This window comes from Bacillus sp. JST-5 (assembly GCF_057747715.1).
In genome coordinates, this window is the sequence record NZ_JBYLHW010000002.1 from 1 (window position 1) to 57,671 (window position 57,671).

At 35.8% G+C, this 57,671-nt stretch carries 58 protein-coding genes and 1 other annotated feature (1 of these 59 running past the window's edge); of the genes, 11 read left to right on the forward strand and 47 right to left on the reverse strand.

Annotated elements, in window-relative coordinates; all coding sequences use genetic code 11:
* Positions 1-112: 112 nt before the first annotated feature.
* The 8 genes from AC3ASS_RS00705 to AC3ASS_RS00740 form a co-directional block, all read right to left on the reverse strand.
* Positions 113-1,417, reverse strand: a complete 1,305-nt coding sequence (locus AC3ASS_RS00705) for a pyrimidine-nucleoside phosphorylase (protein ID WP_488281576.1) — start codon at positions 1,415-1,417, stop codon at positions 113-115.
* Between the two features lie 24 nt (positions 1,418-1,441).
* On the reverse strand, positions 1,442-2,626 hold the full coding sequence (deoB, locus tag AC3ASS_RS00710; protein WP_488281577.1) for a phosphopentomutase: 1,185 nt from the start codon (positions 2,624-2,626) through the stop codon (positions 1,442-1,444).
* A 385-nt stretch (positions 2,627-3,011) separates the two neighbouring features.
* Positions 3,012-3,902: a site-specific tyrosine recombinase XerD gene (xerD, locus tag AC3ASS_RS00715; protein ID WP_488281578.1), complete on the reverse strand. Its 891-nt coding sequence runs from the start codon at positions 3,900-3,902 to the stop codon at positions 3,012-3,014.
* 5 nt (positions 3,903-3,907) lie between these two features.
* Positions 3,908-4,135, reverse strand: a complete 228-nt coding sequence (locus tag AC3ASS_RS00720; protein WP_488281579.1) for a YqzK family protein — start codon at positions 4,133-4,135, stop codon at positions 3,908-3,910.
* Between the two features lie 143 nt (positions 4,136-4,278).
* Complete coding sequence (fur, locus tag AC3ASS_RS00725) at positions 4,279-4,764, reverse strand: ferric iron uptake transcriptional regulator (RefSeq protein ID WP_488281580.1); 486 nt, start codon at positions 4,762-4,764, stop codon at positions 4,279-4,281.
* A gap of 163 nt (positions 4,765-4,927) precedes the next feature.
* Positions 4,928-5,572 carry a stage II sporulation protein M gene (gene spoIIM, locus AC3ASS_RS00730; RefSeq protein WP_488281581.1) on the reverse strand — a complete coding sequence of 215 codons (645 nt, stop codon included), beginning with the start codon at positions 5,570-5,572 and terminating at the stop codon, positions 4,928-4,930.
* A 106-nt stretch (positions 5,573-5,678) separates the two neighbouring features.
* On the reverse strand, positions 5,679-6,842 hold the full coding sequence (locus tag AC3ASS_RS00735) for a TIGR00375 family protein (RefSeq protein WP_488281582.1): 1,164 nt from the start codon (positions 6,840-6,842) through the stop codon (positions 5,679-5,681).
* Between the two features lie 2 nt (positions 6,843-6,844).
* The gene (locus AC3ASS_RS00740) at positions 6,845-7,396 is read right to left on the reverse strand and encodes an NUDIX hydrolase (protein WP_488281583.1); all 552 of its coding nucleotides are present in this window, start codon (positions 7,394-7,396) and stop codon (positions 6,845-6,847) included.
* A 73-nt stretch (positions 7,397-7,469) separates the two neighbouring features.
* On the opposite strand from AC3ASS_RS00740, the gene mciZ reads away from it, so the two are divergent.
* Together mciZ and AC3ASS_RS00750 are read left to right on the forward strand one after the other, a co-directional pair.
* Positions 7,470-7,598, forward strand: a complete 129-nt coding sequence (gene mciZ / locus AC3ASS_RS00745) for a Z-ring formation inhibitor MciZ (RefSeq protein WP_488281584.1) — start codon at positions 7,470-7,472, stop codon at positions 7,596-7,598.
* A gap of 68 nt (positions 7,599-7,666) precedes the next feature.
* A complete protein-coding gene (locus tag AC3ASS_RS00750) occupies positions 7,667-8,608 on the forward strand; it encodes an aldo/keto reductase (RefSeq protein WP_488281585.1) in 942 nt (313 codons plus the stop codon).
* A 633-nt stretch (positions 8,609-9,241) separates the two neighbouring features.
* Here the strand turns inward: AC3ASS_RS00750 and AC3ASS_RS00755 are convergent.
* Entirely contained in the window at positions 9,242-10,114 is an 873-nt protein-coding gene (locus tag AC3ASS_RS00755) for a YitT family protein (RefSeq protein WP_488281586.1), read from the reverse strand.
* A 120-nt stretch (positions 10,115-10,234) separates the two neighbouring features.
* Entirely contained in the window at positions 10,235-10,465 is a 231-nt protein-coding gene (locus AC3ASS_RS00760; protein ID WP_488281587.1) for a DUF3886 domain-containing protein, read from the reverse strand.
* A 93-nt stretch (positions 10,466-10,558) separates the two neighbouring features.
* Between AC3ASS_RS00760 and AC3ASS_RS00765 the strand changes: the two genes are divergently transcribed.
* Both AC3ASS_RS00765 and AC3ASS_RS00770 read left to right on the forward strand, forming a co-directional pair.
* Positions 10,559-11,464 (forward strand): hydroxymethylglutaryl-CoA lyase, encoded by a 906-nt coding sequence (locus AC3ASS_RS00765; RefSeq protein WP_488281588.1) that lies wholly within the window; start codon positions 10,559-10,561, stop codon positions 11,462-11,464.
* Positions 11,465-11,536: 72 nt separating this feature from the next.
* Entirely contained in the window at positions 11,537-12,460 is a 924-nt protein-coding gene (locus AC3ASS_RS00770; RefSeq protein ID WP_488281589.1) for an alpha/beta hydrolase, read from the forward strand.
* 20 nt (positions 12,461-12,480) lie between these two features.
* Here the strand turns inward: AC3ASS_RS00770 and AC3ASS_RS00775 are convergent, their stop codons facing one another.
* Positions 12,481-12,804 carry an iron-sulfur cluster biosynthesis family protein gene (locus tag AC3ASS_RS00775; protein ID WP_488281590.1) on the reverse strand — a complete coding sequence of 108 codons (324 nt, stop codon included), beginning with the start codon at positions 12,802-12,804 and terminating at the stop codon, positions 12,481-12,483.
* Positions 12,805-12,933: 129 nt separating this feature from the next.
* On the opposite strand from AC3ASS_RS00775, the gene AC3ASS_RS00780 reads away from it, so the two are divergent.
* Positions 12,934-13,140: a CDGSH iron-sulfur domain-containing protein gene (locus AC3ASS_RS00780; RefSeq protein ID WP_488281591.1), complete on the forward strand. Its 207-nt coding sequence runs from the start codon at positions 12,934-12,936 to the stop codon at positions 13,138-13,140.
* A 30-nt stretch (positions 13,141-13,170) separates the two neighbouring features.
* On the opposite strand, the gene AC3ASS_RS00785 is transcribed toward AC3ASS_RS00780, so the two are convergent.
* The 5 genes from AC3ASS_RS00785 to AC3ASS_RS00805 form a co-directional block, all read right to left on the reverse strand.
* On the reverse strand, positions 13,171-13,506 hold the full coding sequence (locus tag AC3ASS_RS00785; protein ID WP_488281592.1) for a YolD-like family protein: 336 nt from the start codon (positions 13,504-13,506) through the stop codon (positions 13,171-13,173).
* An 18-nt stretch (positions 13,507-13,524) separates the two neighbouring features.
* The gene (locus AC3ASS_RS00790) at positions 13,525-14,784 is read right to left on the reverse strand and encodes a Y-family DNA polymerase (protein ID WP_488281593.1); all 1,260 of its coding nucleotides are present in this window, start codon (positions 14,782-14,784) and stop codon (positions 13,525-13,527) included.
* Positions 14,785-15,123: 339 nt separating this feature from the next.
* On the reverse strand, positions 15,124-15,669 hold the full coding sequence (locus AC3ASS_RS00795) for a hypothetical protein (RefSeq protein ID WP_488281594.1): 546 nt from the start codon (positions 15,667-15,669) through the stop codon (positions 15,124-15,126).
* 55 nt (positions 15,670-15,724) lie between these two features.
* A complete protein-coding gene (locus AC3ASS_RS00800) occupies positions 15,725-16,516 on the reverse strand; it encodes an SDR family NAD(P)-dependent oxidoreductase (RefSeq protein WP_488281595.1) in 792 nt (263 codons plus the stop codon).
* Positions 16,517-16,814: 298 nt separating this feature from the next.
* Positions 16,815-17,780, reverse strand: coding sequence for an MBL fold metallo-hydrolase (locus AC3ASS_RS00805; RefSeq protein ID WP_488281596.1), 966 nt, complete (start codon positions 17,778-17,780; stop codon positions 16,815-16,817).
* A 192-nt stretch (positions 17,781-17,972) separates the two neighbouring features.
* Positions 17,973-18,197: a binding site (T-box leader), on the forward strand.
* Positions 18,198-18,249: 52 nt separating this feature from the next.
* Between AC3ASS_RS00805 and proC the strand changes: the two genes are divergently transcribed.
* Together proC and namA are read left to right on the forward strand one after the other, a co-directional pair.
* Positions 18,250-19,086 (forward strand): pyrroline-5-carboxylate reductase, encoded by an 837-nt coding sequence (proC, locus tag AC3ASS_RS00810; RefSeq protein ID WP_488281597.1) that lies wholly within the window; start codon positions 18,250-18,252, stop codon positions 19,084-19,086.
* Positions 19,087-19,161: 75 nt separating this feature from the next.
* Complete coding sequence (gene namA / locus AC3ASS_RS00815; protein ID WP_488281598.1) at positions 19,162-20,181, forward strand: NADPH dehydrogenase NamA; 1,020 nt, start codon at positions 19,162-19,164, stop codon at positions 20,179-20,181.
* A gap of 116 nt (positions 20,182-20,297) precedes the next feature.
* On the opposite strand, the gene AC3ASS_RS00820 is transcribed toward namA, so the two are convergent.
* Complete coding sequence (locus tag AC3ASS_RS00820; RefSeq protein ID WP_488281599.1) at positions 20,298-20,840, reverse strand: histidine phosphatase family protein; 543 nt, start codon at positions 20,838-20,840, stop codon at positions 20,298-20,300.
* 9 nt (positions 20,841-20,849) lie between these two features.
* A complete protein-coding gene (gene rnz, locus AC3ASS_RS00825) occupies positions 20,850-21,776 on the reverse strand; it encodes a ribonuclease Z (protein ID WP_488281600.1) in 927 nt (308 codons plus the stop codon).
* A gap of 146 nt (positions 21,777-21,922) precedes the next feature.
* On the opposite strand from rnz, the gene zwf reads away from it, so the two are divergent.
* Together zwf and AC3ASS_RS00835 are read left to right on the forward strand one after the other, a co-directional pair.
* A complete protein-coding gene (gene zwf, locus AC3ASS_RS00830) occupies positions 21,923-23,416 on the forward strand; it encodes a glucose-6-phosphate dehydrogenase (protein WP_488281601.1) in 1,494 nt (497 codons plus the stop codon).
* 15 nt (positions 23,417-23,431) lie between these two features.
* The gene (locus AC3ASS_RS00835; RefSeq protein ID WP_488281602.1) at positions 23,432-24,070 is read left to right on the forward strand and encodes a cyclase family protein; all 639 of its coding nucleotides are present in this window, start codon (positions 23,432-23,434) and stop codon (positions 24,068-24,070) included.
* Between the two features lie 65 nt (positions 24,071-24,135).
* Here AC3ASS_RS00835 and AC3ASS_RS00840 read toward each other — a convergent pair whose 3' ends face one another.
* The 5 genes from AC3ASS_RS00840 to mce all read right to left on the reverse strand — a co-directional run bounded on the left by AC3ASS_RS00840 (position 24,136) and on the right by mce (position 29,105).
* Positions 24,136-25,383 carry a DNA polymerase IV gene (locus tag AC3ASS_RS00840; RefSeq protein WP_488281603.1) on the reverse strand — a complete coding sequence of 416 codons (1,248 nt, stop codon included), beginning with the start codon at positions 25,381-25,383 and terminating at the stop codon, positions 24,136-24,138.
* Between the two features lie 71 nt (positions 25,384-25,454).
* Positions 25,455-25,931, reverse strand: a complete 477-nt coding sequence (locus AC3ASS_RS00845; RefSeq protein WP_488281604.1) for a chemotaxis protein CheW — start codon at positions 25,929-25,931, stop codon at positions 25,455-25,457.
* A gap of 19 nt (positions 25,932-25,950) precedes the next feature.
* Positions 25,951-27,078: a M20/M25/M40 family metallo-hydrolase gene (locus tag AC3ASS_RS00850; protein WP_488281605.1), complete on the reverse strand. Its 1,128-nt coding sequence runs from the start codon at positions 27,076-27,078 to the stop codon at positions 25,951-25,953.
* A 65-nt stretch (positions 27,079-27,143) separates the two neighbouring features.
* A complete protein-coding gene (locus AC3ASS_RS00855) occupies positions 27,144-28,694 on the reverse strand; it encodes an acyl-CoA carboxylase subunit beta (RefSeq protein ID WP_488281606.1) in 1,551 nt (516 codons plus the stop codon).
* The gene (gene mce / locus AC3ASS_RS00860) at positions 28,695-29,105 is read right to left on the reverse strand and encodes a methylmalonyl-CoA epimerase (protein ID WP_488281607.1); all 411 of its coding nucleotides are present in this window, start codon (positions 29,103-29,105) and stop codon (positions 28,695-28,697) included.
* Between the two features lie 202 nt (positions 29,106-29,307).
* On the opposite strand from mce, the gene prli42 reads away from it, so the two are divergent.
* On the forward strand, positions 29,308-29,403 hold the full coding sequence (gene prli42, locus AC3ASS_RS00865; RefSeq protein ID WP_488281608.1) for a stressosome-associated protein Prli42: 96 nt from the start codon (positions 29,308-29,310) through the stop codon (positions 29,401-29,403).
* Between the two features lie 16 nt (positions 29,404-29,419).
* Here the strand turns inward: prli42 and AC3ASS_RS00870 are convergent, their stop codons facing one another.
* The 13 genes from AC3ASS_RS00870 to AC3ASS_RS00930 all read right to left on the reverse strand — a co-directional run bounded on the left by AC3ASS_RS00870 (position 29,420) and on the right by AC3ASS_RS00930 (position 46,294).
* Complete coding sequence (locus AC3ASS_RS00870; RefSeq protein ID WP_488281609.1) at positions 29,420-29,929, reverse strand: L,D-transpeptidase; 510 nt, start codon at positions 29,927-29,929, stop codon at positions 29,420-29,422.
* Positions 29,930-30,119: 190 nt separating this feature from the next.
* On the reverse strand, positions 30,120-30,557 hold the full coding sequence (locus AC3ASS_RS00875; protein WP_488281610.1) for a BrxA/BrxB family bacilliredoxin: 438 nt from the start codon (positions 30,555-30,557) through the stop codon (positions 30,120-30,122).
* Positions 30,558-30,724: 167 nt separating this feature from the next.
* Positions 30,725-31,765, reverse strand: coding sequence for a methylmalonyl Co-A mutase-associated GTPase MeaB (meaB, locus tag AC3ASS_RS00880; protein WP_488281611.1), 1,041 nt, complete (start codon positions 31,763-31,765; stop codon positions 30,725-30,727).
* The gene (gene scpA, locus AC3ASS_RS00885) at positions 31,755-33,920 is read right to left on the reverse strand and encodes a methylmalonyl-CoA mutase (RefSeq protein ID WP_488281612.1); all 2,166 of its coding nucleotides are present in this window, start codon (positions 33,918-33,920) and stop codon (positions 31,755-31,757) included. The genes meaB and scpA overlap by 11 nt, the downstream gene beginning before the upstream one ends.
* Positions 33,917-35,881, reverse strand: coding sequence for a methylmalonyl-CoA mutase family protein (locus AC3ASS_RS00890; protein WP_488281613.1), 1,965 nt, complete (start codon positions 35,879-35,881; stop codon positions 33,917-33,919). Before AC3ASS_RS00890 ends, scpA begins: the two co-directional genes overlap by 4 nt.
* 159 nt (positions 35,882-36,040) lie before the next feature.
* A complete protein-coding gene (locus AC3ASS_RS00895) occupies positions 36,041-37,318 on the reverse strand; it encodes a dihydrolipoamide acetyltransferase family protein (protein WP_488281614.1) in 1,278 nt (425 codons plus the stop codon).
* 21 nt (positions 37,319-37,339) lie between these two features.
* Positions 37,340-38,323: an alpha-ketoacid dehydrogenase subunit beta gene (locus AC3ASS_RS00900; RefSeq protein WP_488281615.1), complete on the reverse strand. Its 984-nt coding sequence runs from the start codon at positions 38,321-38,323 to the stop codon at positions 37,340-37,342.
* Between the two features lie 15 nt (positions 38,324-38,338).
* Complete coding sequence (locus AC3ASS_RS00905) at positions 38,339-39,331, reverse strand: thiamine pyrophosphate-dependent dehydrogenase E1 component subunit alpha (protein ID WP_488281616.1); 993 nt, start codon at positions 39,329-39,331, stop codon at positions 38,339-38,341.
* A 38-nt stretch (positions 39,332-39,369) separates the two neighbouring features.
* Complete coding sequence (lpdA, locus tag AC3ASS_RS00910; protein ID WP_488281617.1) at positions 39,370-40,794, reverse strand: dihydrolipoyl dehydrogenase; 1,425 nt, start codon at positions 40,792-40,794, stop codon at positions 39,370-39,372.
* Positions 40,795-41,913 carry a butyrate kinase gene (gene buk, locus AC3ASS_RS00915; protein ID WP_488281618.1) on the reverse strand — a complete coding sequence of 373 codons (1,119 nt, stop codon included), beginning with the start codon at positions 41,911-41,913 and terminating at the stop codon, positions 40,795-40,797. It abuts the gene before it with no gap.
* Between the two features lie 62 nt (positions 41,914-41,975).
* Complete coding sequence (gene bcd, locus AC3ASS_RS00920) at positions 41,976-43,076, reverse strand: branched-chain amino acid dehydrogenase (RefSeq protein ID WP_488281619.1); 1,101 nt, start codon at positions 43,074-43,076, stop codon at positions 41,976-41,978.
* Positions 43,077-43,087: 11 nt separating this feature from the next.
* Positions 43,088-43,996: a phosphate butyryltransferase gene (gene yqiS / locus AC3ASS_RS00925; protein ID WP_488281620.1), complete on the reverse strand. Its 909-nt coding sequence runs from the start codon at positions 43,994-43,996 to the stop codon at positions 43,088-43,090.
* A 246-nt stretch (positions 43,997-44,242) separates the two neighbouring features.
* Positions 44,243-46,294, reverse strand: coding sequence for a sigma 54-interacting transcriptional regulator (locus AC3ASS_RS00930; protein WP_488281621.1), 2,052 nt, complete (start codon positions 46,292-46,294; stop codon positions 44,243-44,245).
* 141 nt (positions 46,295-46,435) lie between these two features.
* Here AC3ASS_RS00930 and AC3ASS_RS00935 point away from each other — a divergent pair, with 141 nt between their 5' ends.
* On the forward strand, positions 46,436-46,666 hold the full coding sequence (locus AC3ASS_RS00935) for a DUF2627 domain-containing protein (RefSeq protein ID WP_488281622.1): 231 nt from the start codon (positions 46,436-46,438) through the stop codon (positions 46,664-46,666).
* A gap of 38 nt (positions 46,667-46,704) precedes the next feature.
* Here the strand turns inward: AC3ASS_RS00935 and AC3ASS_RS00940 are convergent, their stop codons facing one another.
* The 11 genes from AC3ASS_RS00940 to xseA form a co-directional block, all read right to left on the reverse strand.
* Positions 46,705-47,424 (reverse strand): glycerophosphodiester phosphodiesterase, encoded by a 720-nt coding sequence (locus tag AC3ASS_RS00940; RefSeq protein ID WP_488281623.1) that lies wholly within the window; start codon positions 47,422-47,424, stop codon positions 46,705-46,707.
* A 155-nt stretch (positions 47,425-47,579) separates the two neighbouring features.
* Positions 47,580-48,368, reverse strand: coding sequence for a sporulation transcription factor Spo0A (gene spo0A / locus AC3ASS_RS00945; protein WP_488281624.1), 789 nt, complete (start codon positions 48,366-48,368; stop codon positions 47,580-47,582).
* A 286-nt stretch (positions 48,369-48,654) separates the two neighbouring features.
* Positions 48,655-49,929 (reverse strand): SpoIVB peptidase, encoded by a 1,275-nt coding sequence (gene spoIVB, locus AC3ASS_RS00950; RefSeq protein ID WP_488281687.1) that lies wholly within the window; start codon positions 49,927-49,929, stop codon positions 48,655-48,657.
* A 125-nt stretch (positions 49,930-50,054) separates the two neighbouring features.
* Positions 50,055-51,740 carry a DNA repair protein RecN gene (gene recN, locus AC3ASS_RS00955; RefSeq protein ID WP_488281625.1) on the reverse strand — a complete coding sequence of 562 codons (1,686 nt, stop codon included), beginning with the start codon at positions 51,738-51,740 and terminating at the stop codon, positions 50,055-50,057.
* A 16-nt stretch (positions 51,741-51,756) separates the two neighbouring features.
* The gene (gene ahrC / locus AC3ASS_RS00960) at positions 51,757-52,206 is read right to left on the reverse strand and encodes a transcriptional regulator AhrC/ArgR (protein WP_488281626.1); all 450 of its coding nucleotides are present in this window, start codon (positions 52,204-52,206) and stop codon (positions 51,757-51,759) included.
* A 208-nt stretch (positions 52,207-52,414) separates the two neighbouring features.
* On the reverse strand, positions 52,415-53,236 hold the full coding sequence (locus tag AC3ASS_RS00965; RefSeq protein WP_488281627.1) for a TlyA family RNA methyltransferase: 822 nt from the start codon (positions 53,234-53,236) through the stop codon (positions 52,415-52,417).
* A 2-nt stretch (positions 53,237-53,238) separates the two neighbouring features.
* Complete coding sequence (gene dxs / locus AC3ASS_RS00970; protein WP_488281628.1) at positions 53,239-55,134, reverse strand: 1-deoxy-D-xylulose-5-phosphate synthase; 1,896 nt, start codon at positions 55,132-55,134, stop codon at positions 53,239-53,241.
* A gap of 6 nt (positions 55,135-55,140) precedes the next feature.
* Complete coding sequence (locus AC3ASS_RS00975) at positions 55,141-55,764, reverse strand: hypothetical protein (RefSeq protein ID WP_488281629.1); 624 nt, start codon at positions 55,762-55,764, stop codon at positions 55,141-55,143.
* Positions 55,765-56,481: 717 nt separating this feature from the next.
* Entirely contained in the window at positions 56,482-57,372 is an 891-nt protein-coding gene (locus AC3ASS_RS00980; RefSeq protein WP_488281630.1) for a polyprenyl synthetase family protein, read from the reverse strand.
* The gene (gene xseB / locus AC3ASS_RS00985) at positions 57,372-57,608 is read right to left on the reverse strand and encodes an exodeoxyribonuclease VII small subunit (RefSeq protein WP_488281631.1); all 237 of its coding nucleotides are present in this window, start codon (positions 57,606-57,608) and stop codon (positions 57,372-57,374) included. Before xseB ends, AC3ASS_RS00980 begins: the two co-directional genes overlap by 1 nt.
* Positions 57,605-57,671 carry the end of an exodeoxyribonuclease VII large subunit gene (gene xseA / locus AC3ASS_RS00990; RefSeq protein ID WP_488281688.1) on the reverse strand. It continues 1,286 nt past the right edge of the window, so only the last 67 of its 1,353 coding nucleotides appear in the window; its start codon lies beyond the right edge, outside the window — the gene reads right to left on this strand; its stop codon occupies positions 57,605-57,607. Before xseA ends, xseB begins: the two co-directional genes overlap by 4 nt.

Genomic DNA, 57,671 nt, shown 5'->3' on the forward strand with positions numbered 1-57,671 from the left:
TATTGGTCTCCATAAAATGAAAATACCACAGCTTAAATGACTGTGGTAGACCCAAATTTTTATACTTTCTTATCTTTTAAAAAAAGTTTGAGGATTAACACCTCAAACTTTTTTATTCTTTAATTTCTTCGTATATTAATGTATGTGGCTGAACTTGATTGGAAGAAATTTTAATACTGTTATAAAGCATTTCTATTACGTCATTGACGTCTTCTCGATTGCTATGGATGGTGAGCAATGATTCTCCTTTTTGCACAGAATCTCCTACTTTTTTCTTTAATACAAGTCCAACAGCTAAATCAATTTCTGACTCTTTAGTCGCTCTTCCAGCTCCTAATAACATTGCCGCTGTTCCAACATCATCTGCAATGATTTCTTCTACCCAACCATCTTCTTTCGCTAGTAATTCAATTTGATATTTAGCAGTAGGTAGTTTCTCAGGTTGATCAACCACTGACTCATCTCCGCCTTGAGCTTTCAAAAAGATTTTAAACTTTTCAAGAGCAGAGCCATTTTTAATAGATTTTTCTAGCATTTTTCTTGCTTCTTCTGTGGATGAAGCTTTTTGTGATAAATACACCATATGGCTACCTAATGTTAAACATAGTTCTGTTAAGTCTTCTGGACCTTCACCTTTAAGCGTGTCGATCGCTTCTTTTACTTCCAAAGCATTTCCGATGGCAAATCCTAATGGCTGGCTCATATCTGAAATAACAGCCATTGTTTTTCTTCCAACATTGTTACCAATACGAACCATTGCTTTAGCCAATTCTCTTGCATCATCTAATGATTTCATAAACGCACCTGCGCCTGTTTTCACATCTAAAACAATCGCATCAGCGCCAGCAGCAATTTTTTTACTCATAATGGAACTTGCAATAAGAGGAATGCTATCAACAGTTGCTGTAACATCACGCAATGAGTATAGCTTCTTATCTGCAGGTGTTAAGTTTCCAGTTTGTCCAATGACTGCAACTTTGTTCTCGTTGACCAACTTTATGAACTCGGCATTATCAATTTCTACATGAAATCCAGGTACAGATTCTAACTTGTCAATCGTACCTCCAGTATGTCCTAAACCACGTCCACTCATCTTTGCTACAGGAACCCCAACAGATGCAACAAGCGGACCTAATACAAGTGTAGTTGTATCACCTACTCCACCCGTTGAATGTTTATCCACTTTAATTCCTTCAATTTTAGATAGATCAATTTGATCCCCAGAGCGAACCATAGCCATTGTTAAATCGGCACGTTCTCTTTCTGACATTCCTTGAAAATAAATAGCCATTGCAAGTGCACTCATTTGATAATCGGGAATACTTCCATCTGTATAACCATCTATTATAAAATTTATTTCCTCTGTTGACAGTTCTTTACCGTCACGCTTTTTTTCTATTAAGTCAACCATTCTCATTGATATTCACCTCAAATCTTAAACCTACTCAATTTCTTTCAAGAAGCTAGTGCCGTATTTAGGCATCTTCACATGGAAATTGTCTGCAACTGTTGCCCCAACATCGGCAAAAGTATTTCTCATTGGAAGCTGTTTGCCACCATTCATTCGTTTAGAATATACAAGTAATGGAACATATTCTCTTGTATGGTCAGTTCCATGGTGAATAGGATCGTTTCCATGATCAGCCGTAATGATCAATAAATCATCGTCTTTTAATAAATCAAAAACTTCTGGAAGTCTTGCGTCAAATTCTTCCAATGCTTTTCCGTAACCTTCTGGATCACGTCGATGACCATATAGTGCATCAAAATCCACTAAGTTTAAGAAACTAAGTCCGGTAAAATCCATATTTAAAGTATCTACCAATTTATCCATTCCATCCATATTAGAGACCGTTCTTAAAGATTTTGTTACACCTTCTCCATCATAAATGTCAGATATTTTTCCAATAGCAATAACATCTAATCCAGAATCCTTTAATTCATTCATAACTGTGCGGTCAAATGGTTTTAAAGCATAATCATGCCGGTTCGCTGTACGTTTAAAGTTCCCAGGCTCACCGATGAAAGGTCTTGCAATGACGCGACCAACCATATATTTTTCATCTAATGTTAATTCACGGGCAATTTCACAAATTTTATATAGTTCCTCTAATGGAATAACTTCTTCATGTGCAGCAATCTGTAAAACACTATCAGCTGAAGTGTATACGATTAGAGCACCTGTTTCCATATGTTCTTTTCCTAATTCTTCAATAATAGCTGTTCCACTTGCAGGTTTGTTTCCAATAACTTTTCGACCAGTTTTCTTCTCTAATTCATCAATCAATTCTTTTGGAAAACCTTCTGGGAACACTTGGAAAGGAGTATCAATTCTTAAACCCATAATCTCCCAATGACCTGTCATCGTATCTTTACCGCTAGATGCTTCTTGCATTTTTGTATAATAAGCAAGCGGTTTTTCTGCTTTTGGAATTCCTTTTAATTCACGAATATTGCTTAATCCGAGCTTTGCCATATTTGGCATATGTAATCCATTCATACGTTCAGCGATATGCCCAAGTGTATCGGCACCTTTATCGCCAAATTTTTCTGCATCTGGAGCTTCACCAATTCCAACTGAATCCATCACAATTAAAAAAACACGTTTATATGTATAGGAAGACATATAAACATTCCTCCTTCCAAACTTTATGAATGTAATATCAATTGTATATTATCCTATTTTTCCTTGCACTACACAAATAAAATGTAACGAAAAGCGAAGGCACATTTAGAACGCCGTATGAACGGGAGGGCCTCTCGCACTGAGATAAAGGAAACACAGCGAGGTACGAGCTGTTGTTGACTTATCGCAAGGAAGAGAGGTCATCGTTCACTAGGCGTTGGTGCCGCAGCTAGACAATCCGAAAAGCGGAGGCGAGCGCCTAGTGGCGAACGAACGGGACGCACTCCTGCAATTTGCTAGTATTTGAGCCCGATAGAAAAAGCCTTCCACAAAATTGATATTATATCATTTCTAAGACAACGAAAAAACCGCCTTTTAGGCAGTCTTATGCACGTGGATGAAATTTTGAATATACATCTTTTAATCTAGTTTTTGTAACATGAGTATAAATTTGTGTAGTCGAGATGTCAGCATGACCTAACATTTCTTGAACAGCACGTAAATCTGCTCCATTTTCAAGTAAATGTGTTGCAAATGAATGCCGTAATGTGTGCGGAGAAAATTCTTTTTGAATACCTGCAACACTCGCTAATTTTTTTAATATTTTCCAAAAACCTTGCCTTGTCAGTCTTTTCCCGAGATGATTTAAAAATAGTGCATCCGTTCGATGTTGAGGTTTCACCAATTTTGGTCTAGCAAACTGTAAATATTGTTCAAGTGCTTCAACCGCTTTACTACCAATAGGAATGATTCGCTCTTTATTCCCTTTTCCGATACAACGAATAAACCCCATCGTTAAATGAGCATCTGAAATATTAAGCTGCACGAGTTCACTTACCCGCATCCCTGTTGCATATAAAATTTCGATCATCGCTTTGTCCCGATATCCGAATTCATTCGACATATCTGGTGCTTGCAATAGTGCTTCTACTTCCGGCAAATTTAATACTTTCGGAAGTTTTTTTTCAAGCTGCGGAGTTTCGATATGTAAGGTCGGGTCTTCATTCGCTCTTTTCTCTCTTAATAAAAATTGGTGAAAGGAACGAATGGACGCAACATTTCTAGCCATTGTTTTAGAAGATTTCCCATCTTCTCTCATCTGTCCTAAATAACGCATAATATGAGAACGGGTGATGTTTTGAACGTCTAAAACACCAATGTTTTGTAAGAAAGTTCGATATTGTTCCAAATCTCTTTGATAGGAAACAATCGTATTTCGAGCTAATCCTTTTTCTACCGTTAAAAAATGAATAAAATCTAAAATTTCATCCTTCATCATATTTACTCCCCATCAAAATAAAACAAAAGAATACGTTCGAACCATGTAAAACTGAATTCGTCTACATTGGAAGAAACTTTTACTGCATCACCTTCAGGTTGGTCATAGCGATGTCTGTTTTCATATTCTTCATTTACCCACATAATAGCATAGTAGAAAATAATCGTACATCCTGTAAATAATAGGAAGACTTTCAATGTCCTCAACGCTAATCGAATATAATGTCTCATGAATTCTCCTCCACTGGCAAGCTTGAAATCTTTTTTTATTACAAGCTATGCCAGAAAGGACAAGAATTATACATCAGATGTGAATCATTTAAGGTATTTGAGCAAGTTCGTAAAAAAAAATAAAAAAGATAGCATTAGCTATCTTACTGATGAATGGTCGTTTTATCGCTTTGATTAGAATGTTTTTGTTCCTTCTCTTGACAGCGATGACATATACCATGGAAGGTGAGGCGGTGATCTTTAATTTTAAATTTCCAATTTTGCTCCACAATTGCTTCAACATCTTCCAATAAATCTTCTTGAATTTCATCTACAGATCCACATTCAATACAAACAAGGTGATGATGGAAGTGAGCTGCACCTTCTTGACGTAAATCATACCTTGAAACGCCATCACCGAAATTTATTTTATCTACCACTTTTAATTCCGTAAGAAGTTCCAATGTTCGATAAACCGTCGCTAAACCGATTTCAGGCGATTTTTCTTTAACAAGGAGGTAGACGTCTTCAGCACTTAAATGATCAGCCTCATTCTCAAGCAAAACTCTTAATGTTGCCTCCCGCTGTGGGGTTAATTTATAGCTTGAAGAATGAAGTTGTTTTTTTATTCTCTCTAATCTAGTTTCCATGAACAGGTCCTCCCTCGCCTAGTATGCTCTTCTGTTCATTTATGTAAATAGTTGACAGTTCTCATTCATTTTTCTTTCATTATACCAGAAGATAAGGGAGATGCAAAATAAAATCATTTTAAATTAGAATCAATAATATTTATTAAATAATATTTATTATTATTTAAGAACCAACAAAAGAAATAATCCCTTTCATTAACAGAGGTGTTACATATCCTTCAACGAGTGCAGCCGTACTTAAAACGAGGACTGCCAATGTAAACGTGATGATATATTGAACAAATTGAGGTCCAAATGGCTGGTGATAAGCTTTTACAAATAATTTTCGAATCATTAAAATAGAAAAACTAATTGCAGTAACAGTCATGAATAGATAGACAGGTACAATGATGAAATTTTGCGGTAAGACAGAAACGAACGATACGAGCATCCCTGACCATTTCATTTGGCTAACTAAAAATCCGACTGTAAATCCAATGACCATTCCTTTTAAAAATAATAGAACAACGATAAGTGGTAAACCGATGATAGAGATTCCTAATATCCAAATTAAACCGATAAATTTACTGTTGTACGTTAAGCTATGGAAAAAAATATCTTTTGAAGAAACAAGTTCTCCATTTGACAATTGTCCTAAATATTCATTTAAAAAATAAAACAAATCTTCTTTTTGTGAGTAGCTTAAACTATTTACGAGAATTGCCCCAAAAATAATTCCAATTAAAAATAGTACCGTACAAAATAAATAAATTGAGGAATATTCACGGACATGATTAATGATTGGATTCGTCTGATACTTTTTCTTCATTTTAATTCCTCCCTCATAAACTTACTAGATTATATGCAAGAGTTGGACAAGTATTCTTCTAAGTTTGTGAGAGAGGACAAGATTTAATAGATTTTATTCGAATACTTTATTGCTTGATTTTTCCGTATGTTCCACCGCCGCCCGCTTTCACTTGTAGTTCCCCTTTTCTAGCTTTTATGATTAGTTTTGCAGTCTTTTCAGGTATGATTTCCACTAATTCGCTAATTGACGAAGTATGAATCACGTTCATTTCTGTTCCAAATCGCTGCAGCAATTTTTGGTATGTTTTTGGACCAATGCCTGGTAAAAATTCAAGTGGGACTTGATGAATATATGGTGGTCGATTCGGACGGATGATCGAATCTGACAATTCTTTAATTCGATCAGCCACCCCTCTAGTAAATGAATAGGTTGAGCATTCCGGACAAGGTTGATTTTCGTCTACAATCGTCATTCCGCATTTAGAGCAAGTGGTTTCATGATATTTACCAAGCATTGGATCTAACCCATAATTTGCGATAATTTTTCTTCCCTTTTCACCTTTTAAGGCATAGGCTAATTCTTGAAAACTTGCTTCTTTTAATTGAATGGCTTGATATTCTCTCGCTATTTTTCCCAATGAATGAGCATCAGAATTCGTCACATACGTATACCGATGTAATTCCGATATACCGTCTGCCATATCTGTGTTGGAGCTAAGCCCTAATTCGATTGCATCAATTAAGTTAGGATCGAATACTTCACGTAAAGAAGTTTTAACCCCTTTTCCATAAAGACTTTTAAAAGGAGTAAATACATGTGCAGGAATAAACAGCCCGCCCAATTTTTTTACTTGTTTTTGTAATTCTCTTCCTTGTGTATAAATTCGTTGTGAACTTAAGTGAATATTTTTTAAATGTTGAGATAGCCAACTAGAAAATTCTTTCATTTTCACAACAGTTGGCAAATAACATAGCACATGGATAGGTCCTTGACAGAACAAATCATAAATTTCTAACTCACTACCTAAAATTAGCGTTACTTGTTTTTCAAATAAAAGACCACCATTTTCCAATTCAACAAGTCTTTTACCTTCCATTAACTCTTCTATTTCTTCGATCACTTCAGGTGAATGTGAATCAATGACCCCTACTATATCTAATCCTTTTTGATTTTTCGCCGTTTGTAAAATGTTCGTTAATGTTAAATTTTTAGAACCTGTTATTTTTACTGCTCTGCCGCTTTTTGTTCGACCAATATGGATATGCAAGTCAGCAAACATTCGTTTCATTGTCATTTCTCCATTATTGTTTGTAGCTGCCAATACTGAACAGCATACATTGTTTTGGCATCATATATTTCTCCTTTGCGAACGTACTCTAATGCTTCTTCCAACGTTAATTCTAAAAGTTCAACAAATTCATCCTCATCCGTCTGTAATGGATTTTCAATTTTTTTCAAACCTTTCGCCACATATAAATGTATGATTTCATCGGCAAAGCCAGGAGATGTATAAAATGAAGCAATGTGCTCTAAATCGTCACAAGAATAACCTGTTTCTTCTTCTAATTCTCGTTTAGCTGTACTTTTTGGCTCCTCACCTTTTTCTAATTTGCCAGCTGGAATTTCCACGAGTGAACGTTCGAGAGGTTTCCGATATTGCTTCACCATTATCATTTTTTGCTTATCAGTAAATGCCATAACAGCTACAGCACCTGGATGTTTTACAATTTCGCGACTTGCCGTCTTTCCGTTAGGAAGTTCAACTTGATCAACATAAACATCTATAATTTTACCTTTAAAAATTGTATCCCTTTTTATCGTTTTTTCTTCAAACAAATTCATAGGTACACTCCTGTTCTAAACAAGTTTCATTTCCCATACATTTTACCATAAACAATTGTGGAGGTTTTAAACAATGAAAGTGTTAGTTCATGAAAAAGGTGTAGTATTTGTAGGGAAAGCTTGGCAAATTCGACAACTTATAAAAAAATACAAATGTTCCTATCAATATGTAAAAGAATGGATCGATCACGTTCATTCTTAAGCCCTTCATTTGAACATTTTTTGGACATCCTTTACGATAATGGTAGATTGGGTGAAAGGATGAAGAAAATGGAAAAGCGCCAATTAGGAAACACAGATTTATATATTAGCAAAATTGGGTTAGGTTGTATGTCATTAGGAACAGACGTTGAAAAAGCAAAGTCCATTATCGATGCTTCTCTCGATTGGGGAATCAATTATTTTGATACTGCCGACCTTTACGATTTTGGTATGAATGAAGAAATCGTTGGAAAGGCATTAAAACATGTCCGTGATCAAGTGATTATTGCCACGAAAGTAGGAAATCGTTGGACAGATAAAAAAGATGGCTGGTTCTGGGATGCTTCAAAAACCTATATAAAGGAAGCTGTGAAACAAAGTTTAAAACGACTTCAAACCGACTATATTGATCTTTACCAACTCCACGGCGGAACGATGGAAGACAATATAGATGAAACGATTGAAGCGTTTGAAGAATTAAAACAAGAAGGTATCATTCGTTATTATGGAATCTCTTCGATTCGTCCAACCGTTATTCGAGAATATGCGACAAAGTCTAACGCAGTATCCGTTATGATGCAATATAGCATGTTAGATCGACGCCCGGAACAAGAAGCTTTTCCTATAATGAAAGAGAACGGTTTGTTTTGTTTCGCTCGTGGTTCGTTAGCGAAAGGATTGCTTACGAATAAATTATTAGAGAAAGCATCACCAACAATCCAAGAAAAAGGATATTTAGATTATTCCTACAATGAACTAAAGGAAATTCTTCCAGCGTTAAAAGAAACATTAGCTTCCAAACGCTCCTTCACTTCAGTTGCGATACAGTTTGTTTTATCGAATCCGACAGTTATCGCAGCCATTACAGGAGCAAGTTCTATAGAACAACTTGAAGAAAATGTGAAGTCCCTTCATGAAACACCATTAACCGAAGAGGAATTATCCTTTATCCGAAAATTAACGAAAGAAAATAATTATGATGTACATACCTTAAAAAATAGTAATAAGTAAAGTTTGAATATGTTTAACTGCTTAGCGGAAATAATATAAATTAAAACGGCCTTAATCCAGTATTGTACAGGACTAAGACCGTTTTGTTTTTCTTGAAATCTATTTCTTTTCTGAAATCATCAAAGGTCACATATATGTGTCAATAAACCTTCTCTCACTTTTGAAAGTTCTTCAAAACGATGGTTCTTTTAATTCTATATTTTTTATTAAAGTTATAATCATATTGGCTATCATTATCATTCTTGTTATGTTTAGAAAGGACCGTGTAAGAAACAAACGTGTCCAAGCTTATAAACAATTCCCTGCCATCTATTATCATTGACGACTTATTTTTCCGGCTGGAATCGCAAAACAATTATTAAATATTTTTCTAATGGAGTAGTTCAATGGGGAGGTATTCGTTCCTATTCGGTAGTGTGCTTGCTTTCATAAATATGATTGCAGTTGAAATCTATAGAATAATAATCATCTTTGGAATGATTCCCCTGTTATTTCATATCATTATTCGGAAAAAGATTAGTTCGAATTCCATACTGAAAAAATGCACCTCCATTTGTTAGATTTCTGTGTCTAACAAATGGGGTGCAGTTCACTTGTTAACAAGCTCATGATTTTTCTATTTCAAGTAGTGATTTAATGAATATTATGTTTTCTAAAATTTCCGCCTCTTACTTCAGCTACATCATATACAGTTACGAATGCTTGATGATCAACTTCGTTTATGATTTCTTTCAGCTTTGTTTCTTCTAATCGATTAATGACGCAAGTGATTTCAATAAACTTTTCATTTGTAAAGCCACCATAAACTTCTTTATATGTAGCACTTCGACCTAAGCGATCCCGGATGGTTTCTATCATTTGATCTGGTTGGGTTGTAATTATATGAAAGGTTTTAGAACCACTAAGTCCTATTTCAACAATGTGAATAACTTTTGATGCAATAAAGTAAGCGATCGCCGAAAGAATGGCACCTTGAAGTCCAAAAACGGTAGATACAAAAATAAACACAAAAATATTTAAAAAGAGAATTAAATCACTCGTACCGAACGGTAATTTTTTGGACATTAATACGGCCAACATATCAATTCCATCTAGTGCTCCACCATTCCGCAATGCTAATCCCATACCCGTTCCTAAGATTATCCCACCAACAACCGTTACTAATAATGTATCTCCTTCAATAATGGTCGGGATGTGATGCATAAACATCGTACTAACGGAAAGCGAAGCAATACCAAGTATTGATAAAATAGAGAATGTCTTCCCTATTTGTTTATAACCTAACCAAATAAATGGAATGTTTAAAAGGGCTATGAGAACCCCTAAAGGCAAGCCAAATAATTGTGATCCAACGATACTAAGACCGGTTACTCCCCCGTCTGAAACGTTGTTTGGAATTAATACGGCTTCAAGACCATAAGCAGCTATAATTCCCCCAATAATGACCATAACCCCTTGAACGATTTTTCTTAAAGGACTTTTTTTATGTTTTTGATTCGTACCCATATGACTCCTCTTTTCTAACGGTGTATCTATCTATAGTTTTACAAATAAAGTAAAAAAGTTACTTTTATATCCTACCATATAAAATGATCATTTGTGAAATAAAGACATATTTCAATGTTCTCATTTAAAATCTTTCCAATTTAATTGGCTTTCCTTTAGCAATTCTTCGAATGATTTATTTTTTTCTCGTTCTTCCCGCTCTTTACGTTTCTTTTCTTCTTCTAATTCCTTCCTTCTAAGTTCTTCTTCTTTTAATGCTTTCTTTTTCTCCATGAGACTAGCAAGAATATCTTCGCTTAATGCTTCTTTCAACAATAATTTTGCCTCATTATTTTCTTTTTTACGACTCATAGCCATCTCCTTACCTTAAATTTACAGAATATTAATATGTTTCTTGCATTTTAGCGTCATCACTCGATAAAATGTTGAAGAGGAGGGATATTCATGATTTTACCAAATAAAGTTACCATTATTGAAGTAGGACCTCGCGATGGACTTCAAAATGAAAAAACATTCATCCCAACAGAAAAAAAAATTGAATTTATATCAAAATTAAAAGAAGCTCGATTAAAAGAATTAGAGATTACATCATTCGTATCACCAAAATGGGTACCACAAATGGCAGATGCGAAAGAGATTGCGAATCAATGTTTAGATGAGGATACTCGACATTTTATATTAGTACCGAACAAAAAAGGAATGGACCGTTTATATGAAACAAATGCCCGCGCTGTAGCTGTTTTTGTCGGTGTTAGTAATACATTTAATCAAAAAAATATTAATAAATCTACGAATGAAAGTTTGGAAGAACTAAAGCCTCTTATTCAAGAATTGAAAGAACGAGAGTATTTCGTTCGTGCTTGTATTTCAACAGCTTTTTATTGCCCGTATGAAGGAAAGCAAAAAGAAGAGGATACTATTCGATTGTGTGAAGCATTTGTTGATGCAGGTGTCGATGAGCTCAGCGTAGCCGATACGATTGGAATGGCGAGTCCAAAAGAGGCTTATTCTTTATTTAAAAAGCTGAAAAAACGCTTTCCCAATACTTTATTGACTGCCCATTTTCACGATACAAGAAAATTGGGGTTGGCGAATATTTTCGCTTCTCTTCAGGCAGGTGTGGACCGATTTGATTGTTCAGCAGGAGGACTTGGTGGTTGTCCGTTTGCACCTGGAGCATCCGGTAATGTTGCTACCGAAGATGTTGTCTATATGCTCGAAAGAATGGGGATTGAAACGGGCGTCCATTTAGAAAAACTTGTCGAAGCGATAGATATTATCGCCCCAATCATTTCAAGACCGATCGAATCCGGTTATTATCAGTTATATAAACAGCAGTCGAAAGTATAATCGTACTTTCCATCGTTTATGATATTATTGAAAACTAGGGTGAATCATTGTGATTACCCGGGAGGCAAACGAATGAAAAAAGCATTTTATACGTTATTTACCATTCTTATTGGGATTCTAACACTAGGTTTGTATTTTACTCAACGGCTGATGTACATTCGCAAAAAAGATGAACAGTTGATTATCCAGCGAGAAGAAACAGCTGGACGTTTTAATCGAAAAGAATGGGAGCAACTTCCAAAGGAATACGTTTGGATACCCTCTCCACACTCCTATAATATCCGAGCGGTTGTCGTTCGCGTTCATCAAACAAACCGATATATCGTTTTCTCACACGGTGTAACGGAAAACAAAATGAATTCCATTAAATATATGAATATTTTTTTAAAACGAGGATTTAATGCCGTCATTTATGATCATCGGAGACATGGTGAAACTGGTGGCGATACTACATCCTATGGATATTATGAAAAAGATGACTTAAAAGCAGTCGTTGAGTGGCTTTATAAAAAGGTGGGAAGCGATTTACTCGTAGGCATTCATGGAGAATCAATGGGAGCAGCTACCGCTCTTTTATACGCTGCAGACCCCGATAGTCTCGCTCATTTTTATGTGGTTGACTGTCCGTTTTCTGATTTACGAGAATTGCTAGCTTATCGAATTCAGCAAGAATTGAAAATCATTGCGCCTAAATGGTTGCTTCCAATTGGAAATGTTTTATTAAAACTTCGGAACGGATACAGACTGGAAGACGTTTCACCGATTTCAGTTATTGAGCAAATTAACGAACCTATTTTATTTATTCATAGTGAAAAAGACGATTATATTTTACCAAGCATGACGAAAAAACTTTATGAAAAAAAACGTGGAGATAAAATGATGTTCATTGCTAAAAATGGAGCCCATGCCCAGTCTTATAATGAAAATCAAAAAGAATACGAGGATACAATTGATGAATTTTTACTTACTTACGTTTTGAAATTTCAAGATCATTAGAACATGCCTCTAATGATCTTTTATTGTTCATATAAACTCATTCGAGAATGAAACATTTGCTGTTTGCTTTTTAATTGGAAACTTTTTGTTGTCTCTGAATAGTCCAGCTGCATTTCATCATCAAAAAAGATCATACTTCCCTTATTGATATATATAGGAAAGGGCGAATTCGTAATCATTTGAACATCATAGCGATCTAAATCAGATCCAATGGTTAACGCTGTCACTCCATTAACTCCACACCCACATCCGTCAGTATCATACGTTAATTTCACATATTGGTTTTGTTTTAATTTTTCTTCGATCTTTTTTATCGCTAACTCACTCAAGTTCAATTTTATCATAGCGATTCCTCCTATCTTCTCTCGTAGTATATCTATTTTCTTTTCTTCGGTAAAGAAACTTAGCTTGCAAAAATTGTGAATACCCTTTACTCTGATGAAAAGAGAGCTTTTTGAAAGGATGTGGAGGATTTGGAAAAAGTTCAGATTAAAGTAAATGACAACGGATCGCTACGTGTAACAGGGGATGTTGAATTAATTGACGCAGAAGGTAATCGTTTTGTTACAAAAAAAACATTTTCCCTATGCCGTTGCGGGCTGTCTAATAACAAACCTTTTTGTGACGGATCTCATAAAGGCAAGTTTGAGTCCGTTGTACGTGCAGAAAAATCCGAATAATTTTTAGGGAGAAGTGATTCCTCTTCTCCCTTATTCCTCTATCAGCTGTACATCTTCTATATCAGACATAGGAATATGATGTTTTTTCCCACCTTCATCCATCATGATCATCATCTTCGTTAACACATCATACTTATCCAGCTTTCCCGCCAAATGTTTATGACGTTTATGTTCATAATAAGTAACATTTATTTTATAGCTGTATTCCATCGCGATGTTCATGATACGATTCATTTCTTCAATCTTTTGCTCGTCTAATTGCACTTTTGACTCCCATTGATCTTCCTCTTTCCAATCACGCAAAAGTTTTACATGCTCTGGGAGCATCATCGACGTCCACTTGATTCTGCCACGATCACGAATCACGCCTTATCCCTCCGTTTTTTATGCCTTATGACCGCCGACTAACTTCGCACGGTATTTTGCTGTTCCACCTTCTGTATAAGAAACCGCTCGCAAAAGGGCATCAGGACCAAATCGACTCCGAATTCGATCAACAACATATCCTAATTCTCGTTGTTTCCATCGATTTGGTTCAAATAAGCTCAACTGAATCATTTCATCAGGGACGACATTGGATAATGATACTGATATTTGCCGAACGGTTCTTCCATCGTAATGTTTCGAGAAAAGTTCTAAACATACAGCATACAAATCCATTGTAATATTCGTTGGTTCTTTCACCGTTTTTGATCGATAAAATCCCCCGCCTAACTCTTCATGACTGTAGCCGATGCCGAGACTGACAGTTCTCCCCGCCATTCGATGAGTTCTTGCTCTTCTTGCGACTTCTTCGCACATTTCTAATATAACATGCCTAATTTCATCTTCTTTTTTATAATCACGAAGTAAAATTTGACTCTTTCCAAAACTGATTTGTCCATCCATAATCGGAGCACCTATCTCAGAAAGATCTACCCCCCATGCATGATAATAAAGTTGGTTACCCATAATTCCAAATTTTTCTTCTAACTTTTTTAACTCATATCGTGCAAGCTGACCGACTGAAAAAATGCCCATGCTGTTTAATGTTCGCTCTACTCTTTTTCCAATTCCCCACATTTCTCGTAATGGAGAGACAGGCCAAAGTTTTTTTGGCACATCTTCATACGACCAAACAGCAATTCCTTCCTTTTTCGCTTCTAAATCAAGCGCCAGCTTAGCAAGAAGCATATTCGGCCCTATTCCGATGGAACATGGAAGCTGAAATTCCCGCTCCATATCTTTTTTGATTTTTTCGGCAATCGTATAAGCATCACCCCAAAGGTGTAGCGTTCCATCCACTTTTAAAAAACTTTCATCAACGCTATATGTGTGAATACATTCTTTTGGAACATAGCGATGAAACAAGCGAGAAATTTCCGTCGATACGCGTAAATATGTCCCCATTTTCGGCTCAACAAGTTCAATTCGGGGGTCATTTGGAATTTCAAATAACCGCGACCCTGTTTTGATCCCAAACTCCTTTTTCAAACGAGGAGAAGCTGCCAATACAACGCTTCCGGGACGATTTTTATCACCGACAATCGCAATGTAACAGTTTAACGGATCCTTTCCCTCTATGACTGCCGAACAGCTTGCATAAAAACTTTTAATGTCCACACATAAAATATGCTGACGTGGCAATGTATCGTAATCAACCATGCTCCTCACCTCACCAAACATATGTTCGATTATATTCTATTCTATATCTTATACGAATATACGTTCGTGTTTCAATGGGAATTTGTGCAAAATGACTCATGAAAAAAGATATAGAAAGTGGAGTTTTTAAAAAAGAGCATCCAAATGTGGTAATAAAAATCAGGAAATTATTAACATTTCTTGAGTAAAAATAAGGGGGATCATATGAAGAAAACATTTAACGATTGATAAGTTTTATTTATCGCCTTAATCGGATTAGTTATTTTTACTGTTTACAGTAAAATGTTTCGTAAATATAGCGACAAAAAAACAGAGGGGAAAGACTCTGTTTCAAACGAATTATTTTATTTCTTCTAACTTCGCTTCATCAACGTAATACATATATTTTAGCAGTTTACTTCCATGTGTAAATGAGAACAATTCCATTTCATACGCATTTTTCTCAGGTGAAAAATGAAACTTTTTTAAAATCAATGGTTTTTCATAACGATCAAGTGCATCCTTTAACATCGCCGAAACAGCAATGCTTTCCTTTTGACTCGTTTCATCAACAAAAATTTTCAATTCGACGGCATCGGCTTGAGCAGGAAACGATTCACGAATCTCTCCTGAATGGAATGGCTGTACTTTCATTCCTAATTCCAGATCAGAAAACAAAAATCTATTTCCATCTGAATCAATGATAATCGTATCCTTATTAGTGGTATAAAAAATATCTCCAATGAGTACCCTCTTTCCTTCAATAGCCGTAATAAAACCAGTAGGACCACTAACACCTTTTTCGTGATTAGGAGCTTTCCCATTTGCCATTAAATCAAAACTATTTCTCCCACAAGCTATTAATAATAATGAAGCTAACAAACAAACGATGAAAAACTTTTTCATCCCATTTCACCACCTTTATCATAAAGACGAAGCTAATAAGAAATACGTTACAATTTTATTTTTTATTTAACAAATTTCCCGCCACTTTATCCGCAATAGAAGGAAACAACTGATATAAAACACTTCCTACATTCATCCAACGTGGTACATTTAATTCCCGTTTTGGCTTTATCATTAATTGGACGATTTTTTCTGCAACATCATCCGGCTTAAGCATAAATTTTTTTACATTTTTCACATAGTTTCCTGATCGATCCGCAACATGAAAAAAATTTGTTTCTATTGGTCCAGGATTTACCGATGAAACATAAATGTTCGTTTTCGAAAGTTCCATCCGCAAACTATTCGTAAATCCTAATACGGCATGTTTCGTAGCGGAATAACCACTGGATTTGGGTGTTGCTAGTTTACCGGCTTGTGAGGCAATATTAATAATATGCCCTTCGTTTCTTTCTATCATAGAAGGAAGAACTTCCTTCGTACAAGCCATCAACCCGATCACGTTCACCTCAAACATTTGTTTAATCTCCTCTAAATTTGCATCTATAAATGAATCAAAGATTCCAAATCCAGCATTATTTAAAAGTATATCGATATGATGTACATCTTTGAAAATTTGTTGAAAAACAACTTTTACTTGATCGGTATCACTAACATCGAGCGAATAATAGAGACAATCAACGGAAAATAATTGATGAAGTTGTTCAGAGAGACGTTTTAGTTTTTCTGTAGATCGTGCAATTAATATAGGTCTAGCTCCTAGCTTTGCAACGTTATAAGCTACTTTTTCACCGATGCCTGAGGAAGCACCTGTAATCACAATGTTTTTGTTGTTAAGCTCTTTCATATCACACCTCAATATTCACCAAAATTTTCTTGTTATCTAATATTTTATACAATAGCTTGCTAAATAAATAGAATCGAGAAATTTGTTATCGTGGATGATAAATTCGTCATAGAAGGAATTTTATTTGAGGACTATAAACGAAATTTAGTATTGGATATTGGTATATACAAAGTTAATGAAAGGTCGAGCGGATGACTCCTTACAACGCACACAAGCCGAGGCGACGTGAGTCTATGGGGTCATCCGCGAGATAAAGTAAAAGGTTCATCTTTTTTTACATAACTGGACTAAAAACGTCTTATTTACTTTTATACATCCATACATCATCATTTCGAGAAATTACTGTTACTTCATCAATCGATTGTAAATAATCAAGCTGAGCCACTGTTTCAGAAAGCGTTAAAGATAGCTCTCTTTCATAAGCTTGAGGAAATAATTGCTTGCAAATGTCAAAAGCGGTCAAAGGCATTTCTTCAATCATATTTTTTACTTTCATAGCTCTTTCATGTTGTCTAGCAATTCTTCGGTCCACTAATGCATGAACATGTGCAACATCTGGCCCATGTCCAGGCAAGACTTTCTCGATTTCATAATTTTTTAACTTTCGAAGAGAATCGTTATACTGTAACTGTGGTTTTGGTCTCTCTTCTCCTCTTTTTTGTGGCGGTTCTAAGAGCGGATTGGATGATATCGTTGCTAATACATGGTCTCCACCAATTAATGTCCGACTTTGCGCATGATAAAAGGAAAGATGGCTTTGTGCATGCCCTGGTGTTTCAATCACTTCCCATCCATGAAGTCCATCGATGAAATCGCCCTCGTGAACAAATTTTGTTAGCGGGCGCTGACTCGAAAACTGTAGCGTTCCTTCCATCTTTTGAATATGGAAAAATTGACTAGCATCAACGCCAAGCTGATGGAACATATTATGATAAAAATTGCGATGATACTTGGTAAACTCTTCATCGCGAATTAACCATGGTTGTCCATACTCATGTCCGATAATTTGTTCAGCACTATCCAAATAATCAGTTAAACCAACATGATCCGGATGGTGATGGGTATAGATCACTTGTTCAATGTCATTAGGAGTTAAATGTAACTCTTTTAATTGTTGCACAAATCGTTGCCATGCTTCATTTGTTTTAGGTCCAGCATCCACTAATGTTAATGCATCCCCTTTTATGACATAGCAATGTACATCCCCTACAGGAAATGGAGTAGGTAACGTGATTTGAGCGATTCCGTTTTTCCATTCAGTCATATGTATCACCTGTCTATGAATATTTCTGTATATGAAAAATCGTACTCAAGCATTACATCTATATTGTACCTTTTCGCTATTTCGATGTCATTTATTTTCACATGTCTTATAAAAAACTCGATATAAAAATGATTTTTTCCTCTTGACAAACAAGCAATCTATTGTTCATAATCAATAAAAATTAAAAATGAAAAACAGGCAATGATTAAGGCCAGTAAATAGGAAATGACGAAAGAGAGTGGAACTCGGCGGCTGAAAGGTTTCACCGTCCTCTTTCCTATTGAACCTACCTTATGAGCTGTTAGGAAAACCTAAACGTAATCCTTGCGTTAAAGGAATCGAGTTGCACAGTTGTATGAAAATGAATCAACTGTGAATAAAGGTGGTACCACGGAAGTAAAATCTTTCGTCCTTAGTGGATGAAAGATTTTTTTTTATTATTAAGTTCATTTAAGCGGAGGTAGATGAGATGAGAAAGATTGCTTTTTTAGGGGCAGGGTCAATAGCTGAAGCGTTGATTTCCGGAATGATTAAGAAAAATATTTTCAAAGGCGAAGATATAATTGTAAAAAACAAATCCAATAAACAACGATTAGAGACACTGAAGAAAAAATATGGCATTATCACCGTAGAAACGGCAGAAGAATTGTTAAATGATATCTCCCTATTATTAATTACTGTAAAACCAAAAGATATCAATCAAGCTTTAGAATCTATAAGACCATATCTTTCCGATCACGTGACGATTGTGTCCGTTGCAGCGGGAGTTTCGATATCAACGATTCAACAAATGCTGAACAAAGCCAATCCAATCATTCGAACGATGCCAAATACCTCTTCTAAAGTCCATGAATCGATAACAGCGATGTCCTATAACTCAAATGTATCCGACGAACAAGTAATGTTTGTCCGTCGATTGTTTGATACCGTTGGAAAAACCTATATCGTTGATGAAAAACATTTAGATGCGATTACCGCATTATCTGGTAGCGGTCCAGCTTATATTTACTATTTCACGGAAGCAATGCTACAAGCAGCCATGAAAATTGGGTTAGATGAAAAACTTTCAAAAACATTCATTGTTCAAACGCTTAAAGGTGCCGTCAAAATGATAGAGGCAACCGATAAAACGTGCGAACAGTTAAGAAAAGATGTCACGAGTCCTGGAGGAACAACAGAAGCAGGTATTAACAAATTAAATGATTACAACGTCCAAAAAGCGATCATTGAATGTATTGTAGCAGCAAAAGAACGTTCCATCCAAATTGGTAAGCAATTTGAAAATACTTTTGTAAAATCAAAATAATTCGTATTATTTTATTTTTCCCTCTAATGATTGGTATACTTTTCTTGTGAGAAAAGCTAAAAGGAGTGTAGCTCAATGAGTGCAAAGTTGTTTGAACCATATACGATTAGAAATATGACTCTTCCAAATCGTATTGTCATGTCACCAATGTGTATGTATTCCTCTCATAAAAAAGATGGCAAAGTGCAAAATTGGCATTTAACCCATTACGCATCACGCGCTGTTGGAAAAACGGGATTAATTATCGTCGAGGCAACAGCCGTAACTCCACAAGGAAGAATATCTGATCAAGATTTAGGGATTTGGAGTGACGAACATATCGAAGGATTACGCACTTTAGTAGATGCTATGAAGGAACACGGGTCTAAAACTGGGATACAAATTGCACATGCTGGTAGAAAAGCAATGGTAGAAGGTGAAATTATTGCTCCTTCAGCCATCCGTTATAGCGAAAAATATAGAATGCCAAAAGAAATGACAAAAGAAGAAATTAAAGAGACTGTACTTGCTTTTCAAAAAGCGGCAGAACGAGCAAAGGAAGCCGGGTTTGATTGCATTGAAATCCATGGTGCGCACGGATACTTAATCAATGAGTTTCTATCCCCATTATCAAATCAAAGAACAGATGAATATGGTGGTTCTCAAGAAAATCGATATCGTTTTCTAAAAGAAATCATTGTAGCAGTAAGAGAAGTTTGGGATGGTCCATTATTTGTACGCATTTCTGCAAGTGATTACCATCCTGAAGGGTTGACGGTAGAAGATTATGTAGTTATGTCTAAATGGATGAAAGAAGATGGAGTCGATCTCATCGATGTAAGTTCAGGTGCTCTTGTACCTGCACGAATTAACCTTTATCCCGGTTACCAAGTAAAATTTGCAGAAACGATTCGAAAAGAAACAAAAATTCCTGTAGGGGCTGTCGGTTTAATTACATCACCACTTCAAGCTGAAGAAATTTTACAAAATGAGCGTGCCGATCTAATCTTTATTGGACGCGAACTGTTGCGTGATCCATATTGGGCAAGAACAGCTGCCAAACAACTTAAATATGACTTACAACCACCTGTTCAATATGAACGTGGATGGGTATAACATAAAAGAGTCGTGCATATCGTCATGAACTCTTCATAGTAAGATGCTTACAAAAAACGGGATTGGGTAAATCCAATCCTGTTTTTTGTTTGAACAAATCAATTTATGCAAATTTATTAATCTTCCCAAATTCGTTTCACACTTTTTTCATTTTCTGAAACAGTTATTTCAAACACATCTGGATTGGTCATTTGTAACAATTGTTCATATCCATAATTATGATCAAATAATCTTAAAAATAAAGTAGATAAATTTCCATGCGAGCATAATAGAAAATTTGACTTTTCCGACTGCAATAAATCCGAATATAGAGAAGAGGCACGCTTTAATCCATATGCGTTTGACTCCCCACCTTCTAAACATAAATGAAAATTATCGAAACTCTCTTTTAATCGATCCTTCCAATTTTCTAACGATTGATTTGAAAGTACTCTTTCGCTCAACCGCTGATCGACAAAGATTTTTATTCCTAAATGGTTAGCAAGAGGGGTAACTGTATCAATCGCTCGTTTATAGGGACTAGATATTATGGCATCAATCACTTTTCCTTGAAAAAAATCAATTAATCTTAAACTATCTCTTTCTCCTTCTTTTGTTAAAGGGGCATCAAATGATTGTCCACTGGCTTGAGCGTGTCGAACTAAATATATTTTTTTCATCTATGTCTTTCACTCCTTATGAGTGGGAATTTTCACGATTTTCAAATCTTGGGCAATATATGAGTGTGGAAAGATTTCCCGAGCTTCTTTTTCTAACAATGGCCAGTCTTCTTTTTCATAACGAGCGCTAATATGGGTTAAAAATAATTGCTTAGCCCCAGCATCTTTTGCAACTTCTGCAGCTTGATGAGTCGTTGAATGAAAATAGGTATGAGCCATTTCAGTTTCATCTTTATGGAAGGTTGCCTCATGAATAACGACATCCGCCAATCGAGCTAATTTTTCACTATTCTCGCATTTTCTTGTATCCCCTAAAATAGTGACAATTCGACCTTTTTTCGTTCCTCCTAAAAAGTCTTTTCCGTTTATTTCCTTACCATTATCTAATGTAACAGTTTCACCATTTTTCAACCGACTATAAATAGGTCCTGGCGGAACTCCAATTTTTTTTAATTTTTCTACTTGTAAAGGCCCTGGACGATCTTTTTCTACAACTCGAAAACCAAAACAAGGGACGGCATGATCTAAATACCTTGCCTCCACGAGAAATTCGTGATCTTCAAAAATAACCCCCTCTTCTATTTCCTCAACAGACAAATCATATAGAAGATGAGTTTGACTCACTCGTAATGAAACATCAATAAAGTTTTTTATTCCTTTTGGTCCATAGACTATAAGAGGACTTGTCCCTCCCAAAAAAGAGCGGCTTCCAAGTAATCCCGGTAGTCCAAAAATATGATCACCATGTAAATGGGTAATAAAAATTTTTTCAATTTTTCTAGGTTTAATTGTTGTATGTAAAATTTGATGTTGAGTGGCTTCTCCGCAATCAAAAAGCCAAATAGAACCACGGTTTAACAACTTTAATGCAATCGAGGTAACATTTCGATTTTTCGCAGGCATCCCTGCACCCGTTCCTAAAAATTGAATCTCCAAGCTTTTCCCTCCTTTCTGTTCCATACAATTGTTTTTTCATATCATACAACCACGTATAATTGTGTCCCTAAATATTTTACCGCATAGAATCAAAGTTTTGTAAAAAAATATAGATGTCTGCACCAATTACGAAAAGAGGGATATCTGTGCAAGAACAAAAAGCACCTAGTTTATTATTGACCATTTTCGGAGCTACCGGTGATTTAGCGAAAAGAAAATTATTCCCTTCCCTTTATAGACTATATAAAAAAAATTTATTAAACAAACGTTTTGCCATTGTAGGTGTAGCTAGAACCGAAATGAGCGATGATGAGTTCCGCAATCGTGTAAAAAAATCCGTTCAAACATTTGGGGAAATTGATAACGACATCGATGCATTCACATCGCATTTTTATTACGTCCCTCATGATGTAACGAATAAAGAATCATATATAAAATTAAAACAACGAATGGACGATATTGATCGTCAGCATCAGTTAGAAGGAAACCGTATTTTTTATTTAGCTATGGCACCAGAATTTTTTGGAACCATTTCTCTCCACTTAAAAGAATCAGGATTAACTGAAACGAACGGATTTAAACGATTAATTATTGAAAAACCTTTTGGTCATGACTTGTCTTCTGCTCAAAAACTAAATAAAGAGATTCGTGAATCTTTTCATGAAGAAGAAATTTTTCGTATCGACCATTACTTAGGAAAAGAAATGGTTCAAAACATTGAAGTGATTCGGTTTGCGAACAATTTATTTGAACCGTTATGGAATAACCGCTATATTTCTAACATTCAAATTACCTCTAGTGAATCATTAGGCGTCGAAGATCGAGGTAGGTATTACGAAACAAGCGGTGCCTTAAAGGATATGGTACAAAATCATATTTTACAAATGGTGTCGTTGCTTGCTATGGAGCCACCTGTACGTCTTTCTCCCGATGATATTCGAGCAGAAAAAATTAAAGTATTAAAAGCGCTAAGGCCAATCGATAAGGAAAAAGTTCATGAACACTTTGTTCGTGGGCAGTACGGTTCAGGAACCATTAATGGTGAAATAGTACCTGGCTATCGGGAAGAGCCAAATGTTCATCCACAATCAAATACGGAAACGTTTGTGGCAGGACGTATATTTATCGATAATTTTCGCTGGGCAGGTGTGCCATTTTACATACGAACAGGAAAGCGAATGCCTTTGAAAACAACAAAAATTGTCGTACAATTTAAAGATAATCCTTTTCAATTATATTATAAGGATCATCCGCAACCTAACTTACTTGTCCTTCATATTCAACCAGAAGAAGGAATTACCCTTCATTTTAATGCAAAAAAAGCGGGACAAAGTGTTGCAACAACGCAAGTAAAACTTAATTTTTCGAATCAAAAAATTGATGGAATCAATACACCAGAAGCCTATGAAAAACTATTATTTGATTGTATGTTAGGGGATTCCACCAATTTTACTCATTGGGAAGAGGTTGCACTATCGTGGAAGTTCGTTGATCCGATTTCAGAAGTTTGGCAAAACGAGCAATCGTCATTTCCAAATTATGCTGCTTTCACAAACGGACCAGAAAGTTCAAACGAATTACTTGCTTTGGATGGTCATTTCTGGTGGTCGGTCAACGATTTAGATATAGAAAATTGCTAGAGGATGTGAAAATTCATGAAAATTTATGATGTGACGGCACCCATTTTTGAAGGGATGCCGGTTTACAAAAACAAAAAGGAAAAACAGCCAGAAATTAAGACCGTAACGAATGGGCATGTGACCGAATCAAGAATCTCTTTAGACGTTCACACTGGAACGCATGTCGATGCACCGTTACATATGATGAACGATGGTGCCACAATCGAATCCATCCCGATTGAACAATTAATACGACCTTGCAAACTATTTGACTTAACGCACTTAGAGGAAAAAATTCAAGAAAAAGATATTCAACATCTAACAATTGAAAAAGGAGATTTTGTCTTATTTAAAACGAAAAACTCTTATGATGAAACGTTTAATTTTGATTTTATATATGTTGCCCAATGTGCTTCACGCTTTTTAGCTGAACGCAATATTTCAGGCGTAGGAATCGATGCGCTTGGGATTGAACGAGCCCAAGAAGGTCATCCTACCCATCGAACATTAATGGAAAAAAATATTATTATTATTGAAGGACTTCGTTTGAAAGAGGTACCAGAAGGAAACTATTTTATGGTCGCAGCTCCTTTAAAAATCATGGGGACTGACGCTTCACCAGCTCGAATTGTTTTAATTGAAAATAGCGAAAATATCCCTTTTGCATCATCATAAAAAGGAAGCAGTTTTCCCTGAATAAATGTATAAAACATTGGAAGACCTCAAATGCTTGAGGTCTTCTACTCTTTATCAGCTAAAAAGTCTTTATTAAAGCTTGTATTCGTAAAACCTTTATTGTTCGCCTTTTTACTACCTTTCATTATCACCTGATCGCCAAATTTTTCTTTAAGAAGCTCAATCGTTTTCAATAACGGCTCTTTTTTGGCTTCTTCTTCATATGAAAACAAATCGAGTTGAACCGCTACCAATTCTTCTTCTATTAAATCCCCTCCGGTAATTCCTAAAAGACGAACAGGATTACCATTCCAGTGATTTAAAAATATGAAACTAGCTTGTTCAAAAATTTCTTGCTCGGATTGAATGGGATGGTCTAGTTTTTTGCTACGGGTAATCGTTTTTCTGTCTTTATATCGAATCATGACTTGTATTGACTCAGCGAAAACACTTTTACTTTTAAGTCTTGTAGATACTTTTGCTGCTAATGCTTTTAGGAAGTTTAATAATTCTTGTTGATTAGAGATATCTCTCGGTAATGTCGTAGAATTACCAACGCTCTTATAATCGTAAATGGAATTCGGATCTACCGGACGTGTGTCAATCCCATTCGCCCGTTCTTTCAGACGTACACCATTAATTCCTAATAAATGTTTTAATTGTATGTCATTCGCTTTGGCTATATCACCAATGGTATGAATATGAATGGAAGCTAATTTTTCCGCTGTTTTCTTTCCAACCCCATGCATGTCTGAAGCAGGAAGTGGCCATAAAAGCTTTGGAATATCTCGTTTTCTTAAGACGGTAATTCCTAAAGGTTTTTTCATATCAGATGCCATTTTCGCCAAAAACTTATTTGGTGCTATTCCGATGCTACATGGTAAATCGAATTGATTATATAAACGTTTTTGGATACTTTTGGCAATATCTATAGGACTTCCTAATTCATAAAGATTAGTGATATCCATGTACCCTTCATCAATAGAAACCGGTTCTACTAAATCTGTATATTGACGGAGAAGATCGAACATTTTTAATGAAGCTGCCCGATATCGATCAAAATTCGGAGTCATAACAATTAAATTCGGACATAATTTTTTTGCTTCCCAAAGGGGCATAGCTGCTTTAACTCCAAAGCTTCTCGCTTCATAACTGCATGTGATTACGATTCCTCTCCGTTCTTCTGGATTGCCCGCAATGGCTAACGGTTTTCCTTTCAATGAAGGATTGTAAGCCATTTCTACTGAAGCATAAAAACTATTCATATCAACATGTAAAATAACTCTACCTTTTTTCGGGTACATGTGTTTCATTTCGTTCACCAACTTATTTTTGTTGATAAAGGAAAAATTACCCAAATGGAATCCATTTGGGTAAACATACATTATACATTCTGCTTTTGCTCATGAATATAATTTTTGACGATTTCCATACCTTCCAACCAACCGATGAAAGAAGAAGGATCAATGATGACGATTAGTCTTCCATTAATGTTAGCAACACCGCTTAAAAAACGTTTATTATGATTGTCTATTAATGATACTTGTTTCAAAGCGTGATTTGGAATATCAATCATTTCTTTTACTTCTTGAACATATAGGGACATTGGAAGATCATTCGTACGAACAATGATTAATCGATTTCCTTCATCAGCATCACTTTTCTCATCGTAGAATACTTCTTTTAAATCAATGACAGGCACCATTTCTCCCCTTGCTCGTTTGATTCCTTTTATGTAAGGAGGAAAATTTGGATTAGACTCTATATCTTGGGTAAACTCAACTGAAATAACGTCATCTAGTTTCAATCCGTATTCTTCGCCATTAATGGAAAAAATAATTGCTTTTTGAGAAGTACTCATCACTTTCTCCCCATTCACATTAATTTTTTTGGGAACTTACGATTTGAACAATGGCAACAACCATTTCTGTTAATTTTATTAGTTCCTCTATTGGCATACGCTCATTTTTAGTATGTATTTCTTCATAACCGACAGATAAAACAACAGAAGGAATACCAAATCCAGCAAAAATGTTTGCATCTGAGCCTCCGCCGCTATGTAACAGCTCACTGGTTCTTCCGATTTTTTCTGCTGCTTTTTGAGCTATTTGAACAACAAGATCCTCACTTGTGAACTTAAAGCCAGGATACATAACTTTAACTTCGACTTCTGCTTGACCACCCATTTCATTAGCTGTTTGTTCAAACGCTTCTTTCATCTTTTGCACTTGGCGTTCCATTTTTTCTGGTACAAGAGAGCGAGCTTCAGCTAAAATATCTACACGATCACAAACGATATTTGTTGCTTGTCCACCTTCAAAACGACCAATATTAGCGGTTGTTTCTTCATCAATGCGACCTAACGGCATTTTTGCAATCGCTTTTGCTGCAATAGTAATGGCAGAAACCCCTTTTTCCGGTGCAACTCCTGCATGAGCGGTTTTTCCTAAAATCGTTGCTTTTATTTTTGCTTGGGTTGGGGCGGCTACAATGATATTTCCAACTTTTCCATCACTATCTAACGCAAATCCGTATTTTGCCTTTAATAGTTGTGGATCTAATGCTTTTGCTCCAACGAGTCCAGATTCTTCTCCACAAGTAATGACAAATTGGATCGTTCCGTGCTCTATATTGTTTTCTTGGATGACGCGAATGGCCTCCAGAATACTTGCTAACCCTGCTTTATCATCCGCCCCTAATATGGTTGTACCATCGGAAACAATATAACCATCTTTAATCGAAGGTTTAACACCTTTTCCCGGAACGACTGTATCCATATGAGAAGTAAAATATATAGGGTCAACATTTTCTTTATTTCCATGCATTGTAACAGTTAAATTTCCTGCACCGTGTCCAGTGATTGATGTCGTATCATCTTCATATACTTCCAAACCTAATTGTTCAAATTTCTTTTTTAAAACATCTGCAATTTCTCTTTCATACTTTGTTTCTGAATCGATTTGTACTAACTCTAAAAACTCTTGAATTAAGCGTTCTTGATTGATCATGATGTAACCTCCAATTTCCGTAATATTCCCTTTTCAGTATACCTTTTTCACGATTTTTTGTACATTTACAGAGGTATATTTCCGTGTTTCTTTTTCGGGCGATCTTCTTCTTTATGTTCCAACATTTCCAATGCTTGAATTAGTTTTATTCTGGTTTCTCTTGGATCGATGACATCGTCGACCATCCCTCGAGATGCAGCAACATAAGGATTTGCAAATTTCTCCCGATATTCTTCAATCTTTTTCCTACGTGTTTCTTCAGGATCCGGACTATTTTCAATTTCTTTTGCAAATATAATATTGGCTGCACCTTGAGGGCCCATCACAGCGATTTCAGCATTTGGCCAAGCATAAACAATATCAGCACCAATTGATTTACTATTTAGTGCAACATAAGCTCCACCGTATGCTTTACGTAATATAACGGTTATTTTTGGTACAGTTGCTTCAGAATAAGCATATAAAATTTTCGCCCCGTGTCTAATAATTCCACCATGTTCTTGTTTAACACCTGGGAAAAATCCAGTAACATCTTCAAATGTAATGATAGGAATATTAAAAGAATCACAAAATCTAATAAATCTTGCTGCTTTATCGGAAGAATCAATGTCGAGTCCACCAGCCATAAATTTCGGTTGGTTGCATACTAGTCCAACAACCTTTCCTTTCATTCGTGCAAAACCCACGACAATATTTTTCGCGAAATTTTCGTGAATTTCCATAAAACTTCCTGGGTCAGCGACTTGTTCAATCACTTTACGAACATCATACGGTCTTACCGCATCAAAAGGAACAATATCTGTTAAGTCTGGCCGATAGTCGTCTCCATCTTCATATGGAATTGAAGGAGGCGTTTGATTATATTTTAATGGTAAATAACTGAGCAATTTTCGAACGGTAAGTAATGCTTCTTCTTCTGACTTTGCCGCAAAATGAGCATTCCCGCTTTTTGTACTATGAATTTGTGCGCCTCCTAGGTCTTCGGAAGAAATTTTTTCGCCTGTGACGGTTTCAATAACCTTTGGACCAGTGATGAACATTTGACTTGTTTTCTCCACCATAATAACAAAATCTGTTATGGCAGGTGAATAGACGGCTCCACCAGCACAAGGTCCCATAATAACAGAAATTTGCGGTACAACACCAGAATAAATGGAATTTCGATAAAAAATATGCCCATATCCGTCTAAAGATACAACACCTTCTTGAATTCTAGCACCACCGGAATCATTTAAGCCAACGATAGGTGCCCCATTTTTTGCTGCTAAATCCATTATATTGGCTATTTTTTTTGCATGCATTTCTCCTAATGCTCCACCAAAAACGGTAAAATCTTGTGAAAATATGTATACTGGGCGCCCATTCACTTTTCCGTAACCAGTTACGACACCGTCTCCCGGCCCTTTAACATTTTCTAATCCAAAATCATAACACCGATGCTCGATAAAAGGATTTAATTCAACAAAAGTTCCTTCATCGACTAATAAATCAATTCGTTCACGAGCCGTTAATTTACCTTTTTCATGTTGTTTAGCGATTTTTTCATCACCACCGCCGAGCTCAATCTCTCGTTTTCGATCATATAATTCATTAATTTTTTCATAAATGTCTGACATCTAGGAATCCCCCTTTGGCTTTTGACACAACTCATATAAAACTCTTCCTGTCGATTTCGGATGCATAAATGCAACAAGTGCTCCACCGGCACCAGTTTTTGGAACTTCTTGAATAAACTGAATATCTTCAGCTTTCAATTCTTCCATCTTTATATGTATATCATCGACTTCAAAAGCAACGTGATGAATACCTTCCCCTTTTTTTTCTATAAATTTAGCAATTGCACTTTCTTCGGAAACGGGTTCCAGCAATTCTAGTTTACAATCTCCCACTTTTAGAAAAGCAACTTTTACTTTTTCAGACTCTACTATTTCTGTTTTTATATGTTCTAATTTTAAAATTTCAGTATAAAAAGTTAGAGCTTGTTCAATTGAACGAACAGCAATCCCGATATGATCAATTTTTTTCATCTCAACACCCCTTCTATCTTTCTTTTTAAATTTTATCATATTTTTGAAAACTTTTACTTATCTATGAAATATAAGAAAGAGTAATAAGATTCTCTTAATAGAGAATGAAAAGTAGATCATAGAAATTCATCAAGCCTATAGAACTTAATGTCCTTGTAGATTAAAAATATCCATTGTACAATATAGATGAGGAGGATTTTTCATGTCCAAAAAAGTACAAAAAATATTTGTATATTTAATGCTATTTGCCATGATTGCCTCAACGATTCTTTTTGGAATATCAATGGCAATGAATTAATAAATGGAGCATACCGTTAATATGGTATCGCTCCATTTTCTTTTCCAAGTTGTTCAAATGTTTTTGTTGTATGGGTAATAAGAATTTTTGACCCAATCGGGATTTGATCAAACAATTGCTCAACCGCTTGATTATGCATGCGAATACAGCCTTGAGATATATAATAACCTATCGATTCTGGTCGATTCGTTCCATGTATTCCATACATTCGACCATCGGTGTTTAATGCATCGAACCCAATCCACCGACTTCCTAGCGGATTATTTGGGGCTCCCCCTTGAATATTTTTCTTCCGATAATATGGATTGATCGCTTTTACCGTGATAGTAAACGTTCCTTCCGGAGTTAAATCCAACGTTTTGCCCGTAGCAACTTTATACACCTTTTCAACTTTTCCTTCATGAATAAAAGCTAGTTCATTCGTTCGTTTATTAACGATTAAAAACGGATCTCCAACCATCGGATTTTGTCCTAATGGAAATAAAGGTGAAACAGTCATAAGGAGAATGGCTAAGAACGTTTTCAAACTGATCATCTCCTTTTTACTTAGTTTGTTCAATAATTTGAATATCAAACCATTCCATTAAGGATAAAGAATGGGTGCAAACAGACATGTATAGAGGTAAAGGGGAGGATATTAATTTGGAGAAACATTCACTAAATTGAAAGATAGGCTAGACATATTTATCAAAAAAACCGAGGGGTACTCCCTCGGCTTATACTTCATCACAATATTGATCAAAATAGTTTTGCAATTTTTGGATAACAGAAATAGGTTCGTGACCTTCAATTTCATGTCTTTCCACCATTGCTAACAATTTTCCATCTTTTAATAGCGCAAATGACGGTGAAGATGGTGGATAATCGTCAAAATAACTTCTAGCACGTTCGGTCGCTTCTTTATCTTGACCGGCAAAGACAGTTACTAAATAGTCAGGGCGTTTATCATAATTAACAGCATGGAAAGCTGCAGGTCTAGCAATACCACCTGCACAACCACATACAGAATTAATCATAACTAATGTAGTTCCTTTTCTTGCAAATGCTTCATCTACTTCTTCAGGAGTAGTTAATTCAGTATATCCTGCAGCTCGAATTTCTTCTCGAGCTTGTCGAACGACATCATTCATAAAAAAGTTAAAATCGATTGACATATAATCGCTCCTTTATCATTAATCTATGTATTATATTATCAGTGTTTTAAAGAAAATATCAAATTTTAGGTTTAATTTTTTATAAAACGGGAATAGTATGAATACACATGATCCATACCCCTAACTCCCTGATATTGGATAGTGCGAATAAGCACTGTCCGTTTTTTTTATTTTTGATAAAATGCTTGAAACAATGATTCAACTGCTTCAGTGGCAGGCATTTGCCCTTCCACCACTTGTTGAATTAAACTTGGATAAATTGATTTCACATTTGAATCTTGGTAAAAATCCATTAACAATTTTTCTTGGATAAGCGCATGTACCCAATCTTTTCGTTGTTCTTTTCTTCGTTCATAAAAAACACCGCTAGTTTTTGTCGTTTTGATAAATTGCTGAATAACCTTCCATATTTCTTCCATCCCTTGATGATAAAGAGCTGAACATGTATATGCTTTCGTTGTCCATCCTTTCGTGGCGGGTTGGAGAAAATGAAGGATTTGATTAAACTCTCTTTTCGTTTTTTCGGCATGACGAATATTGTCTCCATCTGCCTTATTGACAACTATCGCATCCACTAGCTCCATAATTCCTCGTTTCATTCCTTGAAGTTCATCTCCGGCTCCTGTAATAGCCAATAATAAGAAAAAGTCGACCATTCCACGCACATTTGCTTCGCTTTGTCCGACACCAACCGTTTCAACAATAATCACATCAAAGCCAAATGCTTCACATAAAGCTATCGTTTCTCGCGTTTTTCTATGAACCCCACCTAATGTACCTTCAGATGGAGATGGGCGGATAAAAGCATTTTTTTCTTTAACCAATTGTTCCATTCTCGTTTTATCTCCGAGAATACTCCCCCCGTTAACAGATGAAGTTGGATCAATCGCTAATACAGCAACTTTATGATGTTGTTTGATTAAATGCAAGCCGAATGATTCTATAAAAGTACTCTTTCCCGCACCTGGGACACCGGAAATACCAATGCGAACGGAATTTCCAGTGTAGGGAAGCAATTCTTTTAAAATTTGTTGGCTTTTCTTCTTATGCTCCGGAAGATTGCTTTCAATTAAGGTGATTGCTTTCGCCAACATAACACGATCTTTATTTAATATTCCTTTTATATAGTCGTTGATCGAAATTTCTTCGTTTTTCATTTTTCGATACTTTTTTTTCGGGAAGGAAGATGGGTTTTGTTTATTGTCCATCTTCTTCCACTTCCTCATATCCAAGGCGTTTTAAAATTTCTTCAACGACTTTTTGCGCAGCCACAGGAATAATCGTTCCTGGCCCAAATATAGCAGAGACTCCTTTAGAATATAAAAATTCATAATCTTTTGCTGGAATGACTCCTCCGACTATGACAACAATGTCATCACGACCAAGTTTTTTCAATTCTTCTATTAATTCTGGTACTAATGTTTTATGGCCGGCTGCTAAGGAACTAACACCGACTACATGAACATCATTTTCCACTGCTTGAAGGGCTGTTTCTTCAGGAGTTTGGAATAACGGTCCAATATCTACATCAAATCCTAAATCGGCAAATGCAGTAGAAATCACTTTAGCTCCTCGATCATGCCCGTCTTGTCCCATTTTAGCTACAAGCATACGTGGTCTTCTTCCTTCAAGACGTAAAAATTCTTCCGTCAACTGTTTCACTTCTTCGATTTGTTCATGATCTTGATAAGCACTCGAATAAACGCCGCTTATGGAACGAATAACAGCTTTATGTCTTCCGCAAACTTTTTCAATAGCCATCGAAATCTCTCCCAAAGTTGCACGATTTCTTGCAGCTTCAACAGCTAACTCCAATAAATTCCCTTTTTTCGTTTGTGCCGCTTTTGATAAGGCTTCCAACGATTGTTTTACCGCTTCTTCATTTCTTGTTTCCTTTAGTTGTTTTAATTTTTCCAATTGACGATTTCGAACAGCTGTATTGTCAATATCTAAAATATCAATTTCTTCTTGACTGTCGATTCGATATTTATTTACACCAATAATCGTTTCTTTTCCTGAATCGATCATTGCTTGTCTTTTGGCTGCCGCTTCTTCAATTCTTAATTTTGGAATACCAGTTTCGATCGCTTTTGTCATACCGCCAAGCTCTTCAATTTCTTCAATGTGCTGCCATGCACGTTTCATCAGCTCATGAGTCAAAGTTTCAACATAATACGAACCGCCCCATGGATCGATCACTCGGGTAATATCCGTTTCTTCTTGTAAATACAATTGCGTATTTCTAGCAATCCGTGCGGAAAACTCAGTAGGTAAAGCAATCGCTTCATCTAAAGCGTTCGTATGTAAAGATTGTGTATGTCCCATGGTTGCTGCATGAGCTTCTATTAGAGTCCGTATAACATTATTAAATGGATCTTGTTCTGTTAAACTCCAACCACTCGTTTGCGAATGGGTACGTAGAGCCATTGATTTCGGGTTTTTCGGAGAAAATTGTTTCATCAATTTTGCCCACATAAATCTCGCGGCTCTCATTTTTGCCACTTCCATGAAATAATTCATGCCAATGGCCCAAAAAAAAGATAATCTTGGTGCAAATGAATCAATATCAATTCCAGCGTTTATTCCTGTTCGTACATACTCTAATCCATCAGCCAAAGTATACGCTAATTCTAAATCGGCAGGTGCTCCAGCTTCTTGCATATGATAACCTGAAATACTAATGCTATTAAATTTTGGCATATACTTTGACGTAAATGAAAATATGTTAGAAATAATATGCATAGACATTTCTGGAGGATAAATATACGTGTTTCGTACCATATATTCTTTTAAAATATCGTTTTGAATCGTTCCTGAAAGCTGTTCGCGTTTTACCCCTTGTTCTTCTGCTGTCACAATATAAAATGCCATAATAGGTAATACTGCGCCATTCATCGTCATCGATACAGACATTTGATCAAGAGGAATTCCGTTAAATAATATTTTCATATCTTCAACTGAATCAATCGCCACACCAGCTTTTCCAACATCACCAACAACTCTTGGATGATCGGAATCATATCCACGATGCGTCGCTAAATCAAACGCCACAGATAAACCTTTTTGCCCTGCAGCTAAGTTTTTTCGATAAAATTCATTTGATTCTTCTGCTGTAGAAAATCCAGCATATTGACGAATCGTCCAAGGTTTATTTACATACATCGTTGGATAAGGACCACGTACATAAGGTGGAAGTCCCGGAAAAGTATTTAAGTGGATGTAATCTTCAATATCTTTTTTCGTATACAATGATTTAATTGGTATTCCTTCATAGGATTCTTTAACTACTTCAATAGATGGTTCATGATTTTTTTTATTTGAGGATGAATCGAATAAGGATATGTTTCGAAAATCCGGTCTCATCTTCCCTCCACCTCCAACTCTTTCAGTAGTTGAGCATTCATTTCAAAACAGTTTGTTTTGATGTCAATATAATCCGTTAATCCATGTAAACGGAATTGATTGATTAAGTTATCACTTGGCATTCCGGCTAAAAATAGTTTCACTTTACATTCCGTTTGAATAGCTTTAATGATGGATAAACCGATCTTTTCATATTGTTCATTCGATCCACAAACAATATAAATAGGTAATTGGCTGTTTTTAACAAATTGAACAGCATCCTTTTCATCATAACACTCTTGACTAATTACGGACTCTATTCCTCCAGCAGCTAAAAAGTTTTGAATGAAATCGACACGAGTTTTATGGTCTTTTAATGCTCCTAAACCGATCAATCCAATTTGCGGTTTTTTTCCATATTTTTGTTCAAATTTTAAAGATTGAATACGAAGTTGTTCAAAATCATTTGCTAGTCTCATTGGCTGAACTGGTTCTATATCTTCCGTGTCCGCAATAGTCAAGAATGATTCCATTATTAAATGGATATTTATGTTTTGTTGACGATCCTCCATCGATTTTTCCACAAATATTTCATCACTTTTCAATCCTTGGATACTTTGAGGTTGTTGTAGCTTATCTTTTAAATTCGGGAAAACATTTGTACCGATTAGTTTTACTTTTCGTTTTGCCACCTGTTTAATACGTTCTTCTTTTAAAGTACGAATTTCTTTTTGAATTCTTCCCGATTTCAAGTTTGATAATAATCCTCCGCTATTTTCTATATCTAAAAATAGTTCCCATGCCTTTTCCATTAATGTTTTTGTCAATTCTTCAATATACCAAGAACCTCCGGCAGGATCGATTGGATGAACGATAGATGTTTCTTCACGAATAATATGTTGCGTGTTTCGAGCAATCCGTTCTCCTAATTCACTGGCTGATTCTTGATACCAATCAAATGGATCTACATGTATATATTGTACTTGTGCTAAACTGGCAGCAAACGCTTCAGCCCCACTACGTAGCATATTTACATAAGGATCAGTCACCGTTTTATTCGTTTTAGTTGTTTCGGCTCGGATAATCATTTTTCGATTTTTTTCTGTGACATTGTAAGCTTCGCCTATTTTTGACCATAGAGCACGTAACGCTCTAAACTTAGCGATTTCCATAAAAAATGAAGAACCAACGGAAAAATTAAAGATAATTTTAGAGAATGTTAGTTCTGGAGCCAATCCGAATTGTTTCAATCGTTCTACGTACTCTACCCCTGTTGATAAAGCAATTGCCATTTGTTGGACAATATTGGCACCGCTATTTTCATAAATACTATTGTCTATATAAATGGTGCGCAATGATGGGAAATGACTATGAGCATAAAAGATGGAACTAGCCAAATGTTCGAAATATTCTTTTTCATTTTTTAATACTTTCCCTTTTAAAGCAAATTGACCAATCGGATCAAACCCGATGAAACCATGATACAAAGTTGGGTCTAGTTGATTTCGATCCGCCCAATCTTTTAACATTATGTATAAGTTCGAACATGGATGACTAGTAATAATGAAAAAAGGTCTCTTTTCTGAATAATACTTATCTAATAAATGATACATTTCACCGATGGTCATCTTCTGATCGAAAACAAAAGAGATTGCCTCTTGTCCTCCTGAGAAAGCCTTTTCAAAATTTTGAATGAGTTCATGAAAGTCCTTTCCGTGAATCGTTTGTGCTATCACCCAAGGAACTTTTCGATAACCCTCTCTATTTATTCCACGTATAAAAGTGGATTCACCCGGAACTTCATCACTTAATAGTTTCCAACCTTCGTCTAATTTCGTATATAAAGGTTTTATTGTTATTTCTTCAAATGTTAATGTTTCTAAATTCGCTTTTTTTCCTTTTAAAGATTGTTCAACAGCTTCCATCCATTGATGGAAATCCGTTGGTGGAAATTCTTCATTGATAAAGTCGTTTATTTTCATTTGAATGCCGACCCAATCGTTTGGCCGTTCCTCCTTTCCGCCATTTACAGTTTTATCCTCTAATCTTATTTTATTATAGGTGAAAAAAGTTTACTAGTTAGCAATCATGTTCTTTAGTAGCAAAATAGCCACCATTCAAAACGAATGATGGCTATCTATTTAATATATAGAAGTTTCGGGGGAAATGGATTCTAAAATTTCTTTTACACGTTTTAAAAATCTTCCGCAAATGAGACCGTCTAAAACTCGATGGTCGAGCGACAAGCATAAATTGACCATATCGCGAACCGCGATCATTCCATTATTCATAACGACCGGACGTTTCACGATAGATTCTACTTGTAGAATGGCTGCTTGCGGGTAATTTATAATACCCATGGATTGAACGGAACCAAAGGAACCTGTATTGTTGACGGTAAATGTTCCACCTTGCATATCTTCACTCGTTAATTTACCTGAACGAACTTTTTGGGATAGTTCCGTAATTTCTCTTGCAATTCCTTTAATCGTTTTTTCATCCGCATGCTTAATGACCGGAACATATAACGCATCTTCTGTTGCAACAGCAATAGAGATGTTTATATCTTTCTTTTGGATAATCTTATCACCCGCCCACATAGAATTGATCTGCGGGAATTCTTTTAATGCTTGAGCTACAGCTTTTACGAAAAACGCAAAATATGTTAAATTAAATCCTTCTTTTCGTTTAAATTCCTCTTTAATAGAATCGCGGTATGCAACTAAATTTGTTACATCCACTTCCATCATTGTCCATGCGTGAGGAGCTTCATGTTTACTACGAAGCATGTTAGTTGCAATGGCTTTTCTAACACCTGATACAGGTATTTCAATATCTCCTGCAGCTGTTGGAATGGATGAAGTTGGTGCAGTAGATACTTTCTTGACAGGTGTTTCTTCTTGCTTTCTTTCTGGAACGGAAACTGTTTCTTCTTGTTTAGCATCAACTTTATAGGCTTCAGGACCTTTCTCAATCAATGCTAAAATGTCTTTGCGTGTAATTCGTCCGCCTTTACCTGTTCCTTTCACTTTCGTTAAATCAATTCCATGCTCTTGTGAAAGTTTTAATACAGCAGGCGAATAACGTTGTTTTTGACTTTGATCGACATCAGCAGAATTATTTTCATTGGATAAATGTTTCTCAGTTTTTGGTATTTCCTTAGTTTCTGCGACTTCGCCACCTTCGACTTCGATCGTACAAATAATTTCACCGACAGGTAATGTCTGCCCTTCTTCCGCAATCAGTTCTTTTATGACTCCGGAAAAAGAGGATGGGATTTCAGCGTTTACTTTATCCGTCATAACTTCTGCAATTGGATCATATTTGTTTACCTTATCTCCAACTGAAACGAGCCATTTACTAATTGTTCCTTCTGTAACACTTTCACCTAGCTGTGGCATTTTCATTTGTTCTAGCATAGGATCCCTCCTCTTTCATGATTAAAATTCAGCTAATTCTCTCATCGCTTTTTCAATTTTATCCGGATTAACCATAAAGAATTTTTCCATCGTTGGTGCATAAGGCATAGCTGGAACATCTGGACCTGCTAATCGTTTAATTGGAGCATCTAAATCAAATAAGCAATTTTCCGCAATGATCGCCGAAACTTCGCTCATGACGCTTCCTTCTAAGTTATCTTCCGTTACTAATAACACTTTTCCTGTTTTAGATGCTGCTTCAATAATGGCTTCTTTATCTAATGGATAAACGGTACGTAAGTCTAAAATATGTGCTGAAATTCCATCTTTTTCAAGTCTTTCCGCTGCTTGAAGGGCGAAGTGAACACATAAACCATATGTAATAACTGTAATGTCTTCTCCTTCACGTTTAACATCTGCTTTTCCAATTGGCAATACATAATCGTCTGTCGGAACTTCGCCTTTTATTAATCGATACGCACGTTTATGTTCAAAGAATAATACTGGGTCTTCATCGCGAATTGCCGCTTTTAATAATCCTTTGACATCATAAGGAGTGGATGGCATCACGATTTTTAATCCAGGTTGATTCGCAAATACAGCTTCTACAGATTGTGAATGATACAATGCACCGTGAACACCACCACCATAAGGTGCACGAATAACAACAGGACAGTTCCAATCGTTATTGGAACGGTAACGAATTCTAGCTGCTTCAGAAATAATTTGGTTAACTGCAGGCATAATAAAATCTGCGAATTGCATTTCGGCAATTGGTCTCATTCCGTACATGGCAGCACCAATCGCTACACCGGCAATGGCTGATTCGGCTAAAGGCGTATCTAACACACGATATTCACCAAATTGATCGTATAAACCTTGGGTTGCTTTAAAAACCCCACCTTTTTTACCTACGTCTTCTCCAAGTACAAAAACGCGAGAATCACGTTCCATTTCTTCGCGAATCGCTAATGTTACTGCATCAATATATGACATTACTGGCATCTTTTCATCCCCCTTTTACTCCGCATAAACATACTTTAAGGCGTGTTCAGGATCAGCATATGGTGCATTTTCAGCATAATCAGTCGCTTCATTGACTGTTTTCATCACGCGATTTTGAATTTCTTTATCTTTTTCGTCCGTTAAAATATTTAATTCTTTTAAGTATTTAGCGAAATTTGGAATTGGATCTAACTCCTTCGCTTTTTTAACTTCCTCTTGATCACGATATACTTTATCATCATCGTCACTTGAATGTGCAGTAAAACGATAAGAAACCGTTTCAATTAACGTTGGTCCTTCTCCTCGACGTGCACGATCCGCTGCTTCTTTTACCGTCTTATAAACTTCAAGAATATCATTTCCGTCAATCGTATACCCTGGCATTCCGTAACCAATTGCGCGATCAGATACTTTTTCACATGCTAATTGTTTTTCAATTGGGACAGATATCGCATATTTATTGTTTTCGCACATGAAGATGACAGGAAGCTTATGTACTCCTGCAAAGTTTGCTCCTTCGTGGAAATCTCCTTGGTTGGAAGAACCTTCACCAAATGTAACAAATGTAACGAAGTCTTTTCCTTCCATTTTTCCAGCTAGTGCAATTCCTACTGCATGAGGAACTTGTGTCGTAACAGGAGAGGAACCTGTTACAATACGATTTTTCTTTTGACCAAAGTGTCCAGGCATTTGTCTTCCTCCGGAGTTAGGATCCTCCGCTTTTGCAAATGCTGATAACATCAATTCTTTAGCAGTCATGCCAAATGTTAAAACAACTCCCATATCACGATAGTACGGCAACACATAGTCCTTCGTACGATCTAGGGCAAATGCTGCTCCAACTTGAGCGGCTTCTTGACCTTGACAAGAAATGACGAATGGGATTTTACCAGAACGGTTCAATAACCACATTCTTTCATCTAATTTACGGGCAAGAAGCATCGTTTCATACATTTCAAGTACATCTTGATCCGTTAATCCTAATGATTGATGGCGATTTTCTGTCATAGTCATCCTCCTTTTATATTAAAAAATAGATATCATGATTATGAATGAATAGCTTTTCCATCTACAGCAAGCGCTGCTTCACCAATTACTTCCGATAATGACGGATGCGGATGAACAGTATGAGCAATTTCCCAAGGGGTTGCATCAAGCACTTTGGCTAAACCAGCTTCACTAATCATGTCCGTTACATGAGGACCAATCATGTGAACTCCTAATATATCATCCGTTTTTTCATCGGCAACGATTTTTACAAATCCGTCAGTTTCCCCAAAAACTAGCGCTTTTCCAATAGCGCGGAAGTTGAATTTTCCAACCTTAACAGAATAGCCTTTTTCTTTCGCTTCTCTTTCTGTTAGTCCAACACTCGCAGCTTCTGGATTACTATAAATACATTTTGAAATGTGTTCATAATTTAATGGGGATGGATTTAAACCTGCAATATGTTCAACTGCTGTAATTCCTTCATGTGAAGCTACATGGGCTAGCTGAAGACCACCAATACAGTCACCAATAGCATATATATGAGACTCTTTCGTTTGATAATATTCGTTTGTTACAATATATCCTTTTTCAACCTTAATATCAGTATTTTCTAAACCAATTCCTTCAATATTAGCTTGCCTTCCAACCGATACGAGAATTTTTTCTGCTTCAAATTCTTTTAACTCGCCGTTGATTTCAGCTTTAATCTTCACAGAATTGTCCAATTTTTCCAATGTCTCAGGTAACACTTTTGCACTTGTAAAAATTTTAATTCCTTTTTTCTTTAATAAACGTTTCATTTCTTTGCTAATATCATCATCTTCTGTTGGAATGATTCTATCCGCATATTCAATCACTGTTACGTCCACGCCAAAGTCCGAAAGCATAGATGCCCATTCAATTCCGATGACTCCTCCACCTACAATGGCAATCGATTGTGGGAGTGATTCAAGCTTTAATGCTTCATCCGATGTAATTACTTTTTCTCCATCAATTTCTAATCCTGGCAATGTTCTTGGTCTTGAACCTGTAGCAATGATAACATTTTTTGGAACAAGCATTTCATTTTCTGTCCCATTGTTCATTTCAACAGAGACCGTTCCTGGCATTGGAGAAAAAATGGATGGGCCTAAAATTCTTCCTGTTCCTTCGTAAATATCAATTTTTCCTTTTTTCATTAAATGTTGAACACCGCGATACAATTGATCAACAATTTTTTCTTTTCTTTCTTGAACACGTTTAAAATCAAACGTTACATCACTAGTAAAAACGCCAAATTCATTACTTTTTTTGGCCGTTTGATACACTTCTGCACTTCTTAACAGCGCTTTCGATGGGATGCATCCCGCATGTAAGCATGTTCCGCCTAATTTTCCTTTTTCAACAACGGCAGTAGATAATCCAAGTTGGGCTGCGCGTATGGCTGCAACATACCCACCGGTACCGCCTCCGATAATGACAACATCATATTCTTTTGCCACTTATTTCACCCCATTAGCTATTTTGGTATTTGCACTTGAATTCGGGTATACTTTTGCTTCTTCTTCCCCTAATAGGACTCTTAATGCTCCTTCTGCTAGAGCTTGAAGTTCATTCTCTCCAGGATAAACAATACAGTCTGCAATCCATTTGACACGTTTGATAATTTCGTTTGTAAATTCTTTTCCGTATGCAAGTCCACCCGTTAAAATAATGGCATCAACTTTCCCCTCTAATACACAAGAAGCTGCGCCAATTTCTTTTGCTACTTGATAGGCCATCGCATCATAAATTAGCTTTGCTTTTTCATCGCCATTTTCGATCATTTTTTCAACCTTGATGGCATCGTTAGTCCCAAGGTAACCAACTAAACCACCTTGTCCAACAAGCTTTTTCATAATTTCATCGCGGTAATAGTCTCCTGAAAAACATAAATCTACTAAATCTCCAGCAGGAACAGTACCTGCACGTTCAGGGCTAAAAGGTCCTTCTCCATTTAATCCATTATTCACATCGACAACACGACCATATTTATGAACCCCAATCGTGATTCCTCCACCCATATGGGCGACGATAAAACGAACATCCTCGTAGCGTCTCCCCTGTTCTTTCGCTACCTTTCTAGCAACGGCTTTCTGATTTAAAGCATGAAAAATACTTTTTCTTTCAATTAAAGAAAATCCAGATACTTTCGCAATGGGATCCATTTCATCAACAACAACTGGATCTACAATATAAGCTGGAATATTTAGGCCTGATGCGATTTCATAGGCAATTATTCCGCCTAAGTTAGACGCGTGCTGTCCAGAATATCCTTCTTTTAAGTCTTTTAACATCAGTTCATTGACTTCATACGTTCCTCCTTCAATTGGACGGAGTAACCCACCTCTTCCACAAACAGCACTTAATTTAGAAACATTTATACCTTCATAATCCAACGTTTCTAATATCATTTTTTTCCGATATTCATATTGGTCATAAATCGTATCAAAAGATTGAATCATTTCAAAGTCATGTCGGATCGTCGTTTCGAAAATCGGGATATCATGATCAAATACTCCTATTTTCGTTGAAGTTGAACCAGGATTGATGACAAGTATTCGATGTTGTGATTCTTGCACTTTTTTAACCTCCATTAGAAAAAGGAATAGACGCTAGAATCGCGCCCTTCCTTTATGAGATCTTAAGAAAGTCTTTTTGTTAAAATATGTTTGCTGTTTAATAAAAACTGACTTCTTGATTTAGCGACTTTTTCAATTCTTTCTTCTGCCATACGATCTGCTGCAAGATACGTAGGAATATTATCACGTTTAGAAATTTCAAATACTTTTTCAATGTTGTTGTAAATTTGTTCAATTTTTTTCATCGCACGCTCACGATTGTATCCATATAACTCATCCGCTACGTTGATAACTCCTCCAGCATTAATGACATAATCAGGAGCATAAACAATTCCCATTTCATGGATGATATCTCCATGTTTTGTATCTTTTAATTGGTTGTTCGCTGATCCTGCAATAACTTTTGCTTTTAATTGTGGAATCGTTTCATCATTAATGATGGCACCTAATGCACATGGTGCAAAAATATCACATTCCACCCCATAAATATCATTAGGATCAACCGCTTTCGCACCAAATTCTTCTACTGCTTGGCGCACAGCTTCTTTATTAATATCCGTAACAATTAATTTTGCTCCTTCTTCATGTAAATGACGACATAAAGCATAGGCAACATTCCCTACTCCTTGTACAGCAATGACTTTTCCTTCTAAAGAATCATTACCCCAAGCTTCTTTCGCTGCTGCTTTCATACCTCTATAAACACCAAATGCTGTTGCAGGAGAAGGGTTTCCAGAAGAACCAAATGCTGCTGAAATTCCTGTAACAAAATCTGTTTCTTCATGAATAATATCCATATCTGCTTCTGTTGTACCAACATCTTCTGCCGTAATGTATCGTCCATTTAGTCCTTGAATAAAACGGCCGAACGCACGGAACATTTCTTCATTTTTATCTTTTCTAGGATCACCAATAATAACGGTTTTTCCTCCACCGAGATTTAACCCAGCAGCCGCATTTTTATAGGTCATTCCTCTTGCAAGTCTTAAAGCATCTTCAATAGCTGCCTCTTCAGATTCATATGTCCACATTCTAGTACCACCAAGAGCTGGCCCTAATGTTGTATCGTGGATGGCTATAATAGCTTTTAACCCAGATGCTTTATCATGACAAAATAATACTTCCTCGTAATCATATTTTTCCATATACTTGAATAATTCCATATGGTCTCCTCCTAATTTTGTGATTTGGATGCACAAATAGCTAAAGCTATCGAATATAATTTGCTTTCTGCCTTATCTGCTCTTGATGTTAAAACAATCGGTGCTTTTGCTCCCGAAATAACTGCTGCAACTTTGGCATTAGCAAAATACATAAGCGATTTGTATAAAACATTTCCTGTTACAATTTCTGGAACAGCTAATATATCAGCTTGTCCAGCAACTTCATTTTTAATTTTCTTTTGTTCTGCGGCAAATGTTGATATTGCGTTATCTAAAGCTAAAGGACCATTAATCAAACAGTCTTTGATTTGTCCCCTTTCATTCATCATCGTTAATGATGCAGCATCTAACGTTTCAGGCATGGCTGGATTAATCTGTTCAATAGCAGCTAGAACCGCTACTTTCGGAAGGTCAATTCCGACACTTTTTGCAATTTGTACAGCGTTTTGAATAATTTGCGCCTTTTGTTCTAAATTAGGGCGAATATTCATAGCCGCATCAGTCACAAATATAAAACGATCATAGTGAGGGACTTCAAAAACGGCAACATGTGATAATACATTTCCGGTTCTTAGTCCATATTCTTTGTTTAAAACGGCTTTTAAAATTTTGGCCGTCGGGATATTCCCTTTCATTAATACATGTGCTTTTTTTTCATGAATCGCCCGTACAGCCATCTCAGCGGAAAGCTCAACAGATTCAGCATGATGAATCGTGACATGAGTTGAACTTTCCAAGAGGGGAAATTTACGAATCAATGACTGAATTTCGTTTTCGTCACCGAATAACATAAATTTTCCTAAATCCCATTCAATAGCTTTTTCTACTGCCGACAAAACCTCTTCATCAGCAGCTGCTGCAACTGCAATCATTTGATCTTTCATTTGGGTTGCTTTGTTAAGAAGTGATTCCAGTTTCATTGATTTCTACCAACCCTTTCTCTTGTTGTGACGTCATCAAATTATAATGCAAGAATCGTGCCAACATTTATAATTTGAAAGCGCTTTCTAATAAAAAGTTGTATTTAATTTTTTCAACCTTTTTTAATGCTGCATTTTATTGCTAAATTTAATTAAGACAATTATTCATTTAGTTGGAAATATAAGGTGGTATCATCTGCAATTATTTTCACAGTATGCAATTTTTTGCATGCTTAAATTTGCATGTTATGTTTCAATTTGATATTTATCGATTTTATAATACAAATTTCGTATAGATATTCCTAATTCTTTTGCAGCATTCGTTTTATTCCCTTGATGTTTCTTTAATGCTTCCAAAATAATTTCTTTTTCATATGCATCTAAACGCTTTTGTAAATGTAATGATTCATATTGTCGTTCGTTCATCTCATGATTTTTTTGATCATGACTAATTAAATCAGGTAAATGATGTATATCTATCATGGTTTCATGAAACTTCATAAAAATAATAGCTCTACCTAATATGTTTTCCAATTCTCGCACATTGCCTGGCCAATCATAAGCTTTCAACACATTTAATGCAGCATTAGTAACACCTTCTACATTCCTTCCATAATCTTGATTGATTTTTTGAATGAGACGTTCACATAACAATGGGATGTCTTCTTTTCGGTTTCGTAAAGGAGGAATTTGAATAGGCATACGATTCAAACGATGGAATAAATCTTCTCGAAATTGCCCATTGACGATATTTTTTTCTAAATTTACATTCGTAGCAGCTATTACTCGAACGTTAATGGGGATAGCTTTCGTTCCACCAACACGAATAATTTCTTGTTCTTGTAATACTCTTAATAATTTTGCTTGAGTACTTGCAGATAATTCACCAATTTCATCTAAGAAAATACTTCCATTGTTCGCTTCTTCAAATAAACCTTTTTTTCCGCCACGTTTGGCACCAGAAAAGGCTCCTTCTTCATATCCAAACAATTCACTTTCCAATAATGATTCAGATAATGAAGCACAATTTACACGAATAAATTTATTAAATTTCCGGTCGCTGGCATTATGGATTGCATGGGCAAATAATTCTTTACCTGTTCCCGACTCCCCTCTTAATAAAACAGTCGCTGGTGTTTTTGCTCCTAGTTTTGCTTGCTCAATCGCTAAAATCATTTCATCGGACTTTCCGATAATATCTTCAAAGGTATACTTCGCTTCCAATTTACGAATGATTTGTCGGGCTCGCGTTAATTCTTTATTTAACGCTTGTATTTCAGACATATCATGGATAACCCCAACACTACCTTTTAATTTCCCATTAACGATTACCGGAGCTACATTTACAACAACTTCCTTTTTGTTCGGACCAACAATCATTTTTGCCCCGCGTACCGGTCTTCTTGTTTGCAGTACTTTCATATGCATACTTTCGCCTTCATAAATGTCAATTGTTGCTGGCTTACCTATCACTTCTTCTTCCGATAAACCAGTCAGTCTAGTATAGGCTCTGTTAATTAGTATCCCTTTTCCTTCTTCATCTACAACAGAAATGGCGTCATCGCTAGATTGAATGATGGCTTCCAGCATCATTTGAATTTCCTTTAAATTCGTAATTTCTTCGGCAAGGTTAACAATTTCTGTAATGTCTTTGAAAACCGCTAACGCACCAAGGACTTCGCCGTTTTCGCCTATAATTGGAATTCTAGTGGTAATCACTTTCGTTCCGTTATGAAAGGTTAACTCTTGATTAATTTCCGTTCTTTTTGTTTCCATGACGCGTGGAAGTCGACTTGAAGGAATAACTTGTAGAATATGTTTTCCGATGGCATTGTGTTTTGAAATCCCTGTAATTTTTTCTGCACTTTGATTAAAAACAGAAATAACTCCACTTGCATTAACGACGATCATTCCATCATTAATAGCGTTAAAAATTAATTCATCTTTATAAGATTCATTTCTTAATTCTTGAATTAATGTCTGTTTATCATTTAATAAATCGGCAATTATGTATGCAACGCTTCCGGGAATTAATACTGTGTGTTTACTTCTCGCTTCTCTTATTTCTTGAAACACTTCTTCCTTCCCTGTAACCTCAAAGACGATATCAATATCATCCGATAAAAATGATCGCCAGTCTTTCCCAATCGTGATATTTTCTCGTTTTGCTTCTAATATGCCGGGAGCGTCTTCATTTTTATCAATTACTGCTACGATATTAAATTTTTTATTTTCTTTTAAAATTTTTAAGATGGATAAACCACCTTGACCTCCACCAACAATCATCACCTTTTTCAAGGTTTGCCACTCCCTGTGCAAAAAATTGCAAATTTAAATGAAAAGTTTTTCATAATCTTATTTTATGTCAATACGTAAATCTTGACAAATTATTTTTTTGATATATGATTTGGTTGAGTAATAAAGGAGATGAAATACCTGATGGTCCGTCTACTTGCCTTTTTAATTTTAGTCGTTCCTGGATTAATTTCTGTATATGGCGTTAAGCTAATGAGGGATAGTTTATTCGGAGTTCAGACATGGATTCCAACACTTTGGCTTCAGTTTTTAATTGGCTTGATCTTTTTTCTTATTGGCGCTTTTTTCATCGGCGGTTTTATCTTACATCGAGATCGAAAACGAAACAAAGTACAGAAGCGTTTTAAAATTTAGTGAAAATAACGGAAACCTATTTTTGGTTTCCGTTTTGTTTATGTTTTTAATTCTTTTTTTATCTTTGTTGCCTTATCCGGAAAATCTGTGATAATGGCAGAAACATTTGACTCTATATAAGTTTTCATTATTTTATCGTTATTTATTGTATATGGACGGACAGAAATTCCATTATTTTGAATAAGTGAAACCATTGAAGGTGGACAAACTTTGTAGTGCGGATGGATGCTATTTGCTCGAATTGCTTTCGCATAAACCCATGGCATGTAGATTCCTTCCATTATTAATGGAGCAATTTCAATATGCGGAGCTAGTCGGTAGCAATATACGATGCTGTAATGATTAAAAGAAGAAATAATGATTCTTTCATCTAAGTTATACCTTTTAATTAATGCTATCACTTTTTCTTCTACAATTTGATGATCCATATGTGGTTTTTTTATTTCAATATTACATAACAAGTTATTTGTTTTTAGCCATTGAAATACTTCTATAAGTGTTGGAATTTCCTGTTTTAATTTTTTGGTTCCGGCATTCAACGATTTCAATTCCTTTAATGTTAATTCTTCCACCTTTCCTTTTCCATTTGTCGTTCGATTGACTGTATAATCATGAATAACAACGATTTCCCCATCTTTGCTTAATTGTACATCTAATTCAATTCCATCAGCTCCAACCCTATGAGCTTCAATAAATGCTGCCATTGTATTTTCAGGATGAGTGGAAGAACACCCACGGTGGGCAAAGATCTTTGTCAACTTTCATCACCTTTTTCATTCATATTCCCCTTCATTATATGTCAACTCAAAAAGTAGAGCCTTTATATCAAAAAATAATACAAACTTGATAAGATAAAGGTAAAAGGGTGAGCTGTTTTCATACGACTCACCCTTTAAATTTCCGTTCATTATTATTATGAAACTCGATGTTCCAATCGTAATTTATCCGCTACCATCGCAATAAATTCTGAATTGGTTGGTTTTGCTTTTGACATGCTCACTGTATAACCGAACAAGTTGGAAATGGAATCGATATTTCCCCGACTCCATGCCACTTCAATGGCATGACGAATCGCACGCTCTACACGACTAGCGGTAGTGTTATATTTTTTCGCAATGTCTGGATAAAGAACTTTTGTAATGGAACCGAGCAACTCGATATCATTGTAAACCATGGCAATTGCTTCTCTTAAATATAAATACCCCTTAATATGTGCTGGCACTCCAATTTCATGAATAATGCTTGTAATGCTCGCATCCAAATTTTGTGATTTAGATTGTGGCTTTTGTGTTTGGAATTTTGAATTACTTACTTTAATCGGTTGGATATTTCCACTTACTTGACGAATATGATTGGCTAATATTTCCATATCGAAAGGTTTGAGTACAAAATAGGATGCTCCTAATTCTACAGCTTTCTTTGTTACGTCTTCTTGTCCGAATGCTGTTAACATGATGACATTTGGTAGAGAACTTCCTTTCATTTCTCTCAATTTTTCAAGAACACCTAATCCATCAAGATGAGGCATGATAATATCAAGGACAAGGACATCTGGATCAGTATCCTTTAGAATATTAATACACTCTTGACCGTTATGTGCGACACCAATAACTTCCATGTCCTCTTGTGAGGATATGTATTCCTCTAATAATCTAACGAGTTCTCGGTTGTCATCAACGACGCAAACTTTTATCTTCTTCACACAAATTTCCTCCCAATCCAAGAATTATGCATTGAAAATTCGTCTAAATGTGAATTCGACAACAGAACGAAAAATCCTTTTAATTTTTTAAAATTTATTAAAAATTAGTATTATATGTATTTTTCTTTCATTTTCTTTCATTTTCTTTTATTTTCTATCGTTTTCGACTGAATTCGATATTTGACAATTAATTCTAAAGAGTTTTGTCGAAAATTCTTTATTTTTATTATATCAAGAATTAGTAATGAATGGTCCATATGAATAAAAAAAGCGGAGAAATCTCCGCTTAGCTGGCTTTTTGTTTTTCATATATATCTAATCCTGCCTCGTTTAACATCCATTCGATATGAACCCCATATCCTGATGTTGGGTCATTTACAAAAACATGTGTAACAGCTCCTACAATTTTTCCGTCTTGAATAATTGGACTACCGCTCATTCCTTGTACAATGCCACCTGTTTTTTCTATAAGTCGTTTATCTGTTACTTTAATGACCATCCCTTTAGTAGCTGGGAATTTTTGTGGTGTTGTGCTTACAATTTCAATGTCAAACAGCTCCACATTGTCATCGTCAACAACGGTTAATATTTGAGCGGGTCCTTCTTTTACTTGGTGAGATAAAGCGATCGGCATTGGTTTGTCATAGATGTTGTTATGAATTTCTTTTTTTAAAGTACCAAAAATACCAAATTGACTATTATTTGTTATATTACCAATTACTTCTCTATTTTCGGAAAATCTTGCTAACTTTTCACCAGGAGCTCCGTTACTTCCTTTATTGATGGAAGTGACGGTTGAACGAACAATTTGTCCATTTTTCACAACGATCGGTTTCTTCGTATCCATGTCGGAAATAACATGTCCTAATGCTCCATATTTTTTTGTTTTTGGTTCATAGAAAGTCATTGTCCCTATTCCCATTGCTGAATCCCTTATATATAATCCTAATTTATACGTGTCTTCTCCATTTTCTTTAGCTGGCTTTAATTCCGTTTGAAATTGTTCCTGATCTCTTTGAATATGAACTTTTAACGATTCCCCATTTTTTCCAGCCTGTTGAACGATTGGAAAAATTTCATTCATTGCATTAATATCTTTCCCATTAATTTTTGTTATCAAATCTCCCACTTGAATACCAGCTTCTTCGCCGGGAGATATTTTTCCCTTCTCTGTGTCCACTTGATGATGTCCTACAACTAAAACACCAACCGTATTTAGCTTTACTCCTATTGATTGACCACCTGGTATAACTTTAAAATCTTTTAATACGTTGACATTGACCTTTTTTACCGGAATTCCAGCCAATTCTAATATAACATCACTATCTCCGCTTTTATTTGCATGAATGGTAAGCGATTCTTTATCTTGACTCAACTTTAACTGAGGTTGATTTGTTTTCGCTTCTACATGTAATCCTACGGGTATGGAGTGAGATTGTCCTTCCATTAATACTAATGATGTAGGCAATTGGATAATGTTTGCAATCGGCGGAAAGAAGCCAATAAAAACGAAAGAAACAAGGAGAATCAATCCAATCCATTTTCTTATTTTTTCGACCATTCCATCGCTCACTCTCCTCGCTTCTAGTCCACACAAACTTTATGGCTACACTTATAATGTTGCCTCACGAAAGGACAAATATAACTCCATTAGGATTAAAAAAGCTACCCAAAAAGGATAGCATTTCATTTATAAGCAAATTTTATTTTCTCTGCCATTTCAATCATTTCTTTTGCATGTTTTTCCGTCACTTCTGTGATCTCCGCTCCAGAAATCATTCGTGCAATTTCTTTCATTCGATCTGTGTCATTAAGTTCTTGTAAGAACGTCTTCGTTCGATTCTTTTCCACCTTTTTTGTAATATACATATGATGATCTGCCATAGCGGCTACTTGTGGTAAGTGCGATATACATAAGACTTGAGAATGATATGCAACTTTAAAAATTTTTTCTCCGATGGCTTGTGCCACTCGCCCGCTTACACCCGTATCCACTTCGTCAAAAATAATGGAAGTAACACCTTGATGTTTAGAAAAAATACTTTTTAATGCTAACATGATACGAGATAATTCACCGCCAGATGCCACTTTTGAAAGAGGTTTTAGCGGTTCCCCTGGATTTGTACTTAAATAAAATTCAACTTGGTCAATACCATCCTTTTTAAAATCATTCCGTTCAAATTTGACTTCAAATATGGTTTTTTCCATAAACAGTTCTTTTAATTCGCGATGGATACTTTCTGTTAAGGTTTTTGCCGCTTTTTTACGAAGAATGGACAGATTTTTCCCTTCAATTTCTAAGTCTTTTTCTAACGAATCTTTCTGCTTTAATAATTGGTGAATATGGGATTCGCGATTTTCAATTTCTTCAATTTCTTCTTCAATTTTAGAAGCATATTCTAAAATATCTTCAATGGTTTTGCCATATTTTCTTTTTAATCGATAAATCGTGTTTAATCGTTCTTCAATGAAATCTAATCGTTGTGGATCATATTCCATCGAATCTAGAAGATTTCTTAAGGATACCGATAAATCTTCAAGGGCATAATAACTATTGGATATGGTTTCGGACTCTGAATCAAGCTGACGGTCGAGTTCTGCTGCCTCTTGTATATGATTCATCGCTAAACTTAACCAATCTAATGCTTTGTTTTCACCACGAAGCGTATCATATGTAAGCTGAAGTGACTCATACAATCGCTCAAAATTCGCAAGCTTTCTTTTTTCTTCCTCTAATTGCTCATCTTCATGTAAGTTTAAATTTGCCTCTTGAATTTCATTGGCTTGAAATTTTAATAAATCTAGTCGCTGAGCCATTTCCTGCTCATTTTGATTTAATCTTTTAAGAGTAAATAATGTTTTTTCAAATTCATCGTATATCGTTCGATACTCTTGTAGAGCTTGTTGGATTTCTTGACCGCCAAATTGATCAAGCAAATGTAGATGTTTTTGCTCGTTCATCAAATCTTGATGTTCATGTTGACTATGAATATCAACTAATGTTGAGCCGATTTCTCGGAGAATACTAATCGTAACAAGCTTGCCATTAATTCTACATACACTTTTTCCTGTTTTGTATAAAATTCTTTGTAATACAACCATTCCCTCTTCAATATCAATTCCAAATTGAGAAGCTTTTTCATAACAAGGATGCCCTTTTTCAATCAAAAATAAACCTTCAATCTCCGCCTTTTCTTCTCCATGACGGACAAACTCCGTGGAGCCTCGACCACCGACTAATAAAGAAATGGCATCAATAATAACTGATTTACCCGCACCCGTTTCACCTGTTAAAACCGTCAACCCTTTTTGAAATGATGTAGTTAAAGCTTCTATGATGGCAAAATTTTTAATAGATAATTCCGCTAACAAGAGATTCACCTACTTTTTACAGCATATTTAGAAAGCGATCGGAAATCTCTTCAACAATGGCTGGATCACGACAAATGATCAGGCAAGTATCATCTCCACAAATGGTGCCTAAAATTTCGTCCCAATCCAGTTGATCAATTAAAACTCCGACAGCATGTGCATTTCCGGGCATCGTTTTCAAAACGATAAAATGACCGGCATGATCAATGCTAACAAAACAATCGACAAGCAACTTTTTAAGTCGTTCATCCGGATTTACAATATTGCTTTCCGGTAAACTATATTTGTATCTTCCATCGCTTAACGGTACTTTTACAAGATGCATTTCTTTAATGTCTCTTGATACAGTGGCTTGGGTAACTTTAAATCCTGCATTTCTTAATAAATCCACTAATTCATCTTGTGTCTCTATATTTTTGGAAGAAATAAGTTCTCGAATTTTTAAGTGACGTTTGCCTTTACTCATTTTATATTCGCTCCTCAAATCAACGACTACTATATACAATTTTCTACTATCATTTCTATGATTCCTCGACAAATTCCTTCTTTTTTTTATGACTTCCCATATTATATCATAAGAAAAGAAAGGTTTTTCGCCATTACAAAAAGCTGTCTATACCTGCTATAAACCCAAGTAAAAGGGACTAAATTTGGCTTAGACAGCTTAACACATTTTATTGTTTCAATTGTTTATGTGCTTCAGAAACCACGTCATTTAAGGAGACCTTTAATAAGTCTTGCCCTTCTTTATTTGCTGACCATTTTAAATGAATCAGAAATTCGATATTTCCATCTCCCCCTGTTATGGGAGAATACGTTAAATGGCAGACATCAAAACCTTCTTGTAAAGCAAAATTTTTTATTTGTTCCAATACAGTCAAATGTACATTTGGGTCTCTTACAATTCCTTTTTTGCCTACATGTTCTCTACCTGCTTCAAATTGTGGCTTAATTAAAGCTACAACATCACTTCCATCTACAAGAAGATTTTTTAATACAGGTAAAATTAATTTTAATGAAATAAACGAAACATCAATACATGCAAACTCTGGCAAAGAATGAGTCAAATCGTCTCGTGTCATATAGCGAAAATTTGTTCTCTCCATGACGATGACTCGTTCATCTTGTCTAAGTTTCCAAGCTAGTTGATTATAGCCTACATCAACCGCATACGAACGGATTGCTCCATTTTGAAGTGCACAGTCGGTAAAACCACCGGTAGAAGCTCCAATATCGATGATCGTTTTATCTTTAACTGACAGTTGAAACTCTTTTAACGCTTTTTCTAATTTATAGCCGCCTCTTGAAACATATGGCATTTGCTTTCCTTTTATTGACAATGGAATATCTTCACTTACTTTTTCACCTGGCTTGTCCATCCTAACTTCATTAGAATAAACAATTCCCGCCATAATAGCTCGCTTAGCTTTTTCTCTTGTTTCTGCTAAACCACGCTCTACTAATAATGTATCTAGTCTTACTTTTTTCTCTTTCATATTCATGCCCTTTTTTGTTTTTTCTTCGACATCGTTAAAATATTTTGGACGACATGTTCTGTCGTTAATTGAATTTCTTCTAAAAGTTTTGAAACACTTCCATGTTCAATAAATTGATCTGGTATGCCCATTCGTTGAATTTGACAATTGGAATAACCATGATCATGTGCAAATTCTAATACCGCACTACCAAATCCACCTTGAAGTACTGCTTCCTCAATCGTTAATATTGGAATATTTCTGTTTAAAAGCTCGATTAGCATTTTTTCATCCATCGGTTTAATAAATCGAGCATTAATCACTTCTACAGAGAAACCTCTATTTTTTAGAATGTCACTTGCTTCTAAAGCCATACCTATAGTTGTTCCAAAAGTTAATATGGCTGCATCTGTCCCTTTTCTTAACACTTCCCATGTTCCAATTGGAATGGTTTTTAATGTTTCATCTAATGGAACACCAACACCGTTTCCGCGAGGAAATCTCATCGCAATTGGTCCGTCATCATAAGAAAGTGCAGTATATACCATATGTTGTCCTTCGTTTTCGTCTTTTGGCATCATAAGGACAATATTCGGTAAATGACGTAAGAAAGCAATATCAAAAACTCCCTGGTGTGTTTCACCATCAGCTCCGACAAGACCCGCACGATCAATTCCGATAAATACATTTAAGTTTTGTCTACAAATATCGTGTACCACTTGATCGTATGCACGTTGTAAAAACGTTGAATAAATTGCTAAATATGGTTTCATATTTTCTGCAGCTAACCCAGCGGCTACCGTTGCTGCATGTTGTTCAGCAATTCCTACATCAAACATTCGATCTGGAAATTCAGAGGCAAATCCTTCCAACTTTGAACCTACAGGCATTGCTGGAGTAATCGCAACAACACGGGGGTCCTTACGTGCAATTTTTCGAACCGTTTCACTTACTAGTTTACTCCAAGCAATCGGAGTTTTACCGTTCGGTTTTACAAAGTCTCCTGTTTCAATTTTATATGGTCCTGTCCCATGCCAAGTACCAACTTTATCCGATTCCGCAGGATGATAGCCTTTCCCTTTTTTGGTGATCACGTGTACAAGAACCGGTCCATCAACTTTTTTAGCATTGGATAAAGTGTCGATTAAGTCGTCAAAGCTATGACCGTTTATAGGACCTAAGTAGGTAAAACCTAATTCTTCAAAAAACATTCCAGATACTAATAAATATTTTAAACTATCTTTAATTCGTTCAGCGGTTGAGGCTATTTTACCGCCAACAGCGGGAATTTTTTTCAACAATATTTCTAATTCATCTTTCACCCAATTATATTTACCAGCTGTTCTTAACCTGCCCAAGATGTTATGGAGTGCTCCAACATTTGGAGCTATGGACATTTCATTGTCGTTTAAAATAACGATGATATTTTTCTTTTCATGACCAATATGGTTTAATGCCTCGAGTGCCATCCCACCTGTTAATGCACCGTCACCGATTACAGGTACGATGTAATGCTTCTCTTTTCGCAAATCTCTTGCTATTGCCATTCCCATCGCAGCTGATAAACTTGTTGAACTATGTCCTGTTTCCCATACGTCATGTTCACTTTCACTTCTTTTCGGAAAACCGCACAGACCTTTATACTGACGTAAAGTATCAAATCGATCGGCTCTTCCTGTTAATATTTTATGAACATAGGATTGATGTCCAACATCCCAAATAATTTTATCCTTCGGACTATCGAAACATTTATGCAGTGCAATCGTTAACTCAACAACTCCTAAATTAGGTCCGATATGTCCTCCCGTTTTTGAAAGCTTTTCAATTAAAAATTGCCGTATCTCATGACTTAACGATTCCATTTCTTTAATCGAAAGCTTCTTCAGGAAAGAAGGATCTTGAATGCTTAATAGATCCATAATGGATCACTCACTTTCGTTTCTATTTCGTTTACGTTTAGATTTTTTTCCCGATTTATTTTCTTTAATTATAACAATATGAAATTTTTCCTCAAGAAATTGAAAAAATTTCCCAGCTTGAATTATGATATTCGTTGAATGTCGAATCGCAAAAGTTTTTCCTAAAGCTTTTCCTCCAACAGTTAATGCTGCAACGAAACTTGTAAAAATAACCGAAATAACATATTCCAATAATGTGCTTCGATTGGCTTGAAAATTTGCTGTTAATTGCAGTATAACAATAGCAGAGGCCGTTCCGCTAATAATTCCTGAAATATCTCCAATGACATCATTGCAAAAAGACGCAAATTTATCAGCATTTCGTATAATTTTTACCGAATGACGGGCACCATATACTTTATTAGCAGCCATTGAGTGAAATGGAGCTTCGTCAGCGGCTGTTGATGCGATTCCTAACATATCAAAAACAATACCAATAATAACGATGACTAAAACAACAAACATTCCTGTAATCCATGATACACCGTTTAATATAGCATTGGAAGCAATGGAAAAAAGAGCCGCTAACACAAATGTGATAACGGCTATAGTTAAACTCCATTTTATCGACTTTCTAAACATTTCTTTCATTTTATATGTTCAACTCACAATTAAATATGTATTAGATTATGGAGAGAAAAGCCTTCTTACGCAAATTTGAAACGGATGGTCATTTAAAGAGTTAAAATTACGGCTTAGGTCCAGTAGGTTTTCCCAAGAATGGACCGAATGTCGCCATATCGGCGGTTTCCCTTTAACCATTCTTTAGCCGTGTCGCCATCGGCTAGACTGGATTACCACTTAGTCCGTACTCTAATCCTCTTTAAATGTCCACATTGGAACAGTCTAGGAGTTTTCCTCAACAGTTCTTAACCAAACACTAGCCTCTTTTGCAAAGTAGATTTCATACGGTACTCGAAAATATATATTAGCGGCCAACTAATATATATTTTTATACCCGTAATCCCCTCTAGCTTCGCTCAAGGCAGGCTACGCTGTTAGTGGCTTAAGCCACATCACAGGTTTATCTTCATTTAGGGTTGCCCAACCAAATGAAGCCTCCGCGGTTAGAGGGTCTACGCCCACATGCCATTGTGGATCGCCCTTTAACCTTACTCCCTACATCAACCCAAAGCTGGGCGCTTCAAGCCGATATAAGGAACTTCATCGATGTGCCCTTTAGTGGATTTTTAGGCCCACCTTCGTGTTTGGTGAACTGACTAGAATACTGCACCATCCGTAATATCAGAGAAAATTATATCACACATTTTAAAATCTCTCAAAGTAGATTTATTTTTTTATAGAATATTAGTTTTCTCTAATCCCGATTAAATCTGTTAATTGTTCAAGAATGACTGTGTTTAAAGGAATATTCGCCAAATGTTCTTTTGCTTTTTGAAGATGGTCATTTAATTTTTCAATCGCTCCGTCTAAAGATAATAAAGATGGATAAGTACTTTTATTTTTCTCTATATCGCTTCCTGTCCTTTTCCCAATCTTTTCAACATCACCGACGACATCCAATACATCATCCTTAATTTGAAAAGCTAATCCTAAATGATAAGCAAACTGTTCAAATTGTTCACTTACTTTTTGATCACAATTAGCGATAATTGTCCCTGCTTTTACACAAAATGATAAAAGTTTTCCCGTTTTATGAATGTGAATATATTCTAAGTCTTTTAATTCTAATTTTTTATTTTCCCCTTCTATATCTGCTACTTGTCCACCAACCATCCCTTCTGGTCCAGCGGCATGGGCAAGCTCATAGATAATAGCTAATTTTTGTTCGCTCGATAAATGGTTTATTCCTGCAATCGTTTGAAAACTATGGGTTAATAATCCATCCCCTGCAAGAATGGCGATTGCTTCACCAAATACTTTATGGTTCGTAGGTTTGCCACGTCGAAGATCATCATCATCCATGGAAGGCAAATCGTCATGTATTAAAGAATAAGTGTGAATCATTTCGACTGCGCATGCGGCTTCTAATCCATATTCAGTCGGTAATTGAAAAGCATCCAGAGTAGCAAATATCAATAATGGTCGGATTCTTTTTCCGCCTGCTTGGAGAGAATATGCCATCGCTTGTTTAATAATCGCGGGACAATTTAGATCATTCATTCGTTGTTCTAACTCTTTTTCAACCATTTCTTTATGTTTTGAAATAAATTCTGTTAAATTTTGGTTGGCCACCATTATTCCTCCTCTAGTACGAAGCTTTCCTTCTCACCATCTTCACGTAATATTTCTGTCAGCTGCATTTCAACATTTTTTAATTTTTCATTGCATATTTTTGCTAATTCCATTCCTTCTTTATATTTTTCAATCGCTTGTTCTAACGGGACATCCCCGTCTTCTAAAATATTTACAATCCCTTCAAGTTTTTCCATTGCTTCTTCAAACGTTAACTCAAGCTCTTTTTTCTTTGTCATCCATCATTCTCTCCCTTTGATTCTAATACTTCACAAATCAATTTTCCGTCCGATAAGGCTAAT

Coding starts and splice junctions, on each gene's coding strand:
- AC3ASS_RS00705 (WP_488281576.1), bottom strand. CDS start 1,417: ATGAGAATGGTTGACTTAATAGAAAAAAAGCGTGACGGTAAAGAACTG.
- deoB (WP_488281577.1), bottom strand. CDS start 2,626: ATGTCTTCCTATACATATAAACGTGTTTTTTTAATTGTGATGGATTCA.
- xerD (WP_488281578.1), bottom strand. CDS start 3,902: ATGAAGGATGAAATTTTAGATTTTATTCATTTTTTAACGGTAGAAAAA.
- AC3ASS_RS00720 (WP_488281579.1), bottom strand. CDS start 4,135: ATGAGACATTATATTCGATTAGCGTTGAGGACATTGAAAGTCTTCCTA.
- fur (WP_488281580.1), bottom strand. CDS start 4,764: ATGGAAACTAGATTAGAGAGAATAAAAAAACAACTTCATTCTTCAAGC.
- spoIIM (WP_488281581.1), bottom strand. CDS start 5,572: ATGAAGAAAAAGTATCAGACGAATCCAATCATTAATCATGTCCGTGAA.
- AC3ASS_RS00735 (WP_488281582.1), bottom strand. CDS start 6,842: ATGAAACGAATGTTTGCTGACTTGCATATCCATATTGGTCGAACAAAA.
- AC3ASS_RS00740 (WP_488281583.1), bottom strand. CDS start 7,396: ATGAATTTGTTTGAAGAAAAAACGATAAAAAGGGATACAATTTTTAAA.
- mciZ (WP_488281584.1), top strand. CDS start 7,470: ATGAAAGTGTTAGTTCATGAAAAAGGTGTAGTATTTGTAGGGAAAGCT.
- AC3ASS_RS00750 (WP_488281585.1), top strand. CDS start 7,667: ATGGAAAAGCGCCAATTAGGAAACACAGATTTATATATTAGCAAAATT.
- AC3ASS_RS00755 (WP_488281586.1), bottom strand. CDS start 10,114: ATGGGTACGAATCAAAAACATAAAAAAAGTCCTTTAAGAAAAATCGTT.
- AC3ASS_RS00760 (WP_488281587.1), bottom strand. CDS start 10,465: ATGAGTCGTAAAAAAGAAAATAATGAGGCAAAATTATTGTTGAAAGAA.
- AC3ASS_RS00765 (WP_488281588.1), top strand. CDS start 10,559: ATGATTTTACCAAATAAAGTTACCATTATTGAAGTAGGACCTCGCGAT.
- AC3ASS_RS00770 (WP_488281589.1), top strand. CDS start 11,537: ATGAAAAAAGCATTTTATACGTTATTTACCATTCTTATTGGGATTCTA.
- AC3ASS_RS00775 (WP_488281590.1), bottom strand. CDS start 12,804: ATGATAAAATTGAACTTGAGTGAGTTAGCGATAAAAAAGATCGAAGAA.
- AC3ASS_RS00790 (WP_488281593.1), bottom strand. CDS start 14,784: ATGGTTGATTACGATACATTGCCACGTCAGCATATTTTATGTGTGGAC.
- AC3ASS_RS00795 (WP_488281594.1), bottom strand. CDS start 15,669: ATGAAAAAGTTTTTCATCGTTTGTTTGTTAGCTTCATTATTATTAATA.
- AC3ASS_RS00800 (WP_488281595.1), bottom strand. CDS start 16,516: ATGAAAGAGCTTAACAACAAAAACATTGTGATTACAGGTGCTTCCTCA.
- AC3ASS_RS00805 (WP_488281596.1), bottom strand. CDS start 17,780: ATGACTGAATGGAAAAACGGAATCGCTCAAATCACGTTACCTACTCCA.
- proC (WP_488281597.1), top strand. CDS start 18,250: ATGAGAAAGATTGCTTTTTTAGGGGCAGGGTCAATAGCTGAAGCGTTG.
- namA (WP_488281598.1), top strand. CDS start 19,162: ATGAGTGCAAAGTTGTTTGAACCATATACGATTAGAAATATGACTCTT.
- AC3ASS_RS00820 (WP_488281599.1), bottom strand. CDS start 20,840: ATGAAAAAAATATATTTAGTTCGACACGCTCAAGCCAGTGGACAATCA.
- AC3ASS_RS00835 (WP_488281602.1), top strand. CDS start 23,432: ATGAAAATTTATGATGTGACGGCACCCATTTTTGAAGGGATGCCGGTT.
- AC3ASS_RS00840 (WP_488281603.1), bottom strand. CDS start 25,383: ATGAAACACATGTACCCGAAAAAAGGTAGAGTTATTTTACATGTTGAT.
- AC3ASS_RS00845 (WP_488281604.1), bottom strand. CDS start 25,931: ATGAGTACTTCTCAAAAAGCAATTATTTTTTCCATTAATGGCGAAGAA.
- AC3ASS_RS00850 (WP_488281605.1), bottom strand. CDS start 27,078: ATGATCAATCAAGAACGCTTAATTCAAGAGTTTTTAGAGTTAGTACAA.
- AC3ASS_RS00855 (WP_488281606.1), bottom strand. CDS start 28,694: ATGTCAGACATTTATGAAAAAATTAATGAATTATATGATCGAAAACGA.
- mce (WP_488281607.1), bottom strand. CDS start 29,105: ATGAAAAAAATTGATCATATCGGGATTGCTGTTCGTTCAATTGAACAA.
- prli42 (WP_488281608.1), top strand. CDS start 29,308: ATGTCCAAAAAAGTACAAAAAATATTTGTATATTTAATGCTATTTGCC.
- AC3ASS_RS00875 (WP_488281610.1), bottom strand. CDS start 30,557: ATGTCAATCGATTTTAACTTTTTTATGAATGATGTCGTTCGACAAGCT.
- meaB (WP_488281611.1), bottom strand. CDS start 31,765: ATGGACAATAAACAAAACCCATCTTCCTTCCCGAAAAAAAAGTATCGA.
- scpA (WP_488281612.1), bottom strand. CDS start 33,920: ATGAGACCGGATTTTCGAAACATATCCTTATTCGATTCATCCTCAAAT.
- AC3ASS_RS00890 (WP_488281613.1), bottom strand. CDS start 35,881: ATGAAAATAAACGACTTTATCAATGAAGAATTTCCACCAACGGATTTC.
- AC3ASS_RS00895 (WP_488281614.1), bottom strand. CDS start 37,318: ATGCTAGAACAAATGAAAATGCCACAGCTAGGTGAAAGTGTTACAGAA.
- AC3ASS_RS00900 (WP_488281615.1), bottom strand. CDS start 38,323: ATGCCAGTAATGTCATATATTGATGCAGTAACATTAGCGATTCGCGAA.
- AC3ASS_RS00905 (WP_488281616.1), bottom strand. CDS start 39,331: ATGACAGAAAATCGCCATCAATCATTAGGATTAACGGATCAAGATGTA.
- bcd (WP_488281619.1), bottom strand. CDS start 43,076: ATGGAATTATTCAAGTATATGGAAAAATATGATTACGAGGAAGTATTA.
- yqiS (WP_488281620.1), bottom strand. CDS start 43,996: ATGAAACTGGAATCACTTCTTAACAAAGCAACCCAAATGAAAGATCAA.
- AC3ASS_RS00935 (WP_488281622.1), top strand. CDS start 46,436: ATGGTCCGTCTACTTGCCTTTTTAATTTTAGTCGTTCCTGGATTAATT.
- spoIVB (WP_488281687.1), bottom strand. CDS start 49,929: ATGGTCGAAAAAATAAGAAAATGGATTGGATTGATTCTCCTTGTTTCT.
- ahrC (WP_488281626.1), bottom strand. CDS start 52,206: ATGAGTAAAGGCAAACGTCACTTAAAAATTCGAGAACTTATTTCTTCC.
- AC3ASS_RS00965 (WP_488281627.1), bottom strand. CDS start 53,236: ATGAAAGAGAAAAAAGTAAGACTAGATACATTATTAGTAGAGCGTGGT.
- dxs (WP_488281628.1), bottom strand. CDS start 55,134: ATGGATCTATTAAGCATTCAAGATCCTTCTTTCCTGAAGAAGCTTTCG.
- AC3ASS_RS00975 (WP_488281629.1), bottom strand. CDS start 55,764: ATGAAAGAAATGTTTAGAAAGTCGATAAAATGGAGTTTAACTATAGCC.
- AC3ASS_RS00980 (WP_488281630.1), bottom strand. CDS start 57,372: ATGGTGGCCAACCAAAATTTAACAGAATTTATTTCAAAACATAAAGAA.
- xseB (WP_488281631.1), bottom strand. CDS start 57,608: ATGACAAAGAAAAAAGAGCTTGAGTTAACGTTTGAAGAAGCAATGGAA.